This window comes from Colwellia sp. Bg11-28, assembly GCF_002836245.1.
Taxonomy (GTDB): Bacteria; Pseudomonadota; Gammaproteobacteria; order Enterobacterales; family Alteromonadaceae; genus Colwellia; species Colwellia psychrerythraea_A.
In genome coordinates, this window is record NZ_PJBA01000001.1 from 288357 (window position 1) to 346027 (window position 57671).

Consider the following 57671-nt stretch of genomic DNA (forward strand, 5'->3'; position numbering starts at 1 on the left):
CGTGCAGTGGCCGCTTGTAAAATTTCATGATAGTCACTTACGCTGTAATAGCCGCTTACTGATGAGTTTTCATCAACACCTGCGCCTAACTGCGAGATCAAACAGTTTTCTTCTGCCACATCAAAACAACGTTTTGCGCCAATGTTAGTTAATTCAGGCAAGCTTGGGATCTCCAAGCGCCAACCTTCATCATCACCAAGGTGCAAATGTAGTTTGTTTAATTTGTAAGCCGCCATTTGGTCAAGTAGTTTTAGAATAAACTCTTTAGAATGAAAATTTCTAGCAACATCAACTAACATGCCACGAAAGGTAAAGTGTGGTTCATCATCAACCACTATAATAGGTAGACGCGATTCACCAACCGTCACTAAGCTTGCTAGTGATTGCAAGCCATTGAAGACACCATTACCATCGACACCCACTATGGTAATTTCTTTCTCAGTTACCGTTAAACTATAACTGCCAATAACTTTATCGTTATTACTCACAATACTTAAATGCAGTGGCAAACCGACAGAGTTCTGTTTAACACCCAAGGTGTCTAAACGCGATATCGCTGCATCCACATCATGGTGTTTTACATTGCCAAGAGAGATTGCAATGCCTTTACTTATATCTGCAAAGCCATCATTGGCATCGAGAGTGACTGATTTAGGTGTTGGAATAATTGCTTGAATAACTGCTAACTTATCTTCTACCAGTACAGAATTACGTTGATAAAGTTTTTCACTAGTTAACCATTGAGTCTTATCTGAGGCTGTGCGCTTAAATTGCGTTTTTTCATCCGTAAAAGGTTCAACATAGGGTAATATTTCTAGTCCCGTATCTTTATCAATATAGGGTACTGTACTTTCAATAACACGAGCATCTAAACCAGGTGCACTGACAATATAGTTAGGTAAAGCGTCAGTCTCACTCAGTGACCAAAACATAGCACGAAACGTTATTTTTTTAGTTTCTGCTGCAGAAAATCCAGAAAATTTGTCCTGTAAAGCAATAACATGTAAGTCACCGTTTAGGTGTTTTACGGTGAAATCTTCACTTTCAAAAGACTGGATAGGTGAGATTTGGCTAAAATGAATAGTCCAATCTTTAGCTGCAATTGCTTTCTTCGCAGTAAAACTTAACTCCACTTCAAAGCATGCACCATCAGCAATTTTACTGTCACATTTATCCGTAGGAATATTGGTAACCACTCGATAATTAACCTCTAAATTCTGGGCTATGTTATCTATATCACTCTGGGTAACGGAGTAAATTGCCTGTAGGTTGATTTTCTCCCCCGTATCAACTGCTGGCTCAGGATATTTTTCACAACCGAGTAAAGATAAACTAGCGGCAATTGTAAACGCCCACTTTATTTTATTCATCTTGCTAATTTGCATAGTAAAGGACCTTTTACAGTTTCAAATGATAAAACTGTGTTGCTTTAGATGTTATTGATGGCATAACTATCCATAATTTTGACAGCGCTGTCAAATCTAAGTATATTGATTTTTTGAACTGTCGATTTATTCAACATAAATTGATATTACTAGTATTACTTTCATCAACAATGAGTAACATGAAAAACATAAAAGTAAATCCTGACTATACCCTGCAAAAAGTTTCAATTCCGGGGACTTCTTTACAGGTGTTGGTCATAGATGAATTTCTATTTAATACAGACGTTGTTACTCATTTTGCTCATAACATTGCTTATTTTAACCCAATGTTTGCTGATAACACGTTATTTCCTGGTATGCGGGATAAAATGCCAATGCCTTATACCCGATTATTAAAGCGTTTTTTTGAAACGTTTATTTTGCCAGAAACTAGGCCAGAGTCATGCTATCAATCAAATTTTCATAGTAGTTTATTATCGTTAGTGACTTGCGAGCCATCACTACTCAAGGTGAGCCAAAAAATGCCACACGTCGACTCTTGCAATAACGGAGATTATGCTTTTGTTCATTACTTATCTTCACAAGAGCTTGGCGGAACTAGCTTTTATTGTTACAAACCGAGAAACTTAATTGAGTTTAATCATGAACACAAACAGGTATTACCTGAAATGATTACTGAAGTTACAAACAATCCTAAAGATCATTGTAGTTATATTACGGGTAGCACAAGTATTTTTGAACAAATACTCACTATTGAAGCAAAGTTCAACCGCTTAGTGATTTACCCTGCAAACGTTCTACATAGCGCAAATTTAACTTCACCAAGCAGTTATTGTGGTGACAAAAATCAAGGCCGTTTATCTATTTCGTCATTTGCTAGTATCACTAACACGTAAAGATTCATCTAACGGTTAATATTTTCTATTATATTCACCAAAGAACATTGATAAAGTTAACCTTATAAATAATTGAATAAAGACAACACTGGAGTATACCTTTTCATGATCCCTTTAAATAATAAGCAACATGCAAACCTAAAAGTACAAAAATCTAATGACGTTTCTCGTTTTAAAGATCAAAATGTAATCCCTGTGACGGTTCAAGACTTCATCCCTTTATCAACTGAGTTTCCTATTGTCTTTGTTAAAAATGCAGAAACAGGGCAATTTATCAGTGTCGCGTTAATGGGGCTTCGCGCAGGTGTTAACCTTTATTGCCAAGAAACTAAGTGGTCTTGTCCAGTGGCACCAAACAGTTTTAATAATGCTCCCTTTTCGTTAGTCAAAAGCAGTACAGATAGCGATGAAATTATCGTTTGCATAGATGAAGAAAGTCAATTTATTAGTACTGATAACGGCGAAGCACTGTTCGATGAGCAGGGTCAACAGACTGAATTTTTAAAACAAAAGTCACAAGCACTATTAAAGGTTGCTGAAAGTACAGAGCAAACCCAAGACATCGTCAACCTTTTTGCCCAGAAAAAGTTACTCATATCAAAACAATTGAATGTTAAATTAGAAAACGAGCAAGAACCATTCCTACTAAGCGGTATCTATCTCATTGATGAAAAAGCATTAAATTCATTATCTGCTAAAGAATTTGAAGAACTTCGTACTAAAGGTTTATTGCCATTAATATACGCACACTTAGCCTCATTACACCAAATTACTCGCTTGACGATCAAACAGAACGAATTCGAAGCAAAATAGAGAGATCGTAAAATGTCAGTAATTAGCTCACAACCTAAAAAAGTAATAATACTTGGTGGCGGTAGCGCTGGGTGGATGGCTGCGAGCCTTATTCATAAAGCTTGGGCTAAGAAGGGGACTGAGATATTACTGATAGAGTCAGATGTTATAAGTAAAATAGGCGTTGGAGAAGGTTCAACACCTTCGTTACGTCTATTTTTCAAACATTTAGGTATAAGTGAGCAAGAGTGGATGCCTGAATGCAATGCTACCTATAAATGCGGCATTAGTTTTCCTGGCTGGACGAGTATTGATAACCCAGCTTATGCCGACTACCCAGCTTATATACACCCATTTTATTCCCAAGCTGATTGGAAAACAGGCAATGCCTTTATGCACAACGCTCGTTTAAGGCGCGAAGGAATAGATGTGCCAGCTCATCCTGATGATTACTGGCTTCAATCTTATTTAGCAAAAAATTTCAAAGCGCCAATAGCTTTCCAGCAATTAAGAGATGAAATGGATTATGGTTACCATTTTGATTCTGCTTTGGTTGGCAACTTTTTAAAAAAGCGCCTGCTAAGTATGGGCTTAAGTCACTTAATTGATACTGTTGATGATGTTAACTTAAGTGACAGCGGTCAAATATCTAGTATCATAACTAAGGATAATGGTGCACACAGCGCTGATTTGTTTATTGACTGCACTGGCTTTGCGGCACGACTTATAGGGCAAGCGCTTAAAGTTGACTTTATAGACTACAGTGACTGTTTATTTAATGATAGAGCCGTTGCCATACAAACACCTATAGATTGTTCAAAAGACATTCCATCGAATACAACCTCAACCGCTCTCTCCTCTGGTTGGGCTTGGCAGATCCCCCTTAGCAACCGCTATGGTAATGGTTATGTTTACTCCTCTAAATACATTACTGATGACGAAGCAGAAAAAGAGCTTAGAGAGCATATTGGTCCAAGCTCTAAAGATCAGGATGCTAGAGTAATAAAAATGCGTTTGGGTCGCGTAAGTCAACATTGGCATAAAAATGTACTTGCTGTAGGTCTATCACAAGGCTTTATAGAGCCATTAGAGGCAACCGCATTAATGTTAATTCAGCACACTGTTGAGTCTTTCATTAGTAGCTACGAAGATATGCAGGGAGCTAAACGAGAAGTTATAGCGCAGCAAGGTATTTTTAATAATCAGTTAAATGAAGTATTTGAAAGTATAAAAGACTATATTGTTGCTCACTATCGCCTAAACTCACGCACTGATAGCCAATACTGGTGTGACAATAGAGAGAATAAGAATAATTCGGCACGCTTAACAGCACTACTTTCTGCTTGGCATACACCAGGGGAGGATTTCGAAGCAGAATTGCATCGACATAATGCAGAGTTAACTTACTTCGCACCTAGTTGGTATTGTTTGTTTGCTGGTAAGGGTCACTTTCCAACCTCATTAAATAAGCCCAGTTCAAATACAAAAGTAGCCCCTGTAGCTGAAATCATCAAATATTGTCATCAGGTAAGTCAGCAGTTTTATAACCATAATGAGCAACTTGCAAAAGTGTACGATGAACGATGGCATAAACTAGAAGCACACCGCTAATATTGCCACGTTATTAAAGTCACATCGTGGCAACACACCCATTATTTAGCTATATAATTTTACTTTTATTGGTATCCACTTCCCTACTACCAGCGACTAAATGTTCTGTAGGCCATACTGCTTAATTTTATTAATTAACACTCTATGATTAGGTAGTTGAAGGCTAAGTTGAGCAGCTATGACTTTTATACCTTCAGCCTTCGCTTTTGCCTTATCATGATAATGGCTCGATAAAGGTGGCAACTTAGTTTGATAGCACATTCCGTACAGTAGGTATAAGTAGTTATCATAATCAAATATTTCAAACTTACTAAAAAAGTCTTCTTTTTGTGGATTGAACTGCTGCCATAACTGTAGACGCTTTCTAAGCATAGGTGGAATAGTTTCTTCTTTCTTATTATCTAGCCAAAATTTCGAGTCTGTACGATCTGAAATGCAGTAATGTAATTTTATAAAATCAACCACTCTATCCCACGCATAGCCCATCACATGATTAAAACGCTGCTCTAACATAATCATTTGCTCGTCTGATTCAGGGAAACGATCGGCTAAAAAGCTTGCGGCAAAATCAGTCAACAAAATTGAGGTTGCTTCTAGCGGCTCTAAGAACCCTTGAGCTAGGCCTAGTGATACACAGTTTTTATGCCAGAACTTTTCTCTGTGTCCAACTTTCATTGGTAGCTTGCGATAAGTAAGCTCTGATGGGTTGCCTTTTAAATAGTGATCCAACTTAGTTTTAGCTTCATCATCAGACATGTGATTATTAGAATATACAAAACCGACACCTCGACGATTAGTCAACGCTATATCCCAAATCCAGCCAGCTTGATGTGCTGTGGCAACAGTATAAGGCGGTATTTCATCTTCTTCTTTCGTTGGTACTTGTACCACTAACGCAGAATTGACCAGTAGCTCTTTAGACTTTTCGATAAAAGGGACATTAAGTGCTTTGCCTAAAAGTAATGACTCAAAACCAGTACAATCAAGGTAAAAGTCGTATTCAAGCTTACCAAGCTCTTTAGTTATCAATGCCGCTATTGCGCCATCATTATTTAGTTCAACATCAACGACATTCGCTTTTAAGTGTTCAACAGCAAACTTATCTACCGCATTTTTGCACAATAAATTAGCAAATTTCGCCGCATTCAAATGATAAGCATAGCCAAGCGTACCTTCATACTCTGGTGTCGTGATCGATTTTGGCGCTTTATTATATTCACACGCACTATGCTGAGGGGAAAGCATATCGGCATACTGGATACCTTGCCCATGCTTGAGCCAATAAGGGGTTAAATCCTCAGAAAATTTATCAGGTGCATCAAATAGGTGGTGAAAAAAGTTATCGCTACCATGCTTTTGCTTATCCATCCAATTAACAAACTTTATCGATTGTTTGAAGGTTACATCGCATTCCCTAATAAATTGCGTTTCAGAAATACCAAAACTTGATAAGGTTTGTCTGATTTTTGGTACTGTGCCTTCGCCAACACCAATGGGTGGAATGTCAGGGGATTCAATTAAAGTAACTGTTATCTCAGCATTGTCTTTAAATTTTTTGCCTAAGTGATTAGCAGCTAACCAGCCAGCCGTACCTCCACCAACAACAACAATTTTTTTCATAGACATAATTCCTAATAATTAAACACTTTAAGCTAATTTTCATTCTACTAACAATACAGCAAGTGACTTATAAAAAAACCCAGCATGAGCTGGGTTTTTATAATTATACAGTTGGTTAACTATCGCTTAGAAACGAACAGCTACACCCACTTTGTAACGAGCTTCGCCTTCGAAGCTCCATGCTGGATAGCCATGCTTAAGTTCAGGCTTAACTTCTGCATTAGCTCCTGCGACGCCAATTTGAACACTATCTTCTTCAAGAATGTTTGCTGCTTCAAATGTAACATCTAAGTAATCTGTCGCAGACCAAGTAGAGCTAAAATCTAGTGTGCCGTATGATTGATGTTCGCGTTGACCATAAAAACCAGATTCACGAATCATGTACTCTGAACGCCAGTTATAAGCTAAACGTGCCGAGAAATCGTCATTCTCGTAGTAACCTACTGTGTTAACAGTATGCTTAGATGAGTCAGAGAATACACCCTTTCCATCTGGGTAGTTACTTCCTGGTGCGCTAGCGTCAGCGTAAGTGTAGTTTACTGAATAACCTAAACCATTATCAAATGCGTCTTGAAGTTGTAGTTCAACACCTTTTATGATTCCGCCAGTTGCATTTTCTTTGTCTATAACAGTCCAACAATCGTATACACCTACACCACAAGCACTTCCACCAGCAGCAATTAAGTCGTTATCTTCGATACCAACTTGTTGGTTAAGCTTTTGAGTAGTTGTTACGAAAGTGTTTACTTCTTTTAGGAAGTAAGTAGCGCTGAACATACCATCGTCACTGAAGTACCATTCTGCACCTAAGTCAGACTGAAAAGCTTTAAATGCTTTTAATGATACGTTACCACGTTGGATACGTTCGTTGCCGGCAGTACCATCATTTAAACCAGGAGTACCAGAACTAGCGAACATATCTGTGTAGTTAGGACGAGACATAACTTGTGCTGCTGACATACGTAAAATAACATCTTCAGCTAAATCGAATGCAATGTTAACACTAGGTAATACTTCACTATAATCAAATTCATCAGTTGATAACGTATCTGCATATGTACCTGTTACATCTAATGCATAGTAATCAGAAGATGCATCAGTAGTTACGTAACGAAAGCCAAAATTACCACGAAAACCTTCACCATCAAAATCAGCCATTGCATAAATAGCTAAATTTTCTTCATCAACAGTACCATAGCCTGATAAGTCTTCATTCGATACGTTATTTGCTTTAACTGTAGCATGAGCATCAGCAAGCATCGCGTCTAAGTTAGGATTTGGTAATGTAAATCCTGCACCTGAAGACATAGTACCAGAGTAAAATGCCGAAGCATTTTGTGCTATACCGTTTGCTGTAGCTAAAGCGAATGTTTGCTGTTGAACAGAATGATCTGCGTAACGGAAACCAGTTTTAATTGAGCTAATTGCGCCAAGTTCTACTGGTACTTCAACATCAATGTTTACATATGTTTCTTCATCTGAGTTAGGTTGCTTTTTAAGCGCCCAACCAGCTGAAGATAAGTCGGCGTTAAAATCTTCAGCACCAAATGATTTGTTTGCAATATCTATAGCAATAACATCACCAGTTGCATCATAAGTACCGGCAAAATCAGCTGGAGTACCAATAAAGAAACCATAGTTAGATGTAAGGTCTGTACCACCTTCAGATTTAGTGTTACCTACACGCCCTGAAAGAGTAAAGTTATCTGCTTCATATTGCCAATCAAAGTCAACTGTGTCAGATTTCATACCTGTTTCACGAGCCCAAGTCTGTGCCCAACCTGGGTTAGCGCCAGTGCCTGTACGACGATAGAATGTACAAGTACCGCTAGCATTCTGTTGCTCACAAGCTGCATCTTTGTCATCTGGGAACATAGTAAATAAAGAAGTGTTTGCATTGTTAGCTTCAACTTCTAAGCTCGTTACTGTTAAACCGAATTCTAATTCGTCAGTAGGAGCATATTGTACTGCAAGATTAAGTGAAGTACGGTTACGCTCTTGTTGGAAAGTTGAAGGAACAATATCACCCCAACCAACTAAAGACTCGATACCGTTACGTTGATATTCTTTCTCTGATACTGAGGCAGCAACTAAGATACCGAAGTTTTCATTTTCATTTTTCCAGCTATATAACGCAGAAACTTCTGGGTCAACTTCTTCTGAAACTGTACCGTAATCGCCTTTTACACTTGCGAATAATGTATTGGCCTCAAGATCGAATGGCTTACGAGTTTTTACAATTACTGTACCACCCACACCACCTTCTACGATATCTGCTTGTGAAGATTTGTAAACTTCAATGCCGCCAACTAATTCTGAAGGTAACATTGAGTAGTTAAAGCTACGGTCAATATCTTGTTGATCATACCAACCAGTTGAAGCAACTGAATGGCCATTTAATAAAGTACGTGTTAATTGTGCAGACGCACCACGGATTGATACTTGAGAACCTTGTCCAAATTGACGGTTAACTGCAACACCAGGGATACGTGCTAATGATTCACCAACATCACCGTCAGGGAACTTACCAATATCTTCTGAAGATACCGCATCCATTACTGCGTTTGAAAACCGCTTAGCATTTAAAGATGCTTTTAATGAGCCACGAATACCCGTTACTTGAATTACTTCAACTTCGTCTTTGTTTATTTCAGAAGCGGCTTCTTCGGCTGCCATAGCTTGTGATGTTACACCAGCTAGGATCATTGCTATTGAGCTCGCTAACACGCCTTTTTTAAATGTTTTAGTTGACATCGACTTTCCCTTACACACGTTTTGTTTTTAGAATGTTTTTATATTTACTTATAATAATTAATTCAGTTTTACGACAGCGCTGTCAATATTTAATGACAACGCTGTCATAAGACGTAATAAACCATACCGTTTATTTTTACGTTTGACCAGAATAAATTAACTAAAAACTGTATAACAGTTACATAAAATAACAAAGGCCATGAATATAAAGGATTTTTTTATTTGTTATTTTTGTCATTAAATCGTAACTATCGAAATAACTATCACTTTTTGTATAATAAAAACACGTAAAATATTACAGTATGAATTTTTATTTAATTTTATGGAATAATAATTCACTAAGATGTAAAGGAAAATATGGCAATTATTTTATTGAGTTATTTGATCTACGGGTAAAAAAAAGCTAACACCATATTTATATGGTATTAGCTTTAATCACTGTATTTTGTCTAGCTAAATTTTTCATTTGCATGTAATCAAAACAAAAAAATTTAGTGAGCTGAAGTCGGCTTAATATAAATTAAGAGAGACTCAGGTTAGGTATTATTCATAAAAGGCAGCTACTTTGCTGACTGATAAAACTTCAATAAACTTGACGTTGAACAGTCATGCTGAGCAGAAATATTATCTGTTTGTAGCTCGGTTTGAATCTCTGCAGCCAGGCCTTTACCCAATTCAACACCCCATTGATCGAAAGAGCATATTTGTAAGATGATGCCTTGAACAAATATCTTGTGCTCATAAGCTGCAATTAAGCTGCCTAAGTTCCTTGGGTTGATACACTTTAGTAAAATAGTATTTGTGGGTCTATTGCCCTTGTGTACTTTATGTGGAGCAACGTTATCAATGTACTCAGCATTACGTCCTTTTGCTTTAAGATCGGCACGGACCTGCTCCTCATTCACCCCGACCATCAATGCTTGTGTTTGTGCAAAGAAATTTGCCATCAAGGTTTCATGATGCCCTTTTACTGGGGTAACACTTTTAACCGAGCCAATAAAATCGGCAGGCACAACATTATTACTTTGATGTAGATACTGGTAAAAGGCATGCTGACCATTGATGCCTAACTCGCCCCAAATAGAAGGCACAGTAGCATAATCGATTTCATCGCCATCCCAACTCACCGATTTACCATTACTTTCCATTTCGGCTTGCTGCAAATATGCAGTTAACATATGCAACGTTTGATCGTAAGGTAAAATAGCTTGTGACTGAGAGCCAAGGAAAGTGGTATTCCAAACACTAATTAAAGCTAGAATGGCTGGAAAATTATCTTTTAATGGCGCATTAATAAAATGCTGATCCATATCATGAGCACCGGCAAGTAACTCTTCAAACTTATCAAAACCTAGATCAAGAGCAATCGCTAGACCAATAGCCGACCATAATGAAAAGCGACCACCAACCCAATCCCACATATCAAAGATGTTTTGTTCTTCTATACCAAAACTCATGGCATTTTCTTTATTTGCCGTGACCGCAACAAAATGTTTTGCTACTGAGTTTTCATCGAAAGAGGCACTTGTTAGCCAATTAATTGCTGTACGAGCATTTGTCATGGTTTCAGTGGTAGTAAAGGTTTTACTTGAAACAATAAACAGAACTTTTTCTGGCTCTAACGGACGAAGTACTTCTGCAATTTGCGCACCATCAACGTTAGATACATAATGAACATTCACACTGCCATCGCTGTAATGTTTCAATGCTTCAGTGACCATTTGAGGCCCAAGATTAGAGCCACCCACTCCGATATTAACAATATCGGTAATACGTTTACCTGAGTAGCCTAACCAATGTCCCTGACGAACTTTGTTTACAAATACTTCCATCTCAGCTAGTTGATTTTTGACATGCTCAGTTACGTTTTCACCCTCGATAATAAAGGCTTCGTCACTTTGACGACGTAACGCTGTGTGTAATACCGCACGGTCCTCGGTTTTATTTATTTTCTCACCAGCAAACATCTTGGCTCGCCAATCACATACTTGCGTCTCTTCTGCTAGCGCTAATAATGCATCAAGCGTTTCGGTATCAATAAGATTTTTAGAGTAATCGAGTAACATGTTTGGCAATTCGATAGAGAACTTATTAAAACGTTCACTGTCTTGTGCAAACAAAGTATTCATATGCTGAGATTTTTTATCTTGGGCAAGTAACTGAAGCTTTTTCCAGCTAGCTAATGTTTGACGAGACGACATACTAATTCCTATAAGGTGGTTCAGATACAATTATCGACTTTATCATTGCAGTTAACCTGAGTATTTGCTCGGTTTAACCATTATGACTTGTAATATTTTCATGGTACCCTATTAAAAAATGACAGCGCTGTCAATTGTTATTACTCTAAATAATACTGCAAAGTCCTATAGATTACTACGGACTGGCTATGCAATAATTACAACACCCTGGTACAGCCAGTCAGTTTATAAAAATAAGAACAAGGTTATCTGCAGATGAAAGCGACAATAAATGACGTAGCCAAACAAGCTGGTGTATCAATAAAAACTGTTTCTCGTGTTATTAACAATGAGATTTCAGTACGCCAATTAACACGTGAAAAAGTACAAAAAGCTGTCGAAGAATTAAATTATCAGCCAAATTTAGCGGCACGAAATTTAGCCGGAGCAAAATCGTTTTCTGTTGCTTATATTTACGATAACCCTAACGCTTATTACATCATTGATATGCAGGAAGGAATATTATCTGCCTGTAAACAACAAGGCTTTGAGTTATTAATTCACCCTTGTGATGCGAAAAATAAAAACATTACCGAAGAGGTTGTTAACATGGTTAAGCATGCGCGTATTGCAGGCTTAATTTTGACCCCGCCTCTTTCTGAAATGCCCGAGTTTGTTAAATCATTAGTAGCGCTTGACGTTAAAGTTGTACGTATCATGTCTGGTGACGTTGCTCCTGATGATCTAAGCCCTTGTGTTATGGTAAATGATAGAGACGCTGCACAAACTATTACCCAACATTTAATTGACTTAGGCCATAAAGATATTGGTTTTATTGCCGGTGACGCAAAACATATGTCGACAGTTGAACGCTATAAAGGTTACAGAAGAGCCTTAAAAGAAAGTAACATCGACTTTGATAAAGAACTAGTTATCGAGGGTGAATACTCTTTTGATTCAGGAGTTAGTGGTGCAAAGCAGTTGATGTCTGCAGAAAGCAATAATACTCGTCCAACCGCTATATTTTCTTGTAACGATGAAATTGCTGCGGGGGCATTATTTGCCGCAAGATTAATGAATATATCTATTCCTGAGCAACTATCAATAGTAGGGTTTGAAAACAGTCCATTCTCTCGTCAAACTTGGCCAAAACTCACTACCGCGGATCAGCCAAATAGCCAAATAGCTGAAGATGCTGCAAACTTACTTATTAGCCAAGTTCGCAAGCAAAAGAATCAAACAACCATCAGTCAATATGTACCAAAACTTATCATCAGAGACTCAACAGCAAAGTGTTAGTACTTTCAATACTATAAAGTGAAGCCAAACATAGCTTTTCCCTCTTATATAGTAGTGAATTATACAGTAGTGAAACTTTGCTAGTTTTTATAGGTATGAATTTTTTGATAGGAGCTAGGGTAAATTGGTTGATTTCTACTACGTAAAAATAAACCGATTACGTTTTATTTAATATTAAAGGTATCATCTATCTTTTTCATTCTAGCTAAATGATTTAAGTGCGCTTTTCTGGCCGCAAAGATAAAAATAGCAATAACAACAGTTATTGAGAGAGCGAGAACAGTGGGTTCTTGTGATAGTACTCTACTAAGCCATTCCATGCTTTACTTTCCTTAGTGTAAAAAATCCTGATAATTTCAACTATCAGCTGGTCCAATTTAGTAAGCACCAGCAAGCCAGCGAATAAAAACTGGCTAGTTATGTCGCACATCTTAAGATATTTAGTACAGGTGTTCAAGCCTTAGAGTATTTTACTATACCTTAAAGTTATTCTTCAAAGTATGTACCCCAACCATCATAGTCAACACCACATTGTTTTGCTAACTCAAACATCGCTTGGGTTTCTTTTTTAATTAAATTTACATCCAGCATTTGCTCTGTCGCAATATCAAAGGCAAAAACTTTATCGCCATTTTCTAATTCTGCTTCTTCTGGCTCTTCAATTTCGAGTCCTAACTTAAATGCAGCAATAGCTGCCTTTTCTAATAAATCAAAATCACTACTCGCAAAGTGATGCTCAATGGTGTGATAAACTTCGTCATTAGTACCATCTTCAAGCAGTTCAGCAATTAGCATTTCAGTATGGCTAAACCATTGTTGTAATTCTTCATCGATCATTTTCATTACCTATTTATGTTTTATAATCAATCTATACCCGTTCCACTTGAAGATGCTCGTTTCAGGAAACCTGAGCGAATCATAATCAAGGCACATTTTTTGTTAATGGTTATTCCCTTAAAAACAAATGTAACGACGAATATGGTTTGCTCAGATTTCCCCAAAGGACTGGTTTATAGACGCTTTATGCTACGTTATTGATTTCGATAATAGAATAACTATTCTCTTCAATCAATCTCTTGCCTAAAGGCGTTTCTAATTCCAGCTGAATCCTGCATCTTCAAATGGAACGGGTATATGTTATTTATTATGATAAGCCGCGGCTTCAATTGATAACTGTTCTATTTTATTGGACATTAAATTATGGACTTCATTTACTCTTGAGCGTAAGTTTTCGCGACTTGCATCATCAAGGTGAATAGGATCTAGGAATTCTATGATGATTTTTCCATTATCCCAGCGATTTAAGTCAATTGTACCTACCTGATTACTGGCACATATGGGTACAATTGGCACTCCTGCCTGAAGAGCTGTGCGAAAAGCCCCTGTTTTCAATGGTAATAGACCCCTTCCTCGGCTACGGGTACCTTCAGGAAACATCCAGACAGAAAGCTTATTTTTCTTTATTTTATCAGCCGTTAATTCAATTGTATTCATTGCCTTACTGGTGTTTTTTCGATCAATTAAAATATTGCCCGTTAACCAATACATTTGTCCAAAAATAGGAATCCATTTTAAGCTTTTTTTGCCTACGCTCACGGTACCAGGCTGAACTGCGTTAGCATGAGTAAAAAGATCATAGCTGTTCTGATGATTTGCCATCCAAACCACAGGTCCAATATCTTTAAGTGATGCAGGAATTCTCAGTTCGACGTCAACACCAAATATTTTAGTGATTTTTCCAAGAAATACTGAAGTATGATAAACATTATCACGGTGAAAAGGACGCAACAAACAATAGAAAATAGAGACAGTGCAAATGATGAACAACGCCAAGGTCATTAAAAAAACGCGTATTACAGCTAGCAAAGAAAGCTCCAGCGTTGGTAGCTAAAAAAAGAGTATGGGCGAGTATACAGAAAAAACAAAAATAGGGTAAAGCTATTATTTATTTATCTTAGGAAATGACTAAGGGTGGCACAATAGTCCAATACGAGCACGTTATTGAACTATTGTGTAAAAGGTTAAACTAAGAGGCTATATTGTTAAACATGTATCCTTGACCCCAAACTGTCTCTATCTGATTATTCTTCATACCAGCTATAGTCAGTTTTTCACGTAGTTGTGACATTCTGACATCCAGAGTACGCTCTACGCCATTGTATACTCTTCGAAGCAAGGTGCTATAGAGTTGATCTCGGGATAAGATCTTTCCTTGGTGTTCAACTAAAGACTTCAATAAATTAAACTCAAAAGTTGTTAACTTCACTACTTCGCCATTAATAAAGCACTTTTGTGATTTAGGCTGTAGACAAACATCCCCCATCGTTAAGCTCGCTAATTCAACTTGGTTTATTTTATGACGTTGACGACGAAATAAAGCCTCAATTCGCATCATCAGTATTCGACTATCAATCGGCTTAAGTAAGTAATCATCGACACCTAACTTAAAGGCTTCAACTTGCTCTTTTTCACTGTTTTTGCTTGAGACAATCACAAGTAGACCATCAAATAAAGCGCGAAGATCTCGTATTATTAATAACTGTGCACTATCAGAAAACCCAACATCTAGCACTATCATGCTTGGTCGATGATCTACTAAGTAGCTTTTCAGCTCTTGACTGAGGACTTCACCTGTACGCATTTTTGTAGTGTGATAAACGGATTGTTCCCCATTAACTAAAAAGGCTTTACTGAGATATTGATCATTCTCAATCAACAGTAACTTTTGTTGTATTTGATTATCATTCTTAGTTTCAAGTGGTTGTATATTTTCAACAAGCTCAATACTTGATGCCATGACAGACTCCTTAAAATTAAACAATTTTGATTTGATAATTAAATTATAAAAGAAAATAACAAAGAGACTGTAATAGCTTGTTATGAAACTGTAACACCTTGCAATGGCCGTAATTGTTAGAGATTAGTTACTTTATTAAAAAATAAAAAGTCATGAGGCTTAATGCTAACAACCACTTTTTGCTTGAATGATAGAGCAACATCACTGTATAAACTAAGCTTAGAAAAGGCCAAGTGTTTATCTTTAACGAGGCAGTCTAAACTGCTCAAATAATAATGATATCCCTGCTCGGTAACACTAATGTATTCAACTTGTGCATTAGCAATATTATGTTCATCCTCTACAACATTGAGCTGTAATTGAGAGGATTTGACCAGTAAATAAACTAGGCTTGTTTGCTTATCTCTCTGGTTATCTACAGTAAATTCACCTAATAAGCTCTGCGCACTTACTGAATTAACTTGGCAAGGAAGCCAACTACCAAGCTGTAAAAAGTCAGCTACCTGATAACTATTCGGTTGCTGGCAAACAATACTAGGCGCATCAAGTTGTAATAATCTTCCTTGCGCCATTACGGCCATTTTGTCAGCAAAGGTGAAGACTTCGTCTTTATTATGGGTTACAAAAATAGCAGTCATCTTAAACTGCTTTAATAGTTGTCTTATTTCTAGCATCAATTCATTTCTAAGACGAGCATCGATATTTGAAAAAGGTTCATCAAGTAAAAGTAACTTAGGTTTTGGTGCTAAAGCTCTCGCAATGGCTACACGCTGTTGCTGACCACCAGAGAGCTGATGAATATAACTATCACGGTAATCGTTTAGCTTTAATAGGGTAAGTAAGTGGTCAATTTGTTCAACTTGCTCAGCTTTACTCTGCTTGCTTAGTCCAAAGGCGATATTTTGTTTTACGGTTAAGTGAGGAAATAACGCATAATCTTGGAATATCATGCCGACTTGACGCTGCTCTGCTGGAACGCTGTGCTCACCATCACTAAGCAAATTACCATCAATAATTATTTTGCCTTTACTTGGTTTACTAAAACCAGCGATAGCATTAAGCAAAGTTGTTTTCCCGCAACCACTTGCGCCAACAAGGCCTAAAATATCCCCTTCATTAAGACTTAAATCCAACGTTGATAAAATCACTTTATCTTGTAGTGAAATAGAAAGTTGTTGGATAGATAATAGAGTAATGGGCTCGATAGATGGCTGAGTAGTTAATAACGCGGTCATACTTTTTCCTTACTCTTATTCAGTAGCACTATAGGTAATAAGCCGAACAGCACAATGAGGATTGCCCCTAAAGCGCCTTGCTCTAACACTTCATCAGAAATGAGCTGATAAATTTGACTACTTAACGTTTCAAAATTAAAAGGCCGTAATAATAATACTGCCGGTAATTCTTTCATTGCTTCCACAAAAACTAATAACCATGCCACCAATATTGCTGGCGTTAAAATAGGTAAATGTACTTTAGTTAAACTTCCTCTTAAATTAACGCCTAACGTGGCAGGTGCGTAATCTAATGATCGAGGAATTTGCTTTATACCGCTCGTAATGGTGCCATTAGCAATCGCAGAAAAACGTACTACCAGTGCGAATACAATAGCAAACAAAGAGCCTGATAAGATTAGCCCTGGCGCGCCAAACCCTATAAATTCAGCCGCATCGTTAATCCAGTGATCTAGGGGGCCTAATGTTGACAACATCGCCATAGCCAAAACAGTGCCAGGTACGGCATAACCAAAGCCTGATATCAGTTGTGGCACTTGACGATATTTATCATTATGTAAACGCTGATACAAACCTAGTGATAAAGCAATAACAACTGCAATTGTCGCAGCAAATACCGACACCTTCAGTGAATTGATACCGGTAGATAATAAAGCAGATAATTGCGGAACATCACTGTATTGCACTGCCATAATGATCAATAAGGTTATCGGTAATAAGAAACCTAAAATGACCAGTGCCCAGCAAAAAATGCTGGCAATAAGTTGTTGGCTAAAAGACAACTGTATCAGTTCTCGTTTTGAGTTAGGTCTTGCACTTTGATGACGTAACCCTGCCCTACTTCGTTGTTCTGCTAACACAACAAATAATACCAATAACATTAAAATACTGGCTAAAGCATTGGCTGCACCGAGGTCGCCATAACCAAGCCAAGTATCATAAATAGCAGTCGTTAGCGTGTTAACAGAGAAGTATTGTACGGTAGCAAAATCGGCTAAGGTTTCCATTAAAACAAGACTCGCCGAAACAGCAATCGCTGGTCTTGCCAAAGGGAGAGCAACTTTAAAGAAACTTTGTTTGGCAGTTAGGCCAAGTAATCGACTTGCGCGAATTAAGTTTTGATCTTGTTGCTCAAAAGCGCCACGCGTTAGCATGTAGATATAGGGAAATAACACCAGTGCCAGCATTAAAGCAGCACCGGGTAAGGTACGAATATCAAAAAACCAATAATCGTTTGGCGATTGCCAATCAAACCAGCCTCTTAAGGCACGCTGAACAGGGCCTGCATAATCAAATAAGTCGGTATAAAGATAAGCGACTAAATACGCCGGCATAGCTAAAGGTAAGAGTAACAACCAACGAAGTTGCTGCTTAAATACAATGTTGGTTTGCGTAATGATTGCAGCACTAAACACGCCAAAAACTAACGCCAATAACACCACCCAAAAGGCAAGTAATAAGGTGTTTTCAAGATAACTTGGTAGCACTGTTTGCCATAAATGAACAAACAGCTGCGTTGAAGCACTAACGCCACCGACTAGCATAACCACTACTGGCACTATCAATACCAGTGCAATTATATAGCTAGATAACTTCCATGTTCTGCTGTTATACAGTGCGATCACAAATCAAACTGTGCTTGATCTAATAGCTTTAATGCTGTTTTACGGTTTTTAGCAATATCTTCTAACGGTAACGCATCTGCTTTATAACTACCCCAAGAAGCAACCAGCTTAGATACTGCAACACCTTCACGAACAGGATATTCCATATTTGTTTGTGCATATAACGCTTGTGCAGGTTTAGAGACTAGAAATTCCATTAACGCTTGAGCATTCTTCGCATTAGGAGCATATTTAGCCATAGCAACGCCTGAGATATTAATATGGGCCCCGCGATTTTTTTGGTTAGGAAAGTTAATGTACACTTCATCAGCCCATACTTTTTGATTTTCATCTTTTAGCATTTTTCCAAAGTAGTAACTATTACCTAATGAAATATCACACAACTTTTGATGGATCGCTTGTACTTGGCCACGATCACTGCCCTGAGGTTTACGTGCTAAATTATTCTTAACTTTTTTAAGCCAATCTAACGTATAAGCTTCGCCATGTTCACTGATCATCGAAGCCACTAAGGCAACGTTATATGGGTGTTTACCGCTACGTGTACAAATACGACCTTTATATTTTTCATTCGCTAAGTCTTCATAATTTATATCAATTTTTCCCAAACGCTTCGCTGAATATATATTACGAACCCGCGTAGTTAAGGCAAACCAAGTATTATCTTGTGCTTGGTATTGTTTAGGGATTGAATGACTTAATACTGGAGAGTTAACTGCTTGAACTAAGTCTTTATCGCGTAATTCAATCAAACGACTAATATCTGTGGTGAGTAGTATATCGGCAGGGCTATATTTACCTTCACGCGCTAAGCGTTCAGCCATACCCTTTTTAGCAAAAACTACATTCACTTTAATACCAGTTTGCTCAGTAAATTGGGTAAATAAAGGTTCTACAAGAAAAGGTTGTCTGTAAGAGTAAACATTAACTTCGTCACTTGCACTGGCGCTAAAATTTGCCATAAAAAATAGTGCAATAAACAAGGTAGTAAACGATTTCGTCAACATGAGTTGTGTCTCAATAAAAGATTATGAGCTAATTGTACTAGGACAACAACAATTGTCAACGCATATGCGAATCACTCTCATTAAGTTTTATTTATTGCAATTTAAATTAAACCCACCACACCACTTAACAGTAACCAACAAGCAAAAAATAATTTCAACTTAATTGCCGATAAATGGGTTACTAAGGTTTTAGCAAATATGCCTCCTAGAACTGCCCCTGGACCTGCGAATAAAACAACTTGCCAATAAACGTCGCTGTTTACTTGTGCAATCGCCGTCCAAACACTGATTGCGGAAACGATTACAGCAGCAGCTACTGCCATACTAATATCAAAATGTCGTAACAATAGGTAAATAACTAATAACTCACCAACTCCAACACTTAACCAAGCGGTAACAGCACCACCAAACAAACCAATAAGTATCAGAAAAATATAGTCGACATAATATAATTGGCTGCGCTCACGATGCGGTTGCAGCAAATAAATAGTCAATACAATGAAGAAACCCAACAGCAATGAAAACCAGCTAAAACTAGTATGCAAAGTAGCAGGTGAATTTACTTGGTAGAAAAATACAGCATTGAGACCGATTATCGAAGCGATAGTGGTCACACAGATAATACGTTTAAAACCTTGCCATAAACGTAGGTCAGTTTTCTCAGTTCTATAATGGTGCCACCATGTAACAGCACCTGCGGTCATACCAAAACATTGGATAGCAAAGCTTGTGGCAATTGATTGTTGCTCAGTAAAGTTAAGCTGGGTAAACATGGGAATAAACACCACACCACCACCAGCTCCAGTTGAGTTGGCAAAAATGGCACCTAAAGTGCCTAAAAAGGTAAAGAATATATAATCCGCTAATTGGCTCAACGTATGGTTAGAGCTCAATAGTAAACTGACCCATAAGATTAAAAACAACATTATAAACTTAGGGTTTGATAACCGCATAAATGCTTGTTTAGTCATATCAGCCACAGGTATTTTTACTTTGAATTAATGTATTTTACTCGCATTGACCTAAGCGACAGTAGGATTTTTTTGTCCTATAAAAGCGGTAGCGTCATCCGATAAACAACTTTTAGAGATATAGCTTTTACTGGCAATATCTTTGCCCATTGCTGTTTTACCTAAGCTAAAGTAAATCAAAAATCCTAGATCAGTTTCTGTAACGCGAGTGACATCAGCCCACAAAATACGGTTATTTATATGGAATGACTCTGTCAAAATACCTTGTTCATCAATGGTCAGTTTTACTTCACTATGGGAAGCCTTACTAAGCATCTGCCTAATCACCCACCAAGGTTTATGATAATAAACACTAATTGTTTCGAGAAGTCCTAAAGCAATGACGAACCAAGCCGCGTAAGGGTTCACAGGCGTAGCCAACAAAATGATCAAACCGAAGACAGTTAAAACGTTGGCTTTAAAGTACGTTTTTTTATCATGTGATAAGGTACTCGATTGAGTGTAGCATTCGCTATAGTGGGCTTTATCTAAAGTGAAACTGGCTGTATATGAACTAGATTGGGTCATTAGGAATTTTGGCACAGACGTGCATTAACAAATTTAATTATCGCTAGTTTATCAGAAGACGTGCTAAAACGAGTAACTAATTGTATCAACACTTACAAACCTATTAACTTCATATTGCTCTGATAAAAGATTATGGAATAAAAATTTAACTGTACTTTATCATGGTTAAACACATGTTAAGGTGATCTATAAAGGCACATATTTGTTGGAAATCTTGTGTCTCTATCTTTTGATCTGGACTGAGTAATTGCAAACATATCACGCCTATTGCTTTACCGCCTATTTTTACAGGAACAAAAGCTATAGCGCCTTCCCCAATTACCTCACTGATCTCTTCGGTGACTAAATCTCGCCAACGAATTTCTTGATGGTCATTGATTAACGCTGCTGTATCCGTACTAATCACTCTAGCAATAACATTATCACTGTGCTTGATATCAATATTAATTTTACTAGCATCGTCTTGAGCATTTTTATTAACAACTAACCGTGATTTAACTCGAGCTCTATCATCTACTAGCATTAAAAAAGAACTACGGTCAAAGGCAAAGGTAAGGGCTAAACTTTCCAGTGTTAATTGTAAATATTCATTAAAGTCCTTACTGTTTTGAATTAACTTTGTTAGCTTCATAAAACCATTTAGTAACGCTTTATCCTTACTGACAACCTCTCTAGTATCAAAGTCCCCTCCAAGGGATTTAAAGTCTTCGGCGGTTGGTAAACTGTTAATTCGCTCTGTTAATATTTCAGCACCATAAGATGACAGTAACTTCTCAGCCTGCTCGCGCGTATGCTCAATTCTTACCGTTAATTGCCTTACTGAGATACCCACTATATAGGCTATTTCTTTAAGCAATTTATGATAGTCTTCCTCACAACCTTCTGGCTTTGCGATAATAGCGCTGAGTTTGTCAGCAAAGTAAATAACTTTCACTTCATCAGTACGCGTGGTTGGTTGGTCGAGAGCCTTGATTAATAAATCACTCAAGTTCCAAGTACCAGCAAGCCCTTTACTCAATTCGCTAAAATTAGTACCCATTTCTTTCCGACAATATTGATTAAAATCTTGTGGTGACTTGGCTTCATAATTTGCCAGTTTTTTAGCTACATCACCACCAGCGCTCCAAAATGCACTTTCACCTATACGATACAACATAGCTGCAAGGTATACTTCCTCTTGTATCTCCTCACTATAATTAGGCACCATCATTTTAGCTAACATACCAGCATAAAATGAATTAGCCATAAGTTGGGTCAACTGTTCATAAACATTAATATCAAGGCTTTTCGAGGCTAATAAACTAGAGACTAACTTTGCTGTTAAGCAAATGTTCTTAACGGATTGAATACCAAGAACTACAGATGCGCGAGAGACGGTGGTGACTTTATTAATACTAATATGTTGAATATTATTAGCGACTTTAAGCAAGCATGAAGAGAGCCCTTGATCGTGCAAAATCGCTTCACTTAATTTTGGTAACGATGACTTATCATCGTTAGAAAATTTATCTAACATCCTAGCAGTGGAAGTTATAGCAGGTAATTCGCTATTGGCTATAAGATCAATCCATTGCGCTGTTGTTTGAGGATGTTGGTGGTTTGTCATAGGCCATCATTTTGTTTATTTTGGAAGTAATTTTACTATGCGCTCAATAAACAATTAAGTCTAAATATTTAGTAAAAGAAAGCTATTATTTATATATAGTTAAGTGAAGATAGCTGGTTATAGATAATTATCTATATACAAAAGCAACAATTGACAGCGCTGTCATTATTTAATAAGGTTATATAATATATATCATGCTAACAAGCTTATCACTGTGAATATAAGCTTACAGTGCAATTTATTTTCATTTTTCTAGGAAAAAACATGCAAGTTATTATTTTTGATAATGCACAACAAGTTGCCGAAAATGCTGCAGAATGGGTAGCAGAACTAATCAATAAAAAATCCAACCCTGTCTTAGGTTTAGCAACAGGCAGTACGCCAATTAGCCTTTATCAAGAATTGGTTAACAAGTATAAAGCTGGTGAGCTTAGTTTTAGTAACACCACAAGTTTCAATTTGGACGAATACTTAGGTATTAATGAAAAAAATCAACAAAGCTATCGTCATTTTATGAATGAAAATTTATTCAATCATGTTGATATTAATAAATTGAAGACATTTTTACCTACTTGTAATCAAGGTGAGAATCCTAGAGAACAAGGCTTAGATTACGAAGATAAAATTGCGCAAGCTGGTGGTATAGATTTACAAATATTAGGTATAGGCGCCAATGGTCATATCGGCTTCAATGAACCTACTTCAAGTCTAGCTTCTCGTACTCGTATTAAAACACTAACTCAACAAACACTTAATGATAACAGTCGTTTATTTGCTGCTGATGAGTTTCAACCAACATTAGCCATGACTATGGGTATTGCTACCATTTTAGATGCTAGATATGTGCTACTTATGGCAACAGGTAAAAGCAAAGCAAAAGCAGTAAAAGAAATGGTTACAGGCCCGTTATCAGCAGTTTGTCCCGCATCATCTTTACAACTACATGAAAATGCCATTGTACTACTTGATAAAGAAGCAGCAAGCGAGTTGGAAGATCATGAATATTACGTTTGGGCTGATAAGCAAAACGTGAAAATAAATCAAGAGTTTGGCTTATACCATAACTATTAAAAGCATACCGGGGGATGTACAAAATTTTAACCCCAGTGTTCAAAAAGGTTCAAGTTAACTAATATAACTTGAGCCTTTTATCTGGGATAAACCTTATCGAAGGGAATCAATTAGTCATTTTTTTTTGCTGCTTGTAACAACTCAGGTAAAAATTGCTCACTTTCCTGTGCAAGCTGACATTGCTGCTCCAATATACCTTGCAAAATTTCTTTAGTGGTTAGTGGGTTTGCTAACACAACTCTAAAAACGATAACTTTTTCACCACCATATCGACTTACTTCAATGCGAGTTCGTGAGACAAAAGAGCGTCCATCTTCACGTTGCCGCTTTTGAATGAACTTGGTCAATTTACCGAGTAACATATTAACCGACTTATTCGCTTCATCATCATTTCGAGCTAATAGAGCCTGAACTGACTTAGGTGCATAGCGATACGTTAATAGGCACAATTCGGGGCGAGTAATTAGTTCAAAATCATCATGCTGATGAATAATATCGGCAAAATACTCTGCTTTTTCAATGGCCTGATTAATAAGCATTTCATAACCTGGTCGGCTAATAATATGCAAGCTCGCATATACTAACATCGCCATTCCCGGGCGAGAGCCTTCTAAAGTATGACTACCTAAATCTTTTGAGCCTTTACGTAATATATATTCCGCATGATGCTCAATCGCACTTACCGAGGCAGGATCTTTAAAAATAACCAAACCGGCCCCCATAGGCACATACATCTGTTTATGTGCGTCAATAGTCACTGAGTCAGCTTGTTCAATGCCTTTCAGCAATGGACGGTACTTGTTCGACAATAATGTTGCTCCGCCCCAAGCGGCATCAACATGAAAATGACATTGATTTTGCTGAGCTATCTCAGCAATTTTATCAAGTGGATCAATATTACCGGTTTCAGTTGTACCGGCCACGCCAACAATTGCTAGTACTTTGATATTTTGTGCTGCCAGTTGCTGACATTTATCCGCCAGTTTCTGGCAATCTATTTTATTATGTTCATCGGTAGGTATCGCAATAACATTTTCTTGGCCTATGCCTAAAATATCAGCCGATTTTTTCAAGGAGTAATGACCACGATCGGACACTAAAATAGCTAAGTCTTGGTAGCCATAATGCCTCATAGCACGATGTAACCCCTCGCGAGCCACGCCCCTAAAATCACCATCAGCCTTTAACAGCTTATTACGTGCTACCCACAAGGCGGTAATATTAGCGACAGTTCCACCGGAACAAAAGGCGCCAAGGGAATGTTCAGCACTGTGCATCCAATTTTGGTAAAAAACATCATCGTGTTGATAAACCAAGTTGTGCATCATGCCTAAAACTTGACGTTCTAATGGCGTAAAAGCTTTTGATGTTTCCACTTTAACTAAGTTTTGATTTAAACCCACCATCAACTTAGACAGCGGTAAAATAAAAGAAGGCAATGCTGAGGTCATATGACCGATAAAACTAGGACTTGAAGTATGTACTGACTGCGCGACTAATTTATCGAGCAAATGGTGCATGTGATCAGAAACAAATTCAGGCTGCTCGGGAATACGAGCATTGATGAAATCTTGCTCAATATCAGTTAGCGCATTTTTGCTAGCAACAATGTGATTATTTAAAAAACCCACTAAATTTTGCGACATCTCTTGCTCAAGACGTCCTAAGGTAGAATCAGGAGCTTCAGCAATGGTAAAAATTCGATGTAAAGACTCTTGCGTTGCTTCTGCAATGCGCTTAGTTGCTTTCATAGTTATTCACTTTACTTCAATATACTCACCTGCTTGGCCAACATCAGTTGTGCGCACACGCAAGGTTTTATAATTATTGGCTATTTGTAACCGAGACGAAAAACAAACTTTAATAAAAAATAGCGCAAAAGTCTCGTGATTTCGTCACCAAAACCACAATCATTGCTATCGTTGCAGTAGTAATTGCCAACAAATTTGATCGCTGGCTTGATATTTTGCTTCGAACGGCGTTAATGCTAACGAAGAGTCAACCACTGGCAAAGCGTCAATTTGACCGCGTAAATCGACCAATTTAGCCGCTTGTTGAAATTCAGCTAAATAAATACGCCAATTGCTACGCAAAATAAGCTGCTGACCAATACTGGTCATTTGTGGGAAAACTGCACTACCATGCCAACGGCGTTGTAAGTGTTTAGACTTTGGCCAAGGATTAGGATATAAAATGTAGTGTTTTGATACTGGCCAATCAGCAGCTTTAACTAATCGATAAAAATCATTCAAGTCTGCGCGTACTAAATGATAGTTTTCTGCACTAAAACCATCATCAACATCGAAACCTTCAACATTACGATTAATTCTATGATCTGACTTATCCACGCCAATCACTAACGCTTGTGGGTTTTGTTTGGCTAAAATACGCGTACTTTGGCCGACACCACAACACGCATCCAAGATAACCTCTCCCCCAGGATTTGCCACTAAAAAGGCATTCACCAAAGCATCCATTTGCGCAAAGGCTTCTTTAGTATGTGCTTGATAAGGCTTTTGGGAAGCATGAGTTAGATGTCTTTTCACCACTTCATCGAGCTTTTCGTGAATACCTTCTTGATTACTAATAATCGCCTTAGAATCACCCAATGATGTTTGAGTATCAATAGTGTTTATACTCGTTGTCGTATTAGCTGCCATGTTAGCTTCTTAGTCCTATACCTTTAGAGATAAGTACCATCGCAATGGTAAATAAAGTAACAATAAAGAAACCAATTACTGCAAAAGCGGTAACTAGACTCACATCAGATATACCTAAAAAACCGTATCTAAAAGCATTAACCATATACACAATAGGATTAATTTGAGAAACGCCCTGCCAAAATTCAGGTAATAAACTAATCGAATAAAACACACCTCCAAGGTAAGTCAATGGCGTTAAAATAAAGGTAGGTATAATTGAAATATCATCAAAACTGCCAGCAAAAATTGCGTTAATTAAGCCACCTAAAGCGAAGGTTGCCGACGTTAACGTTACCGTAGCGATTATCACCCAGATATTGTGCAGTTGAATATCAACAAAAAGTAATGAAACTATGGTAACAATTAAGCCAACTAAAATACCGCGACACATTCCGCCGCCAACATAGCCAGCCACAATCACCCAATTTGGCACAGGTGCTACTAACATTTCCTCTACATTTCGCTGCCACTTGGCACTAAAAAACGACGAGGCCACGTTAGAATACGAGTTAGTAATAACACTCATCATAATCAAGCCTGGCACAATAAACGACATATAATCAAAGCCGCCCATTTCACCAATACGCGAACCAATCAATGAGCCAAAAATAACAAAATACAAGCTAATAGTTATAGCGGGTGGTACTAAGGTTTGCACCCAAATACGGGTAAAACGTTGGATTTCTTTCGTTAAAATACTTTTTAACGCAATAGAGTTATTCATTTAGTTTGCTCCAACGACAGCACTTAGCTGGTCAGTTTGAGTAGTACTCGGTTTTTTATTTATCAAGTTGACAAACAAAGCCTCTAAGCGGTTACTTTTATTACGCATACTCAGCACTTCAATATCAGCAGCGTTTAATTGTTCAAAAATTTGATTAAGGTTTTGCGATTTTTTTAAATCGACTTCCAAGGTATGGTCATCAATAATTCGATAAGCGACAGATTGTGATTGCTCGGAAAATTGCTCTAATTTACTTAGCGTTATATTCGCTTGAAGATCAAACACAAAAGTTTCAACATCCAGTTGTGCTAATAATTTTTTCATACTGGTATCTTCAACAATCTCACCACCATCAATGATAGCAATATTGCGACAAAGCATTTCAGCTTCTTCTAAATAGTGCGTGGTAAGAATAATGGTAATACCTTGCTCATTTAACTCTTTTAGAAAGTTCCACATTGAACGGCGCACTTCAATATCAACACCTGCGGTAGGTTCATCTAAAATCAACATTTGTGGTTCATGCATTAACGCGCGCGCAATCATTAAACGACGTTTCATACCACCAGAGAGTGCACGAGCGGGTTCATCACGCTTGTCCCATAATTCTAACTGCTTTAAGTATTTTTCTGCACGCTGTATCGCGATAGGTTTACTTACGCCGTAATAGCCTGCTTGATTAACTAAAATATTAACCAAGGGCTCAAACTGACTAAAGTTAAATTCTTGCGGCACCAGTCCAATAAAACTTTTAGCTTTTTCTAAATCGGTATCAATGTCGTAACCAAAGACTTTTACTTGACCGCCCGTTTTATTAACCAATGAAGTTATCACGCCGATAGAAGTAGACTTACCTGCACCATTAGGACCAAGCAAGGCAAAAAAGTCGCCCTGCTTTACGGTTAAATCTATGCCTTTTAACGCTTGAAAACCGCCTTTATAGGTCTTTTCAAGTGCGCTAATTTCTAGTGCGTATGTCATGTTAACTGCCAATCAAAATAAGGATGGAGTATAAATATGGAGTCGAACAACTCATTTTCAATAGCAAGGTTATGATATTTATAGTCGTTACTATTCAAAATGTAAGAATTTCGTGAGAATTTAATTTTTTTCTTCCGCTGATGTTACCAATAATACCATTTACATTAATTTAGTTATCAAAATTCAATGAGGATAAATCTTCAAGTTCAAGGCGCGTGATTGAGCAATAGCTGGCTATTGGGATTGAGCGCAATGCAGAAAGTGTAGATATAGACCATTTGAAGATGGGCAATTACTTAATGTAATTGGTATAACTTAAAAGAAGGGAATTAACTTCGCTGTAGTATTATATAGCATTGAAAGCGAAGAATTTAAGATGTATTTATTAGCTCCTGATTCAGTAGAGGGTGTAATTTTGATAAGCACTATGATTACCTAAAAAATAAAAAGGGCAATCAGTGTTAACTAGTTACCCTTATCATGTGTAAATTATCGATTAGCTAAAGCGTGATGAAAACATGAAAAGACAAGGGGTATATACCCCTTCTATTCTCCTTTACGGAGTGGGAGCGCTTGGTCTTGTTCTAAATGGTTCAGGTGGCATAACATATTAATAAAATTCTGCGCCTCTGTTAAACTACCAAAACGACCGATAGCATCCTCATCAGGATCAACTACCTCATAAGAAATTCTTATTACGTTATCATTTCCATCTAATACATCAACTTGAACCAAATTGAAACCAGACTTACTTAAGAGAGTTTTTCTATTTTTCATACGCAACTCCAGTTGCAAAACTCGGTACAAAAAGTAGTCCGTCCCCTTCAGTATGAGCAACTATTTCAAAAATGATGTTAGTTTTTGATGAATGAATTAACGCCATCGCTATACCCTAGAGCAAAAGCTTGATGAACACTCTTTTGATCGCCACCATCACTTACTGGCGCATCACCAAGACTTTCAATATCCAAACTAATAAATTGTTGTAACAGAGAACCCTGCTCGAACCCTGAGTTATACGCGCATTGACAACACTTATTTGCTCCCTTAGCATGCAATTGATGCGGAGCTAAATTTGTAAGCAAACTTTCGTCTACTTGCCTTACATGAGGTTGGCTGCATGGCGCTGAATTATTCTTATTCACTATCTTTAATCCACGAGTGCCTTTAGTTTTTTCTGAATCTGAAACAGCATCAGCCTCAAGGTTTAAGCCCCGATTTGAATCTAATTTTAGTGATAATATTGCATGCATTATTTTGCCTTCCCAACTCTAAAAGTATCAGTGTTTTCAAAGAAACTTGTTATTTTTTAGCCTCAATTAACTATCCCACATTTAAATGTCAAAGAACATTACACGCCATTACAAAAACGATGACATTGATGAAATATTGAGTAAAACAAATGAATTTTTTAGGTAGGTTGTGCAATAAAAATGACACTACATTACGAAAATAAAATATTGATAATTTTAATACCAAATTATTGACAAAAAAATAAAAATACAATAAGCAACCATTTAACAGTAACTTATTAGAGGGGAAAATAGTGAAAAAGCAAATATATAGCAGTATTAAATAGACTGTAATTGGCTGTCATGGTTTAAGGCGCACCTAGTCTATAAATTTGTACCCAGCTTTGAAGGGAACTAAATCCTTCTTCACATAAATTACTTTTACATGAACTACATACTTCACACATATATCACAAAAATTAAATAGGAAATGTCATGAACAAATATATTAAAGTTTTATCTATGGTACTAGCGCTAACGAGCAGTGTTTATTTACCTAGCGCTATTGCAGCGAGCACTACTAGTTCTACCGAGATGTTAATCACGCTTGCAGAGACTGACCCAGTGTTAGTTGACCGATTAAATGACATTGCCTTAAATGATCCAAAACTACTCAAGAAAATATTAAAATTGGCTGGTTCAGACGCGACTCAGTTAGAGAGATTATTAGATTTAGCTGAGTCAGATCCTGAGACATTTGAAAAACTAGTGACCATTAAGAATGTTGAAACAACGCAAGAATTAACAGTAGAAGAACCTATGTATTCAACTTTTGGTGCTATTAAAGATGGCGATATAATGCAATAAGCTTAACCTCTGCAACGAGCCGAATTTTTATACTGTTCCATTAAAAGTATAAAATCTTCGTTATCACAAAGTTTATCAAACCAAGGAAGGTTAAACCAAACGACGCCAACATTGTTTTTTAATGCTGCCTCAACATAATGAACCGCCGAAGCTCTTTCTTTCAATAAACTGTACACTATAGCTGAACTATAAAATACGTCGCCACTTTCAGGTGCTAAGTTTTGCGCTTTACTTAACGTTGCTATCGCCAAATTTGCTTTATTTAACTGTCCGTATGCCTGCGCTAAATATGTTAAATCCTGAATTTCATCTTTTTCTGACAAAATAACAACCACTTGTTGATAATGAGATATTGCTGATTGTTCATACCCCAATATCATTTCAATATCGGCTAAATTTAATAAATTCACAGGATGATTTGGGTTTTGTTTTAAGGCTTTTCGCGCTGATTTTAGCGATTTATCGTATTGCTTATTCAAACCATAAGCCAGACTTAAATTAGTTAAGTCTGTGCCATTATTCAAATCAGTAACTACTTTTTCATAGGCAGAAATAGCTAAATAAAGTTTCCCTTGCAGTAACCAAATATTGGCTTGTAAGCGCTTCGCTTTATAATTCTCGGGAACAACTTCTAACATTCTATCTAATGTAGCTTCAGCTCTTGCTAAATCGCCCATCCGCCAATAACTAAAAGCTAAATTATATAATAACGCAGTACTTGGTCTAAGTCCGATTGCCTCTTCAAAAGTATCTGCCGCTTTTTGATATTGACCTTTAGAAAAAAACAAAATTGCATTGAGTTCACTTAAAACAAAATTACTAGCGCCTCTATTTCTTGCCTCTACAATTTGTTGTTGCGCGATAGCATGCTCTTTAACTTTATACGCTACAAAAAAGCTATCTATAGCGTGGTAAACACTATAACGATATTCCGGTGGAGATTTTTGTAATAATAATTCAAGCTTTTTAAGGTGAGTTTTATCACGAGTATCTGAATATAATTTGGAAGCAGTTTCACGATACAAACCATAAGCCGCATACAAATAAGGCGAGCGTGTTAACAAGGCTTCTAATTTAGTCAAACTTTCGACACTATATTCGCCTTGTCCTTTAATCTGACTGTAAAGCTCAATATAGTTTCGGTAGTCATTTTCATTAATAGGCCGTTGTACTAAACCTGATTGATTGACTTCTGATTCTTCAGGAAAAAGCGATGCAAACTGCGTTTGGCTGGTGCTAAAAATAGCATTAAATTTACCTATCGGTGCTAACCAGTTTTTCTCAGTCTTTACTGATAAATTATCACTGGTATCTTCATTAACCACCAAGCGTGAAAAGCTCACTTTACAGCGACTATTATCACACTCCAGTGTGGTTGAAATAATGTCTGATGCACCCGTTGCTTGCCTTAGTTTGTTCAAATCGTCTGGGTATTCTTTGGTAATAGCCTTAACTTCACGTTGCGAGATTAAATACATATTTTTAGTATTTATCACCGCTTGACGTAAAGCATCTTCAACCGCTGAGATAACTAAATCTTGCTGCATTGGTGCCATTAATGGACTATCTGATAAGGTTGGCTTTAAAATAACCACTTGTTTAGTTTCAATTTCTTGCGTGCTATTAAACCAAACAGTCATTATTACAACGAGGCATATTAAGGCTACGCTAATAATTTGTTTAAAACTTAGCTTAAACCCGTTAGTTGCTGGATTCTCTGGTGCTAGTAGGTTTTGATTATTTTGTTGAAGTGGAGCAGTATTTTCAGCATGAGCATAGTCATTACTAGTTACATTCGATAAAGGAAAACCACTTAAAGGCATTGTCGCTTGTTCACTTATTTCGGCTTGCAATAATGCCGTTCTAATATGCTTTAAACGATTCTCGATGGCTTCAGCGGTTAATGTTCGTTGCTCAAGCGGTTTAACTAACATTTCCATTAACAAATCAGTTAACGCACTGGGTGCATTTAACATTAAGTTTTTCGCGTGTTCCGGTGTGTGTTCACAAATTCTTTTCGCAACGTCTGTCGCAGAACCACCATTATTACCGTAAGCAAAAGGATGGCTACCCACCATTAATTGATAAGCAATAATACCGAATGAAAAGATATCACTACGATAATCTACCGCCTGCAGCTTTATTTGCTCTGGTGACATAAAAAGTAAACTTCCAAACTGCAGCGGATTATTACTTGCTGTCTGTTCACTATTTTGGCTTTCATTACTCGCCAATAAAGCAATACCAAAGTCAGTGATTTTTAACTGCCCTTGGTCATTCACTAGTATATTACTAGGCTTTAAATCACAATGAATCACACCATTTTTATGTGCCGCAGCTAATCCTGCTGAAAGTTGCTGTAATAAATCTAGTTTCTGTACCAGAGTGGTATAGGCTTCCTGTTGAAACTGAGTCAGCGTTTTACTGTTGAAATACTCCATAACCAAGGAGATATGATCACCTTCATCATGGACATTATAAATTTGAATAATATTAGAATGGTTCACACGTGCTAATAAACGTGCTTCTTTGAGAGCGTGATTAACCTCATCATCTTTAGGCTGGTAGGTTAATTCTTTAATGGCAACTTGTCGTTGTAATTGATTATCTTGGGCTAGGTAAACTTTACCCATACCACCTTCACCCAACAATCGTTCACGGCTGTAATGAGGTAACTTGTTATCCATGTAATACCGTAAGGGATACTTTATCTTGTCCGCGATTTACGATCAGTTCATTGCCTTTATATATACGATAAAAAACGCCAGCAAAACGTATCTTCTTACCTTTACGCTCAATTAACTCATCACCATCGCAAGCACCATCAAACATGTCTCTAAATTGCTGTTTAGCGCGACAAACATGTGTATTGAATAATGTGATGTCACATCCTAACTCTTTAGTTAGTGTTTCTGGTAAACGCCAGCCTTGGTTATCGGCATCGATACCTTGTTTAGCATCTTCATCACGATGTCTCGCTAAGCTCAATGTTAAGTAATGATGTGCTTTATTAGCTAAACAAAATTTTTCATCATCCGTTGTTACCGTTAATTCGGTATTTTCTTCATCTAGACTTAAGTTAAAACGATACTTTATTTGATCAACCGATAGTTTAGCTTTAGCCATTAATACGGTATTTTCAGTTAAAGGGATTAATTTAAGTTGCCATTTTTGATTATTGAAAAATAATAAATCTGAATTGGCGACAGGGTAAGCACTGCCATCTGTATCAATAAGGAATTCTTTATACCACTGATCTTTACTTGGTACATAAAATAAAGCGATCTCAGGATTCTGCTCCGAAGGAAGTAAATTACCATCAGCCAAAACAATTGGAGATTCAGTAACGCAATCACCCGGTTGGGCAATGGGCAGTAACATATTTTGCGGTGGTCTCAGATCTTGTATCTCAAAGCCATGACTTTCACCTGAAGCAAAAAAAACTTTATCTCCAACCTTAAGTTTATGTGGGTTATCTTTGACTAATTTTTGATTGTTTACCCATGTACCATTATTACTTAAATCTCGAATAAGCCATTGGTTATTATTCCATTCAACAACCGCGTGAATGCGAGAGACTTCTTGAGCATTAATGACAGTATCAACATTAGTTGGTGAACGACCAAAACAATGACAAGCATTTAAATAACTTAACGCTTCGTTTTTATTATTTAGATTTAAAATAGCAGCCATATGATTATCATTGATACATTAAGTAATTACGGAGATGCAAAATATGCATAGGTTATATGATTGTATATAAATACAAGAGACTCTTCTAGTGGGATGATAAGTTATATTCTGGCGGGAAAAATATGGTGTAAAGCTACTATTTACTAATATTCATCTAAAATACAATAGATTAGCCTAAAAGATATAATTACTAGGCAATAAACGGAAACAAATTGAAATAAAAAACAGGTTAAAACACTTGGTAAGTAACTAATAAATTGCTCAAACCACCTGTTTTAAACGTTATAGCAATAAAAAAAAGGTGATTTTTCTTATAAAAAACTAGCTAAGCGATTGTTATTCTTAATAACAACATGCACTAGCGTAGGCTTCCTAATACAACTTTGAAACAGTCATTTAAATTTAGTTGTTATTATTAGCAGTTAAGCGAACAAAATTAATACCTACATCAATATTTTTGACTACTTTCCTGTTACAATTGCGCCATCTCAGTAGTAACTTTATATTGACTTTATCATGGCTAAAAAAGAACTCACCATAAGAGAAAAAACCATCTTTGACGGTATTTTCACAAAATATTTCTTAAAATTCATTTTCACTCTGTGGTTTAAACTTGCGGGATGGAAACTTTGTAAAACCGCGCCTGAAGGTGCTGGTGTTGCGATTGCTGCACCACATACCTCAAACTGGGATTTTGTTTACGCCCTAGGTGCTGCCATTTTACAAGATGTAAAAATTTACTTTTCGGTAAAAGACAGCTTATGCCGAGTACCCGTATTAGGTACTTGGATGATGTATCTAGGCGCGATACCTATTAATCGCTCTGCAAAAGGCGTAGGCCAAGTTGAGCAGATAAAACAATTTATCAATAGCCAAAAATTAAACCGGGTATTTTTCCTATTTACTCCTGAAGGCACGCGTGGCCCAGTACCTAAATGGAAGTCGGGCTTTTACCATGTGGCTCAAGGCTGCAACTTACCTATTTTTTTAGCCAAGGTTGATTACTTAAGCAAAGAAGCAGGAGTTTTTCACACCTTTAAATTAACGGAAGATAGAAGTAGTGACATAAAAGCAATTCAAGCTTCTTATGAAAGCATTCAAGGCAAGTTTCCATTAGATCAATATCCTGCATACAAAGGCCAAATGCCAAAAATATCTGAAGCTGAAGCCAAGATAATTAAAGCGTTGTATTCTTTTAAAGGCGTAGCCACTAAGCTTGAAATTACCACCAAAGCAAAATTAGGTGAGTTATCAACGACTATGCTGGACTACTTAATTGATAAGGGCTTGTTAGAAAAAAATATGGATAGTGATAAAAATGGCGAGCCTAGTTATCAATTGACCTTTGCAGGTCGTGGTTGTTTCTTACATTTATCCCCGAGCGTTTAATTAACACTTTTAACGCTAAGACTAAAAGAATTATAGCTTAAGTATTAATTAACTAAATCTATCGTTAAATAACAAAGGCTCAGTTTATCCACTTCACATGGCATAAACTGGGCCTTTTAGTTTTATTCACACCTAGGTTGTTTCCCTATAGATAAGTAAAGCTTAACTCGCTTATTTACTGTCAGGCTTTACAAATACTACGCTGGATAATGGCGGAACAATAAAACCTTTTACCGTTACTTTACTTTGTTTAACCACTTCATCACTTCCCATTTGTTGGATCGGGTGTAATTGATATCCGTGAGTGCTAGTAGAATCAAAGTCCTCTTTAAAGTTATAGTTAAATGTCTGTGTTTTATCACTGGTATTGAAGATAACCAGTAAACTTTGATATTTACTGTCTACCGTTTCACCTTGCGTATCATCGATTTTCATCACTAATAAGCCAGTTTGCTGCGCTAAGGTATTATCCCCTTGCTTCGGTGCGCCAGTATTAAGAAAGCTCACTTTATCAATAATGCTCTGTTCAGTGGTCAACCTAAATAATGGGCTACTCATGCGTATAGCTAACATATCGATAAAAGCGTTACTGCTTCGCTGAATTTGCTCAGCGTTGACCTGATCACGCCCTTGGTGCCCAGCAAGCACTTCTTTTATTAACGGCCAGTTGTCTTTATCTTTTTCTGCTGGTGGTAGCCCAACATTATAGAAGTTATCCTGCTTAGAAAAATCAACACGATTGAACCAATCACCGTAATCATAACTGTCCCTAAGAAATGACTTAGAGCGCATAAACTCTGAGCCCATATGAATAAATGGAATACCTTGAGCGAATAAAGCGAAAGACAAGCTTTGTAAATGCATCCGCACCCTATCTTCCGTTGAGACGTCAAACGGTAAGCGGTATTGACTGTTATCCCAAAGCGTTTGATTATCATGTTTGGAAACATAGTTGATAGTGTCTGCCGGATCTAACGCATATCCTGTTGGCTGGTCGCCATAAGGGATATCTTTGCCTAATACTTTCTTGCCATTATTTTCACCTTTGAGAATTCTTAAAGGAAAGTTAATTAAATTCCCTGCTAAGCCAATACGTAATTGGTCCATACGTAAGGCATAGTCAGCCTGAATCTTTTTTTGGTCTTGATTTTCATTAGGGAGCATTAATAGACCATTACCTACGCCCTGAGAATCTCGGGTATTATTACCGCCGCCACGAACAGCATCACGTAATCTATCTGAAAAAGTTCCTATTTCACTACCACCTAACTCTGACTGACTGGCTTGAATAAATTGACTATTACTCGCTACTTCACCAAAGTTCCAACCTTCGCCGTAAAAGTAAGTATCGCTGTCTACTTGGCGCACTGCTTCTCTTGCAGCCAACATTGCATCTTTTGGCTGATGTCCCATTAAGTCAAAGCGAAAACCATCAATTTTATAATCACGAGCCCAGACAACTAACGAGTCTGTCATTAGTTTTGCCATCATTACACGTTCTGTCGCGGTATTATCACAACAGGTCGATTGCTCAATGGCTCCTGACAATGGATCTAGACGGTGGTAATACGTGGGCACTATTTTATCTAATACTGAATTAGGCTCTAAGCCGGCTTGATGAGTATGGTTATAAACCACATCCATAATCACCCTGAAGCCCATAGCATGTAGGCTTTGAACCATTTCTCTAAATTCAACTAAGCGTGATACACCTTTAGCGTCAATAGCATAACTACCTTCTGGCACAGTATAATGAAAAGGATCGTAACCCCAATTGTAGTTATCGACTTCACGTAACTCGCTCACCAGTTGCTGTATTTGCTCTCCTGCAACGCCATAGCTCTGTAATAATGACTTTATTGACTGTTTTTCATCGTAAGGTTGCTGACATAGGCTGATATTTTTTGTAATGGCACAAACTTTACCCAGACTATCATCTATATCAAGGTGTTTACTGTCATCTTCATTGACCGTCGCTATATCAAAAGTAGGTAATAAATGAATGTTATTTAATCCTGCCACTTGCAGCGCTTTTAAATGTTGAATGCCATCAGAGTTTTTCTCGCTAAAGGCTTTGTATTTGCCTTTAAAGCCAGAGTCACTAAGTTGCTGTTCATTAGCACTAAAGTCACGAATATGTGTTTCATAAAAAATATTATCTTCAACATTTTTCACGGTAGGTATTTGCTGATTAAACCAGTCTTTTGGTTGAGTAACGGCGTCATTTAAATCAACAACCTGTGAGTACTCACTATTAACAGACAAACTTAAAGAATAAGGGTCAGTAACAGATAAAGACTCAACTTTTTTTGATGCTGGATGATAAACATTAACTTGATACCTATAATAAGCGTAACTCGCTTGGCTATCTGATAATACCTGCCAAACTCCCGTACTGCTATCTTCTACCATCTCAAGCTTACCATCTGACAGAGCTTGTAAGTTATCATCAAAAAGCTGTACAGAAACAGCTTGTGCTGTTGGTGCCCATAACTTAAAACTAACAGCAGTGCTGACACCCTCGACTTCTTGGTTGCTAATAATTGTTGCGCCTAAATCAGTCACTTCATCGGCGTCATTTTCGCCCTGAGTATAAAGTGCATCAATAACGCCGCCGATTTGCACATAAGCAACTTCTTTGGCTTGCTTACTTGTATTAAGAGAAGGTTCAACGGTTGTATCAATAGTCGCATCGATGGCAACTACCATGATTTGTTGTTTTAACCAACGCTTGCTTTGATCTGGTGTTAATTGCAGTTCAAATGCTTGAAAGTCAGCTAAATGTGGAAACTTTGTAGCCAGTTTTTCAGGAAAATTAACGGGCATTAAATCAATGCTACTAAAACCGACTGCATTTTTGCTTAATAATTGGTATTGAAATTTATTAACTGATTTGGGCAGTACCAATATATTGGTGCTTAACCAATGAGCCGAGCTATTACTAGGTAAGTTATCTAGGTCGTTTACTTTAAAGGCACTTGCCTTAATAGCATTGCCTTTAACTGCGATATCAACGCCTTGATTATCTAACTGAGAAGATTGAGTCGATTTACTTGTTTCCCCACAAGCACTAACTAATAAACTGGCAGAAAGCGCAATATAAACTGCACGGTTAGGGCTTGAAACAGAGTGAAAGAAAGAAGGTATTTTCATAATAAACGAGTCGTTAAAATTGTTATGGATAATAACTTACGCGTTCAGAGATCAGATAAATACTAGTTTTCCCGTCTTACATACGTATTCAAGCTCAAGACGATTTTGCTAACTAGAATTAATTGAGGTATCCAGCCAAGTCTTCGATGGTGTCTCCCCTATTTCTTTAAGGTAATCTTTAACAAACTCGATAAATACCTGTGTGCGTCTGGGAAGATCTTTTCGTTTAGGATAAACAATAAATACCCCTGAACTGGGAAATTCATCAAGTATTGCTACAACCTTCATTTTGCCAGCAACGACTAAAGCCTTAGCATTAAAATGCGGCATAAGGCTAAGACCCAAACCTTCAGCACACATTTGAGCCATTGTTTCACCATCATCAACAATGGTTACCTTTTTCGGTTCAATATTAATTTGACAACCTTTATAGCTAAAATTTATCGGCATAGTCTTGCCTGTTTGCTTAAAACGGAATAACACCCAAGGTAAAGCAACAAGTCCTTCATTCGAAATATCAACCTTTCGAGTCGCCACTAAGTCACTGCTGGCACATATCACAAATGCCATTGGTGACAACTTTTGTGCCACCAAGCGGCTATCGTTTAAAGTCCCACTTCGAATAGAAACATCAACAGCGTCACTAATCATATCAACATATTGATCATTAAAACTGACCTCTAACTCTATATCAGGATAGGCCTTTTTAAATCGACTCAACATCGGCAGCATATACACACGTCCATACGATACCGGTAAATTAATTTTAAGCGCACCACTGTAACTATTATTGGCTGATTTTAGCTCGTATTCACACGATTCAAGTTGTTGATAGAGGGAGCCCACAGTATCAGCATATTTCTGCCCTGCAGAAGTCAAACTTAATTGCCGAGTAGAGCGATAAAGCAATTGCAAACCGAGCTGTTCTTCTAATCTTTTAATCGCTTTACTAACAGTTGATGGGTCTGTTGCATGCTTTTTAGCTGTTGCAGAAAAGCTACCCGTTTCAATAGTCGACATGAACAAAGCAATAGTTTTAAATTTATCCATAGTGATCTTATTAATAAATCGATTAATGAATTATATTCACTAATATAATTCATTATCAGCACTTCTGATAATAATAATTTGACGTAAACTAAGTTTCATTGAACAACTATCTATCAAAATTTATTAATATTTCAACAAATTACCTGTAAAAAGTTAGCTTTAAACCATTACCTATAAATAAGTCACCTTTAACTATCTACCTAACACCACATTGCCAAGGGATCCCTTATGTTCATGCTCAAACGCCTGTTATTGTCCATCACTCTCACATTATTTATCAGCACAATTTCTTTAGTGTACGCCAGTAATCTATCGAAACAGTTATTAACGATTCCAATGACCCTAACCACAGGAGAAGTCGTTACCTTGGAGCAATATCAAGGAAAAAAACCGGTCTATTTAAAGTTTTGGGCTACCTGGTGTAAACCATGTATCAAACAAATGCCGCACTTTGAAAAAATTAACCAGCAACATGGTGATGATTTAGCTGTCATCGCCATTAATTTAGGCATAAATGATAATTTGGCAGCCGTACAAAAAGTACAGCAAGAATTTAATTTATCGATGCCGATGGTTATCGATACCAAAGGTGATTTAGCGCAAGCGTTTAGATTGCTTGGCACGCCGTATCACTTATTATTTGATAAACAAATGAACTTAGTTCACCTCGGCCACAAAGCCGATTCGGTACTTGATAACAAAATTGCCCTTATCAGTGCCACCAAGGAGTTAGATTTACTTGCTGACACTGCCATTGCCGAAACTGAAAAACCGTTGGATTTAGGACTGGATGACAGTAAAACGCACGCTTTTTTATTTACTGCTACTTGGTGTGATTGGTATTTTAAAGACTCTCGCCCCACTGCATCACAGCAATGTATATCAGCACAAAATTCAGTCAATAACTTAACTAAAAAATTCGACAAGTTCGCATGGCAAGGGATTATTTCAAGACTTTGGACTGGCCCCTCTGAATTAGCTAATTACACCAAGAAATACCAGGTAAAACATCCAATTGCAATTGACGTTAGCAATAGCATGTTTCATCAGTATGGCATTAAAGAATTTCCGAGTTTAGTGGTGGTAAAAAACGGTGAAGTTATATTAAAAACCTCTGACTTCTCTAAACCCGAATCTTTAGCAAAACAATTATCTAAGTTGTAAATAAGATAAGTACTCGCAAAGATGGAGGTATTCCCAATCAAACTGTAGATTTATTGAGTAATAATCTGATTACTCGACGAGTCTACATTTAATGTCTACATACCCAACCTTTAGCCAACCTTTCAAAATAGTTTTAAGATAAAATATACATTTTCTCCTAGATTATGGCTGACATTGGCGAGACCCTACAGCTACTTTTCGATCACCTCTGTACCTGACATTAATTTCACAATTTCTATGTATAAAGTTTAATTCAAACACCACATCCGTGGTTTCTGTCTTCCTTTTACAAACAAACATAGTTACTGAGCGCTGTGTAACACGTAAAATATGCCTCAGCTGATCACTTGTTTATTTTTGAATCAATCGTTGCATACGTATTCAATGAGTAAAGAAGACTCAGCTACGCTCTGAATACGTATGCAACGACTATCCATCCGTAATTTGCCCCTTTATATTAAAGTTGTTCACAAATAATAACCAATCGATACATGTGACCACATAACTACATACGTAAAACACAAACATATAATTATTAGGCTAAATGGAAGTTAGCTTATAAAATTAATCACGGATGGCTAGGGGAGAATATTCAATGCTACATTTTAAACCAAGCAAAATGACATTAGCTTTGCTTTCAAGTGGCTTAATGGCATTAAGCACTGCAAGTTATGCTGCCGAAGAAACGAAAGCTGCAGAAGAAGAAGTTGAAGTAATTCAAGTAACAGGTATTCGTGGTAGCTTACAAAGAGCACAAGCGATTAAAATGAGCTCAAACTCAATTGTTGAAGTTCTCTCTGCTGAAGATATCGGTAAATTACCTGATACCAGTGTTGCAGAATCATTAGCCCGTCTTCCTGGTGTAACCGGCGAGCGTCGTAACGGTCGTACTAGTGGTCTATCAGTACGTGGTTTCAATGAAAACTATATTGGTACTTCGTTAAACGGTCGTGAATTACTTGGCATGGGTGATAACCGTGGCGTAGAGTTCGATTTATACCCAACTGAAATAGTATCTAACATTGTAGTATACAAAACACCTGAAGCTGGCCTTATAGCGCAAGGCATTGGTGGTACTATTGATCTACAAACCGTAAGTCCATTAAATTCAGATGCTTCGATGACACTTAATGCTGTTTACGAACAAAATGAAAAAGATTCAGCCAACCCAGATTATGATAACAACGGTCATCGTTTATCATTCAACTATGTCGACCAATTTATGGACGATACCTTAGGCCTAGCTTTTGTTGTTTCTAATCAAGAAACACCTCGCCAAGAAGAGAACTTCCGTGGTTGGGGTTATGCTGATGTTGGCTATGCAAGTTGTGATGATAATGGTGAAAACTGTGTAAAAAAACAAGATTTAAGCGGTAATGATATAGATCCTGCTACAAAAGTTTTAGGTGGCCATGATTCATTTGCCCGCTCTGCTTTGATGGAACGTAGTTCAGTTGCGGCAATTATTGAATATCAACCTAATGACCAACTTAGCGTTAAATTCGATGCCTTATACATAGACTTTAATGAAAGTGATGTACGTCGTGGCCTTGAAGAAGGTGGCCCTGTATGGGGTGGTGTCAACTACGATGTTGCATCAATCGAAAATGGTTTAGTTACTGCAGGTCAATGGGACGGTTTCCATTCAGTAGTTCGTAATGACGCCAGAACGCAAGAGTCTGAACTGACTACCTTTGGCTTAAATGTTGAATATGCCTTAGATGATAATTGGTCGACCGTTTTAGATATATCAACAGGTGATGTTGATAAATCAATCATCGATTTAGAGAGCTATTCAGGTACTGGTCGTGCTGGCGTAGATGGACGTCCATCAGCTGCTCGTTCATGGGAAATGACTTCAACTGGCGTTATGTATAGCGCTCATCCAACGCTTCCAGGTGTTGATTATACTGATGAAAGCCTTATGCGTCTTGCAGGTCCTCAATCATGGGGTGCACCTGTTATTGGCAGTGATGCACAAGATGGTTTTGTTAACCGTCCTGTATTCGAAGAAGAATTAGACAGTATTCGCTTTGAAGTTAACGGTGTAGTTGAATACAGTATTATTAGTGGCATCAGCATCGGTGTTAACTACTCTGAACGTAGTAAAAGTAAAATCAATGAAGGTGATTACCTAACTTCTCCTGAATACCCTGGTGCTGGAGCTATCCCTGATGTTTTAGGTGTTGCAGGTTTAAGCTTCATTGGCATTGATGGTGTCCTTGCCTACGACAGTTTAGGTTTATACAAAAGTGGTTATTATACCGCAACAGAAGCTTCTTTAGTGCAAACTGACCGTTTAGGTGATACCTATACCGTTGATGAAGAAACGTTGACGTTATACGCAAAAGTTGATTTTGAAGCTGATTTTGCTGGCATCTACATGACAGGTAACTTTGGCGTTCAATACATTGACGTTGACCAATCTTCAACAGGTTTTTCAACGGTTGAAAATGCACAAGCTTATGTAGTATCAACACCAGTAAGTGGCGGCGCTTCATATTCGGATGTGTTACCAACACTAAACTTGAATTTTGAAATTGCTGAAAATCAATTTATTCGTACTGGTTTATCAAAAGTCCAAAGTCGTCCTCGTATGGATGATATGCGTCCTAATGCACGTGCTACTTTTGCTTATAACGATAATCAAATTCAAAGTTCAAATCCACAAAATGGTCCTTGGACTGGCAGTGCTGGTAACCCGATGTTAGAGCCTTTAACAGCGAACCAGTTTGATCTTTCTTACGAAAACTACTTTGCTGAAGATGGTTATTTTGCCGCAACATTTTTCTATAAAGATTTAACTAACTGGCATAGAACTTCAGATGCACTAACTGATTTTTCTGATGTGTATATCCCTGAGATACATAAAGATTCTAATGGTGATGCTCCTGCAACGTTGAATGGTTTTGTTAGTACCACCACAGATGGTTTTGAAGGTTTCGTACGTGGTTACGAATTACAAGCAAGTGTTCCATTTCGTATAATGCATGACTCTTTAGAAGGTTTTGGTTTGGTCATTAGTGGAACATTCCTAGATGGTAAACTTAGTGATGGTGGTAAAGTGCCTGGACTTTCTGAAGAAAGTTACTCATTAACCGCTTACTATGAAAGAAACGGCTTCGAAGTTCGTATCGCCGGTACAAAACGTGATGAATTCTTAACTGAAACACGCGGAGGCAGCCTTGCTTTGGAAGCAACTGATGATTTAGGTGCCGAAATTTGGGATGCACAAATCAGTTATGACTTCGATGAATCTGGCATTGAATCACTACAAGGGTTACGTGTTTCATTCCAAGCTCAGAACATTACCGACGAAAAGACTATTCAAGCTGAAGCAAATGATGGAAGACAAATTACCTCTTATCAATCATTTGGTGCTAACTACTCGTTAGGTCTTAACTACTCCTTCTAGTTAGATTGTAGTTAGAGTAAAGCCTGTCAGTATACTGACAGGCTTTTTTTTAAGTGACTTTTGCACTATAAAACGGTTAGGGTCTGTAGGTATTAAATTTTAATCTCTGCTATTGACTACTCTTCAAACCGCAAGACGAAAGAGTGTAGTGCAAAATTCATTTGATTTAATCACACGTTATTTATAAGAGAAACTCAAACATGAATAGTCCAATTAAAAAAGTAGTTGTATTAGGCGGCGGCACTTCTGGATGGATTTCTGCAGCCTTATTGAAAAAAATTCTCGGTTCAGCTATTCAACTTGAGTTAGTCGAGTCTGATGCAATTGGCACTATTGGTGTTGGCGAAGCGACCATTCCACCAATCAAGCACTTAAATAATGTTTTGGGCATAAATGAAGCCGAATTTTTACGTGAAACCAAAGCAACCATAAAACTTGGTATTAATTTTGAAAACTGGAAAAGCCAGGGTCACAGCTATTTACATAGTTTTGGTGCGGCAGGAAAAAGCTTAGCCTTTTGTCATTTTCATCACCTATTAAAGCGCGCCAATCAATTAGAAGATGACAGCCATTTATGGCAATACGATTTAAATTACTTATGTGCTAAAGCAGGTAAATTTGCCCAGATAAAAAGTAAAGACCCTATCATTGAATTACCTTACGCTTATCATTTTGATGCGGGGTTATATGCAAAGTTTTTACGAAAGTTTAGTGAGAAAATAGGCGTAATTAGAACAGAAGGTTTAGTCGAGCACGTTGAGCAATGCCCTAACTCTGGACATATAACGTCTCTTAAGTTGAAAAGTGGGCAAACAGTCACAGGTGATTTGTTTATCGACTGTTCCGGTTTTAAAGGCGTGCTTATTCAAGAAAAACTTCGCACTGGTTATGAAGATTGGAGTCATTTACTGCAATGTGACCGTGCGATTGCGGTACCTTCAGAACGATTAGAAAAAACCTTACCTTATACGCGTTCTATAGCTCATGCCGCAGGCTGGCAATGGCGCATTCCACTGCAACACCGCAACGGTAATGGCTTAGTTTACAGTAGTAGCCATTGTAGTGAACAACAGGCTATGGATACCATAATGGGTAATTTAGACAGTAAAGCCATTGCCGATCCTAAAGTTATTAAGTTTCAAACGGGTCGACGTTACCAACAGTGGAACAAAAATGTTATCGCTATTGGACTATCAAGTGGCTTTTTAGAACCTCTTGAGTCCACCAGTATTCATCTTGTGCAATCTGCTGTTGTCCGCTTAGCACACCTTTTTCCTCATCAGGGTATTAATAGCAGCCTAGTTGATGAATTCAACAAGCAGTCGGCTACTGAATTTGAACAAATAAGAGACTTTTTAGTACTGCATTATCATGCTACAGAGCGCACTGATAGTGATTTTTGGCAAGATATGCGTCATATGAAAATTCCGGACAGTCTCGCCCATAAAATTGAAATATTTAAACAAAGCGGACGATTATTTAGAGAGCAAAATGATTTATTCACTGATAGTTCATGGCTCCAAGTGATGTTAGGACAAGGTGTCGTACCGCAAGATTATCATCCAATAGCCAACATAATGTCTGATGAGAAGCTCGCTGAAATGCTAAGAAAAGTGAAAGAGATTAAGCAAGCACCTATTGATAAACTACCCAGTCATGATGAGTTTTTGAGAATATTCTGTCAGCAGTAGATAGGCGTCTATAAAAGATGATAATGATGATTCTATAAACATCACTGAGACTTTTTGGCTAAGTGCCAGTAAATGAATAGCTACTAATAGTCATTAGCAGCTATTCATTAAATTAAGTTCAGTTGAACTCAGTTCTATTCAATTCAGTTCTATGCAATTATTACAAAATTTATACCGTTAAGGTGATTTTTCCTAATGCTTTACCCGAAGCAAGGTGATCGTGAGCTTTTGCTACCTCCCATATTGAGAAATCGCTTTCATCAATAATAGGGGTAATTTTTCCTGCATCGACCAAGGTTGCAATTTCAGTAAGAATACGGCCATGTGATGCATGGTTAATACCGTGGCATAATGGAATAAGCACTAAAACACTGTGGAATGACAAACTTTTCAGGGCAATTTGTAGTGGATCAGCAATAGGTAAAATAGTCGCTACATGCCCATTTAACTTAGCTGCTTCAAATGATTTCTCAATGTTATCACCTGCAACGGTATCAAATACTTTATCAAAACCAATACCATCGGTGTAAGCCTGCACGTAGTCAGCAACTGACTTAGTCTTATAATCAACTAAGTTATCTGCACCAAGTGTTTTTGCTAACACTTCGTTAGCTGAAGAATAAGTTGCAGTTACATTAGCACCTAATACTTTGGCTAACTGAACCGCAATATGACCAACGCCCCCCGTAGCGCCATGAATAAGTACCTTATCACCTTGTTGCACATTCATTTTGTTAACGAGAGCTTCATAAGAAGTAATTGCGACTAATGGCAGAGCTGCCGCTTGTTTCATTGTCAATGTTTTAGGCTTATTAGCCATTAATAATGCATCAACCAACATAAACTCAGCTAACGCACCGTCAACGCCGTTAATACCACCAGCCATACCGTAAACTTCGTCCCCCACGTTAAAACCGGTAACACCTTCACCCACTTCACAAACAATACCTGCAACATCACCGTGTAATATTTCAGGTAAATTCGCTGACCAAGGTAGCTCAATTGAACGCAGCATAGTATCAATTGGGTTTACACTTGTTGCTTTCACTTCGACTACCATATGGCCTGCTTTAGCAATTGGCTTTGCCTTTTCTGCAAGTTGGAAAACTTCAGTAGATCCAATTTCTTTAATGATCATTGCTTTCATAGGTTTCTCTCTTTATTTGTATGTTTGGTTACGTGCGTATTTGTATGCATTGGCTTTACTACGAGTTTGCTTGCTCGTTTAAGTGTGGCTATTCTATCTATTGCTAATTGAGCAAGCCATAACCTAAATTGCAAATCACAATTGCCTTTTTGGCAAGGCGAAGTTAGAGTAACAACAATATAAATAATCCTTATGTAACAGCCATTATGAGTTCACTGAATCGGTTACTGTATTTCAACAGTGTTGTCGAAACCGGCAGTATTTCCCAAACCAGTAGAATTTTTGATGTGCAGCCCTCCTCAATTTCTAGGCAACTCGCGGTACTCGAACAAGAACTCGGCGTACGATTGCTAAATAAAACGACTAGGAATACTGGTTTAACTGAGGCTGGGCATAAATATTACGAATACTCTCAACGTATTGTTTCGGAATTTGATGAAGCCAAAAGAGTCGTTAATGACTTACAAGAAGTGCCAAAGGGTAAGCTTAATATAAGTATGACAGTGGGTTTTGGTGAAAGTGTTGTACTGCCACTGATTTCGAAGTTTATCTCGCTCTATCCGAATATTGAGATAGACCTGGAATTAACCGAACGGGTTGTAGATCTTGTCGAAGAGAATATAGATGTAGCGATTCGAAGCGGTCGTTTACCTGACTCAACCATGATAGCAAGGCAACTAACGTTAAATAATTTCCTATTATGTGCAAGTCCTCAATATTTAATTAACCATAGTATCCCGCACGCACCTGAAGATTTAAAAGATCATCAATGTATCCGATACAATTATTCTCGATGGAAAGATTGGTTTTTAATGGCAGAAGAAAAAACAAAACTGTCCCTTAACAACACCATTTCGGTTAACTCTGTTAATGGTCAAAAACAACTTGTTCTGAATGATGCTGGACTCGCTTTAATTCCTTTATGGGCCGTCAGAAGTGAACTAGAAGATGGCTCGCTAATTCAAGTCATGCCAGAATATACTTTCAGCCCTTATGAAGAGTTGAGTGCCACCTATGCCATATACTTAAAACGAGAGTTGATTTCACCAAAGACACGGGTTTTCTTAGATTTTTTAGTAGAAAATATCGTAAACATTGAAAGCTAATCCCCCTTACTAAGTGTTATTCTCTTTTAATGATAACGTATTTGAAAACCGCACCCGTAACCTATCTTTCTTCATAACTTGCACAACCTATTTGAGAGTTTTCTTTGATAATTTCTGAACTACTTTTACTCATTAGCTTGGTTTTCATTGCGCTGCTTATTACCAGTTCGATCGTGTATAGCACCGTAAACTTGGGCATATCGCCTATGCCAAGCTCAAATAAAGCCTATTTTTCCATGATGCAGTTAGTTGATAAAACGGGGTCAGGTACTATCGTTGATTTGGGTAGCGGCTGGGGTAACTTTGTCATTCGTATCGCCAAAAGATATCCGCAAAGACAAGTAGTAGGATACGAACTATCCTTTCTGCCTTGGCTAACATCAAGCTGTCTTAAAAAGATATTGGGGTTAAAAAACTTAACCTTACATAGGAAGAACTTTTATCTGGCAGACTTTTCTAAGGCCTCCGTATTAATCTGCTATTTGTTCCCTGAGGCGATGGAAAAAATCAGCCATAAATTACAAGTAGAAAAATCTAACGTCAGCTTTCTTATTAGTAATAATTTTGCACTACCCTCATGGCAAGCTTATAGAACGATACGACTTAATGACTTTTATAAGTCTCACGTTTATTTATACAAAATCAGTAAAGCAGAAACTTAAAAAGTTATAACAACCTAATATTTAAAGACATATCCTGTTCAGCAATATTTTTCCTAAGAAATAATTAATTAGTCGTAATGACCACGACTAATTAATTTATATCCCTTGAGAGCCTAGCTAACCTCACTTTAGTTATAAATTAATAATAATTTTTGTGATTAGTTTGAATAAAAAACAAACAAAACATTGCAATTATGGTTGTAATGAGTTCAAATACCCATACCGACTAACTAGTCAGTCTATTCTTTTGGTGGTTATCCATACACATCAAAAGCTAGGTCTATACCTAAATAACACTAAGCGACTTGAACAATGGAGTTACCGATGAATATGTCAGAAAAAATGAATACTGAACTGCGTGAATTATCAAGCATACTAACTGGCCAAAAACAGGCATACCGCAGTGCTCCTAACCCGTCAGCTAAAGAGCGAATTGCACAACTATCCGCTTTAAAAAGTGCCCTACTTTCTTTTCAAGACGACTTGGTCAACGCGCTTAATGAAGATTACGGACAACGTCCCGCACAAGATAGTTTAATAGCCGATATCATGCCTTGTATCGTCAATATTAATTACACTATTAAACGCCTTAATAAATGGATGAAACCGCAACGCCGTCATGCAGGGCTATTATTAGCGCCAGCTAAAGTTGAAGTGCATTATCAACCTTTGGGCGTAGTCGGTATTATGGTGCCGTGGAATTTTCCTGTGATGTTATCTATTGGTCCGTTAATCACAGCCTTAGCTGCTGGCAACAGAGCAATGATTAAATTGTCAGAGTTTACTCCGAGTACCAACCAAGTTATCAAGAAAATGTTAAGTAGTATTTTTGAACAAAATACCGTTACCTGTATTGAAGGAGAAGCCAACATCGCGGCAGAGTTTTCTGCATTACCCTTTGATCACTTAATTTTTACTGGCTCCACTACAGTTGGACGACACGTAATGCGAGCGGCTGCTGATAACCTTACCCCTGTTACTTTAGAGCTGGGTGGAAAATCCCCAGTGATTATTGCGCCGGACATGCCAATAGACACTGCCGTTGAGCGCTTAATTTTTGGCAAGTGTTTAAATGCAGGACAAATATGTGTGGCACCCGATTATATTCTTTGCCCTAAAGATAAAGTTGAAGCCTTTATCAGTAGTTATCAAAAGCAATTTCAAACTATGTATGGCGATAAACATCAAAGTACAGATTATGCTCATGTAATAAACGAAAATCAGCATAATAGATTACTTTCTTGGTTAGATGACGCAGTGAGTAAAGGTGCAAAAGTAGTTTCAGCTAATGGGCAAGACATTGACCGAAACTCACGTGAGCTTGCCACGCAATTAGTCACTGAAACCACCGATGACATGCTGATAATGCAACAAGAGATTTTTGGCCCAATTCTCCCCATTATTAGCTATGAAGATATTTCAGAAACAATTGATTATATTAATGAGCGCGCTCGGCCTTTAGCGCTTTATATTATGAGTTTTGATACAGAAACCCAGCAACATTTGTTGAGTCAAACTCACTCTGGTGGTGTTTGCATTAATGAAACAATCTTTCATGTAGCCGCTGATGATGCACCTTTTGGAGGTATTGGAGATTCTGGCATGGGCCAATATCATGGCAAGGAAGGTTTTTTAACCTTTTCCAAAGCAAAAACAGTGCTGTCTCGAGGTAAGTTAAATATCGGAAAATTAGTGCATCCTCCCTACGGTGGTTTGATACAAAGGTTGATGTTGAAGTTTTTCTTAAGATAGTATTAAATTAAATGAGAATAAGACGATAATGTTGTAATTTCACAGTGTTATAATGGCGCTATTCTACGGTTGAATAGTGCCCATGCTTCAAATAGTGCCAATGCAGAATTATTTTTCACTTCATTAATAACCACCTTAAATCTATAAAAGAGTAAACGAATATATGTCTGTAACTATAAACCAGCCTAAAAATAAAAAGCAGCAGCTTTTAGATACCGCCTTAGCCTTGTTTGTAAATCAAGGTATTTATGCAACGTCCACCGCATCTATTGCCAAAACAGCAGGTGTTGCCACTGGCACTCTTTTTCATCATTTCCCTTCAAAAGATGCTTTAGTTCTTGAACTTTATAAAAATATAAAACAAGAATTTGCACTGCAAATAGCACCATTCGAACTCGATGCAACCCGGTTAGAACAACAAGCCAAAGTGATTTGGCAACAAGCAATTGATTGGGCTTTAGCTAATGCTGAGCAACAGCAATTTTGCTTACTTGTGATGCAATACCAACCGCTTTCGGCCAATACTAAAGCTCAAATATTTGCTGATGAGTTTGGTTTTCTAAAGGAGATAATGCTCTTTGGTCAACAGCATCAACTTATTGCTAATTATCCGATAGAGCTGATGTTAGAAAGTGCCCATGGTCAGTTCCTTACTAGTAGTCAGTTTTTCATTAACAACACTGAGCTCGCTCAAGATGCTAAATACCGCGAGGCGGCATTTAATCTATTCTGGCAGTCATTCACACGTTAAATGGATACTGCTAGTTATTGAATCAAACGTAAGCGTGATTTATCGTTTATGACTTAGTTACCCATTGGAAAAACACAGCAGGAGCATAGAGTACTCATAATTCTGGTAGGATTTAAAATATATCCCTTCGACTAAACACATTATAAGCCTGCAATTTTCCAAGTTTTACAGATTCTATCCCCCAAATAACGACTAAAACTCAGTTAAAAACGACTACCAAGCTTGTATAGCACTATTTTCAATATTTTTACTATAATCAATAACATTCTGTTGTTATGCTGCGCAATTATCAGCTACTTTTAAGTAGTATCAATAATTTCTGGCTGGGTGATGAGTGAAACCATTTTCATAAAATGCTATTCACTTAGATGCCGGAGAAGTTACCCAACAAATATAGAAAAGAGAACTGCGTGTGATAACGACCCTCAAACCTTTTATCCTATTACTAACAAGTGGCTTTTTGTTAATGTTAGGTTATGGATTAAGCAACATTTTACTACCTGTGCGTATGCAGAGCGATGGGGTGAGCCTGGATAATATGGGCTTAGTACTGTCTATGTTGTCTGTGGGTTTTTTGCTGGGTGCATATTATAGCCGTATCTTATTACAACGTGCCGGTCATATAAGAATATTTGCCATGTGCGGTAGTTTAACCTCTGTGGCGATTTTACTTTCAGGCCTTTACCCCGAGCCTTTAATACTCGCTGGGATGAGGATAGTCACGGGGTTTTGTATTGCTTGCACCAATGCCACTCTTGATAGTTGGTTAAGTCATAGCGCCACTGAAAAAAATAGGGGACGTATACTATCCATTAATCAGATGATGATAATGACAGCCCTATTTTCTGGCCAATTTTTATTAAATGTCGCGCCGATTAATGATATTACCCTGTTTGTTATCTGTGGCATTTTATTTAGTTTATCCATTACACCCATCGTTATTAGCAGACAACAAGGTCCACAAATTGAAGATAGCCCATCAATGTCTTTAATAACTGTGTTCAAACTGTCTCCTTTGGGTGTGGTAAGTAGTTTTTATTGTGGCATTTTGTATGCTGGTTTAATGAATATGTTGCCTATTTTTGCCAGTAACAACGGTATTACAGATTTAGACTTATCCATATTTATGGGATCAGCAATCTCTGGGGCAATTATTTTACAGTTTCCTATTGCCTATTTATCGGATAACTTTGACCGCCGAAAAGTCATGCTATTTATGGTAGCGACACTCATTGTACTGTGCTTATCTGTGCCATTACTTATGTCCGAAGATATGTTCAAACTAACCTTATTTGCTATTGCGCTAATCACTGGTTTGGTTGCCTGTCTTTACCCAATGAGTATGTCTGAAACATTTGATACCGTCTTAAAAGAACAAATTTTGGCAGCAATGAGTTCGCTATTATTAATCTATGCCTTAGGCAGTATTTTAGGTCCTTACCTTGCTTCTGTAGTGATGAATTCCTTCGGTAGCAGCGCGCTGTTTAGCTTTATGAATGTAGTCGCCTTAACTCTGTTACTTTTTATCGGTATTCGTATGAAGCTACAGCAAGCTTTACCACTTGATGAGCAAGAAAGCTTTATCATGCAAACACCCAGTGGCGTAGTATCAGAGCTCGATCCTCGTACACAATATGCAGAAGCACAATTCGAATCAACTCCGGAAGTGGAAGTTGCTATTAGCTTGGCGAATAAAAACCCATCGGCTGCGGTTAATATGGTTAAAGCAATTGTGCAAAGAGATCCAAAAAATGCGTCAAACTTAGCCGCGGCATTAAGTACTATAGAGGCGATAGACATTGGGAAATTATATGCCGCAATAACATCAGCAGCTCCACAAATGAGCATTCACATTGCTGAAGCATTAACCAATGCATCCCCTGAACAAGCGGATCAACTTGTTGATTGGATCACCTCTGAGTATCCCGATCAATTTACTAACATTGTTGTCGCAATTGCTAATGCAATGCCTGATAACGGTATTGATTTAATGGAATTAGCCGCTGAGAACATGGCCGAAGAATACCCTAGTGAGTTGCTAGAAATGACTGAAGAATATATGACAAACCTATCGGATTCTTTAGATGCAATGCGTCCAGTCGATAGGGTCGCTGCGGCCTGTGAAAATACGGCAACAGAGCTTTACAATCGTTTATCCGATGTATCTCCTGAACAGTCTGCAGAGCTTGCCTTCACGGTATCAGAATCTCTGCCTGAGTCGTCAAACGATGTTGCTGAAGCCTATGTTCAAAACTTAATTGATAGTGAAAGCGAAGGCGAAAATGAAAATACCAATGAAAACGAGCAAGTTTTCTCAGAAGATGCATTAGAAAATATCGAGAATGCAGCTAATAACTATATTAATCATATGGTTGACAACATCCCTGAGCATGCAGTAGATGTCGCGAGTACATTCGTTGATTCTTTTCCCGAAGTTGCTTCGGATATGCTAGAAATACTGCAAGACTCGGATGACATTGAAGACAGCGAGTTAAGTATTTCTATTGATGATAAGCCGTTACAGAGTATTGTAGAGCAGCAATTACAAGAAGCCGTACAGACTCAGTCTGATGATATTGAACAAAAAAATTAAAGCCGAACTAATATGAAAACCAACTTTAATTACCCCGTACAGAAATAGTTTTGGACAAGATGGGTTAGCGATATCAGTATAAATAAAATGAAAGTAAAACCAATATTCCTATTACAAGTAATAGGAATATTTACACTACTGTTTCGATGTTAGATTCAGTTAACTACTTCAATTGATAAATAGCAAAGCTCAGGGGTGCTATCTCATCAGCCTTTCCAGACTCCACTGAACGATAAAGCAATGTAGTTTCTGCTTGTTTAACGCCTATTTTCTCTGACACTAGATTCAAGCTTTGCGCATTTATTGCCGTATTAAACACAACCAATAAACTTTGTGCATTAGTGTTATTCGTCGCTTTCGTTTGACGTGTAATAGCAAAAATACCGGCTTCATTTTGAGAATATACCACCGCCTGCTCACCAAAACGTAACGCTGGGTATTGCTGATATAACTGAGCGTACTTAGCAAAGCTTTGATAAAAAAGATGGTTAGTATCAAAATTATCGTCGGCTGTGCTTTTAGTTGTAGCCAGTAAATCATCATCATTATAACTGTCAACAAATGAAGGCATCATATCTTGGCGTGAAGCTTGATCACCACCATCACCGACAAAACCTTGCTCATCTCCATAATAAATTACCGGTACACCGCGACTAAAGAACATCATCGCATGTGCCAATAAGTTACGTTGAATTTGTGCTTGTTCACTATAATTATGAGAACTTTTCTTCAGTGAAAAAGCAAAGCGACCCATGTCATGATTACCGGTAAAATTAACTAATTGATTAGCATTGGTGTTGCGAATATATTTATGCTCAGTATTATAAAAATGGTCTTTAGCGAATAATTGCGCCAATACATCAGTACCTTGCTGTTCAACCAAGGCTTTCGTCATCGCACCTTGAAAAGCAAAGTCTAATACTGAAGGAATTTTAGCTTCTGTAGTAAAGCGACTTAATAATTCAGGTTCAAAACTATAAACTTCACCAAACATGAAAAAGTTATCAATACCTTGTGCTTTAGCATGTTGCATTAGGGCTGGTGAGAATTGCTGCCAAAACTCTATGTTGACATGTTTAACGGTATCAATACGAAAGCCATCAGGCTTAAACTCATCAATAATATCTTGGTAAATAGCAATCATGCCATTAACAACACTAGATTTTTGGGTATATAAATCATCAAGGCCAGCAAAGTCACCTCGCACTGAGCTTTCGCCTCGCCAGAATGAATCACCTTGGTTGTGATAAACATCCATATCATTAAGCCATGCTGGATATTTTAGTGTTTCATCACCTTTAGGAATTAATGGGGTGTAATGCTTGCCTTGAGCAAGTTGCGCCATAGAAATAAATGGACAATCATTACCTTTACTTACATCAACTATCCAACCTAAACCGTCTTCGCCGTGGCATTCTTTGGTCTTGATCACGTCAGCTGTATGGTTAGTGATAATATCAAAAAATACTTTTATATTACGTTTGTGCGCTTGGTCTATAAAGTTTTTTAGTTCGGCGTTACTGCCCAGGTGCGGGTCAATTTCAGTGAAATCCAATATCCAATATCCATGATAACCAGAGGTTCCCGCTTGCATAGCGCGATTACGAAGTATCGGCGTTAACCAAATGGCACTTACCCCCATATTATCTAGGTAAGGTAATTTTTCAGTCAAACCAGCTAAATCACCACCGTGATACATGCCTTTATGCGTTTTATCTAACCCACCGCGAGACACAGCACGCTTTTTATCATTTTCAGCAGCGCCTAAATCATTACTAGTGTCGGCATTGTAAAAACGGTCAGGTAAAACAAAGTAAAAGACCTCTTCTTGAAAATCACGTTGCTGATAAGGTGCTAACGTTGCCGCCTTAGCCGTTAACTTTTCTGTTAGCTCCACGCCTCCTGCTTGGCTTACTTGAGATGTAATACACGCCAAGCTTATAGCTGCTAATACCGAACATTTACTCATAAAATTCATAGCGTTTCTCTTAATGCGTTTACCGTATTGACCGAATTAACTTACTGACATATCTGACTAAGCAACTGACTAAGCAAGCGATTAAAGCTTGCTATAAAAACAGCCAAAAGGTGGTAGTTCTAATACACCATCAGTAATTGTTGCGCTTATTAGCTTATGATCAGACAACACTGTTAGGCTATCACTTGCTGGAGTCAGTGAAGATAAAGCTACTATTTGGCTTTGCTCACTAAAGTTAAAGCATACTAATAACTGCTCACCTTGGTATTGACGAACAAAAGCTAGTAGTGGTTCTGCAGTATCAATAAAATTGATGTCACCGTAACGTAACGCTGGTTGATCTTTGCGCCAGCGGTTAAAGTTACGGTAGCTATTAAGCACAGAATCGACCGCATCATCTTGCACATCGACTGATTTAGCAAAGTGTTCATTGGATACCGGTAACCAGGGTTTGCCTTCACTAAAGCCAGCATTAATTGCATTATGCTGCCAAGGATGTGGCGTTCTGCAACCATCTCTGCCTTTAAATTGAGGCCAAAAAGTGATGCCATAAGGGTCTTGAATATCTTCAAAGGCAATATCGGCTTCAGTTAAACCTAACTCTTCACCTTGATAACTACAAACGCTGCCACGTAATGACGAAATCATTGCATAGAGCATTTTAGCAAAATCTTTACTATTAAAACCGCCCCACCTAGTAACAACACGCTCTACATCATGGTTTGAAATAGACCAACATGGCCAGCCATCTAATACACGCGATTCAAGGTTTTGTACAACCTGTTTAATATAACTCGCACTAAAATTATCCGTTAATAAATCAAAGCTATAGCCCATATGCAAGCGGTGTTCGCCTTGGGTATATTCAGCCATAGTTTTTAAGGAATCTTCTGAAGATATTTCACCTAAAGCCACCGTACCTGGGTACTCGTTTAGCAGTGTTCGAATATCTTCCATAAAACCTAAGTTTTCATCTTGGGTGTTATTGTAATAATGATACTGATAAGCGTATGGGTTTTTCTCATCAAAGCCGATGCTTGTTCTTAACTCTTTAGCTTTCGCAGGATTATCACGTAATTGCGCATCATGATAACAAAAGTTAATCGCATCAAGGCGGAAACCATCAACACCACGTTTAAGCCAAAATTCAATATTGTCTAATACCACTTGGCGTACATCAGGATTATGAAAGTTTAAATCTGGCTGACTGGTTAAAAAGTTATGTAGGTAATATTGTTGACGTCTTGGCTCCCAAGTCCAACCTGTTCCGCCAAATATAGATAACCAATTGTTAGGCGCAGTGCCATCTTCTTTGGCATCACTCCAGACATACCAATCCGCTTTATCATTAGTTTGATCTTCACGTGAGTCAATAAACCATTGATGCTGATCTGAGGTATGACTAAGCACCTGATCAATCATAATTTTAATGCCAAGGGCATGTGCTTTAATGACAAGTTCATCAAAGTCAGCCAGCGTACCAAAAATAGGGTCTATTTCACGATAGTCGCTAATATCATAGCCAAAGTCTTTCATTGGGGATTTGAAAAAAGGAGAGATCCAAATAGCATCAACCCCTAAACTAGCAATATAGTCTAACTTGCTAATGATTCCTGGCAAATCGCCAATACCGTCCTGATTAGCATCATAGAAGCTACGTGGATAAATTTGATAAATTACCGCGCCACGCCACCACATTTGTTCATTCATTTGAAAACCCCAACACTGATACTTGTTCAACTGGTAATAGTTATTATCAACAGTCGCTGTCCAAGCATTTAATAATTCTTCAAATAAGAATACGCAAATAAAAAGTTAGCTGAAAGGCTTTGCATACGTATGTATAACAAATCCCTCAAATTGCATACGTATGTAATACTTATGTCATGAGAAGTAACCCTTGCATACGTATTCAAGATGCTGCGTGCGGTAGACTAAGGGTATTATCGTTAACACTCTCGTATTCCTCTCAACTTTAAGGGTATTGTTTTGCGTTCATTCACATTGAAATACTTCACAATTAATTCATTAACTTGTTTACTCACTGGCTTATTAACTTGCTTGGTTATATCAACGCCATCATTGGCAAGTTCGGGGAATTACCTTAATCATAAATTAGCAGGTGATAGCCTTGTTATCACCACTAACTCAGTAGAAGTAACTTTGAGTGCTTATGGTGAAGGCGCAATAGCAGCACATTACCAA

43 protein-coding genes (2 of these 43 cut by a window edge) are annotated in these 57671 nt (G+C 37.6%); 16 read left to right on the forward strand and 27 right to left on the reverse strand.

The annotated features are described in order from the left end of the window. Positions 1–1385, reverse strand: the 5' portion of a protein-coding gene (locus CXF79_RS01235) for a family 20 glycosylhydrolase (protein ID WP_232769042.1). It extends 1270 nt beyond the left edge of the window; 1385 of the gene's 2655 nt are visible here — the first part of the coding sequence; its start codon is at positions 1383–1385; its stop codon lies off the left edge, out of view. A gap of 179 nt (positions 1386–1564) precedes the next feature. Here CXF79_RS01235 and CXF79_RS01240 point away from each other — a divergent pair, with 179 nt between their 5' ends. The 3 genes from CXF79_RS01240 (at position 1565) to CXF79_RS01250 (ending at position 4684) form a co-directional block, all read left to right on the forward strand. After that, the gene (locus CXF79_RS01240) at positions 1565–2281 is read left to right on the forward strand and encodes a DUF6445 family protein (protein WP_101153591.1); all 717 of its coding nucleotides are present in this window, start codon (positions 1565–1567) and stop codon (positions 2279–2281) included. 105 nt (positions 2282–2386) lie between these two features. Then, positions 2387–3094, forward strand: coding sequence for a SapC family protein (locus CXF79_RS01245; protein ID WP_101153592.1), 708 nt, complete (start codon positions 2387–2389; stop codon positions 3092–3094). 12 nt (positions 3095–3106) lie between these two features. Next, the gene (locus tag CXF79_RS01250; RefSeq protein WP_101153593.1) at positions 3107–4684 is read left to right on the forward strand and encodes a tryptophan halogenase family protein; all 1578 of its coding nucleotides are present in this window, start codon (positions 3107–3109) and stop codon (positions 4682–4684) included. A 96-nt stretch (positions 4685–4780) separates the two neighbouring features. On the opposite strand, the gene CXF79_RS01255 is transcribed toward CXF79_RS01250, so the two are convergent. The 3 genes from CXF79_RS01255 to pgi form a co-directional block, all read right to left on the reverse strand. Further along, positions 4781–6310: a tryptophan halogenase family protein gene (locus CXF79_RS01255; protein WP_101153594.1), complete on the reverse strand. Its 1530-nt coding sequence runs from the start codon at positions 6308–6310 to the stop codon at positions 4781–4783. Positions 6311–6430: 120 nt separating this feature from the next. Then, the gene (locus tag CXF79_RS01260; RefSeq protein WP_101153595.1) at positions 6431–9058 is read right to left on the reverse strand and encodes a TonB-dependent receptor; all 2628 of its coding nucleotides are present in this window, start codon (positions 9056–9058) and stop codon (positions 6431–6433) included. A gap of 560 nt (positions 9059–9618) precedes the next feature. Next, positions 9619–11259, reverse strand: coding sequence for a glucose-6-phosphate isomerase (pgi, locus tag CXF79_RS01265; protein ID WP_011041863.1), 1641 nt, complete (start codon positions 11257–11259; stop codon positions 9619–9621). 255 nt (positions 11260–11514) lie between these two features. On the opposite strand from pgi, the gene CXF79_RS01270 reads away from it, so the two are divergent. Beyond that, on the forward strand, positions 11515–12537 hold the full coding sequence (locus tag CXF79_RS01270; protein WP_011041862.1) for a LacI family DNA-binding transcriptional regulator: 1023 nt from the start codon (positions 11515–11517) through the stop codon (positions 12535–12537). Between the two features lie 164 nt (positions 12538–12701). Here CXF79_RS01270 and CXF79_RS23460 read toward each other — a convergent pair whose 3' ends face one another. The 10 genes from CXF79_RS23460 to CXF79_RS01320 form a co-directional block, all read right to left on the reverse strand. Beyond that, complete coding sequence (locus tag CXF79_RS23460; RefSeq protein WP_011041861.1) at positions 12702–12857, reverse strand: hypothetical protein; 156 nt, start codon at positions 12855–12857, stop codon at positions 12702–12704. A gap of 166 nt (positions 12858–13023) precedes the next feature. Then, positions 13024–13374 carry a ribonuclease E inhibitor RraB gene (rraB, locus tag CXF79_RS01275; RefSeq protein ID WP_011041860.1) on the reverse strand — a complete coding sequence of 117 codons (351 nt, stop codon included), beginning with the start codon at positions 13372–13374 and terminating at the stop codon, positions 13024–13026. A gap of 300 nt (positions 13375–13674) precedes the next feature. Further along, a complete protein-coding gene (locus CXF79_RS01285) occupies positions 13675–14403 on the reverse strand; it encodes a 1-acylglycerol-3-phosphate O-acyltransferase (RefSeq protein ID WP_011041859.1) in 729 nt (242 codons plus the stop codon). Positions 14404–14563: 160 nt separating this feature from the next. Then, positions 14564–15334: a response regulator transcription factor gene (locus CXF79_RS01290; protein WP_011041858.1), complete on the reverse strand. Its 771-nt coding sequence runs from the start codon at positions 15332–15334 to the stop codon at positions 14564–14566. Positions 15335–15450: 116 nt separating this feature from the next. Then, a complete protein-coding gene (locus CXF79_RS01295; RefSeq protein WP_101153596.1) occupies positions 15451–16569 on the reverse strand; it encodes an ABC transporter ATP-binding protein in 1119 nt (372 codons plus the stop codon). Beyond that, positions 16566–18194, reverse strand: a complete 1629-nt coding sequence (locus CXF79_RS01300; RefSeq protein WP_101153597.1) for an ABC transporter permease — start codon at positions 18192–18194, stop codon at positions 16566–16568. Before CXF79_RS01300 ends, CXF79_RS01295 begins: the two co-directional genes overlap by 4 nt. Further along, entirely contained in the window at positions 18191–19201 is a 1011-nt protein-coding gene (locus tag CXF79_RS01305; protein WP_232769043.1) for an extracellular solute-binding protein, read from the reverse strand. Before CXF79_RS01305 ends, CXF79_RS01300 begins: the two co-directional genes overlap by 4 nt. Positions 19202–19302: 101 nt before the next feature. Beyond that, the gene (locus tag CXF79_RS01310) at positions 19303–20172 is read right to left on the reverse strand and encodes a sulfite exporter TauE/SafE family protein (RefSeq protein ID WP_041737332.1); all 870 of its coding nucleotides are present in this window, start codon (positions 20170–20172) and stop codon (positions 19303–19305) included. 51 nt (positions 20173–20223) lie between these two features. Beyond that, positions 20224–20739, reverse strand: coding sequence for a YcxB family protein (locus tag CXF79_RS01315; protein WP_011041853.1), 516 nt, complete (start codon positions 20737–20739; stop codon positions 20224–20226). 145 nt (positions 20740–20884) lie between these two features. Next, positions 20885–22345: an HDOD domain-containing protein gene (locus CXF79_RS01320; RefSeq protein WP_101153599.1), complete on the reverse strand. Its 1461-nt coding sequence runs from the start codon at positions 22343–22345 to the stop codon at positions 20885–20887. 264 nt (positions 22346–22609) lie between these two features. Between CXF79_RS01320 and nagB the strand changes: the two genes are divergently transcribed. Continuing rightward, positions 22610–23416 carry a glucosamine-6-phosphate deaminase gene (gene nagB, locus CXF79_RS01325; RefSeq protein ID WP_011041851.1) on the forward strand — a complete coding sequence of 269 codons (807 nt, stop codon included), beginning with the start codon at positions 22610–22612 and terminating at the stop codon, positions 23414–23416. 110 nt (positions 23417–23526) lie between these two features. On the opposite strand, the gene panP is transcribed toward nagB, so the two are convergent. From panP to CXF79_RS01355, 6 genes are all read right to left on the reverse strand, one after another. Continuing rightward, complete coding sequence (panP, locus tag CXF79_RS01330) at positions 23527–25167, reverse strand: pyridoxal-dependent aspartate 1-decarboxylase PanP (protein ID WP_101153600.1); 1641 nt, start codon at positions 25165–25167, stop codon at positions 23527–23529. A 165-nt stretch (positions 25168–25332) separates the two neighbouring features. Beyond that, the gene (gene trmB / locus CXF79_RS01335) at positions 25333–26076 is read right to left on the reverse strand and encodes a tRNA (guanine(46)-N(7))-methyltransferase TrmB (protein ID WP_101153601.1); all 744 of its coding nucleotides are present in this window, start codon (positions 26074–26076) and stop codon (positions 25333–25335) included. A gap of 1 nt (position 26077) precedes the next feature. Continuing rightward, complete coding sequence (locus CXF79_RS01340) at positions 26078–26842, reverse strand: ABC transporter permease (RefSeq protein ID WP_011041848.1); 765 nt, start codon at positions 26840–26842, stop codon at positions 26078–26080. Continuing rightward, the gene (locus CXF79_RS01345) at positions 26843–27823 is read right to left on the reverse strand and encodes an ABC transporter ATP-binding protein (protein ID WP_101153602.1); all 981 of its coding nucleotides are present in this window, start codon (positions 27821–27823) and stop codon (positions 26843–26845) included. A 546-nt stretch (positions 27824–28369) separates the two neighbouring features. Continuing rightward, on the reverse strand, positions 28370–28600 hold the full coding sequence (locus CXF79_RS01350) for a hypothetical protein (protein WP_041736669.1): 231 nt from the start codon (positions 28598–28600) through the stop codon (positions 28370–28372). 77 nt (positions 28601–28677) lie between these two features. Continuing rightward, positions 28678–29076, reverse strand: coding sequence for a hypothetical protein (locus tag CXF79_RS01355; protein ID WP_101153603.1), 399 nt, complete (start codon positions 29074–29076; stop codon positions 28678–28680). A 474-nt stretch (positions 29077–29550) separates the two neighbouring features. On the opposite strand from CXF79_RS01355, the gene CXF79_RS01360 reads away from it, so the two are divergent. Further along, the gene (locus tag CXF79_RS01360) at positions 29551–29922 is read left to right on the forward strand and encodes a hypothetical protein (RefSeq protein WP_101153604.1); all 372 of its coding nucleotides are present in this window, start codon (positions 29551–29553) and stop codon (positions 29920–29922) included. A gap of 2 nt (positions 29923–29924) precedes the next feature. Here CXF79_RS01360 and CXF79_RS01365 read toward each other — a convergent pair whose 3' ends face one another. Beyond that, positions 29925–32609, reverse strand: a complete 2685-nt coding sequence (locus CXF79_RS01365) for a serine/threonine-protein kinase (protein ID WP_101153605.1) — start codon at positions 32607–32609, stop codon at positions 29925–29927. Next, positions 32602–33615, reverse strand: coding sequence for an FHA domain-containing protein (locus CXF79_RS01370; RefSeq protein ID WP_101153606.1), 1014 nt, complete (start codon positions 33613–33615; stop codon positions 32602–32604). Before CXF79_RS01370 ends, CXF79_RS01365 begins: the two co-directional genes overlap by 8 nt. A 516-nt stretch (positions 33616–34131) precedes the next feature. Between CXF79_RS01370 and CXF79_RS01375 the strand changes: the two genes are divergently transcribed. Beyond that, positions 34132–35004 carry a lysophospholipid acyltransferase family protein gene (locus tag CXF79_RS01375; protein WP_101153607.1) on the forward strand — a complete coding sequence of 291 codons (873 nt, stop codon included), beginning with the start codon at positions 34132–34134 and terminating at the stop codon, positions 35002–35004. A 171-nt stretch (positions 35005–35175) separates the two neighbouring features. On the opposite strand, the gene pulA is transcribed toward CXF79_RS01375, so the two are convergent. Further along, positions 35176–38157, reverse strand: a complete 2982-nt coding sequence (gene pulA, locus CXF79_RS01380; protein ID WP_101153608.1) for a pullulanase-type alpha-1,6-glucosidase — start codon at positions 38155–38157, stop codon at positions 35176–35178. 108 nt (positions 38158–38265) lie between these two features. After that, complete coding sequence (locus tag CXF79_RS01385; RefSeq protein ID WP_101153609.1) at positions 38266–39207, reverse strand: LysR family transcriptional regulator; 942 nt, start codon at positions 39205–39207, stop codon at positions 38266–38268. A gap of 228 nt (positions 39208–39435) precedes the next feature. Between CXF79_RS01385 and CXF79_RS01390 the strand changes: the two genes are divergently transcribed. From CXF79_RS01390 to CXF79_RS01400, 3 genes are all read left to right on the forward strand, one after another. Then, positions 39436–40371, forward strand: a complete 936-nt coding sequence (locus CXF79_RS01390) for a TlpA family protein disulfide reductase (protein WP_101153610.1) — start codon at positions 39436–39438, stop codon at positions 40369–40371. A 595-nt stretch (positions 40372–40966) separates the two neighbouring features. Beyond that, entirely contained in the window at positions 40967–43786 is a 2820-nt protein-coding gene (locus CXF79_RS01395; RefSeq protein ID WP_101153611.1) for a TonB-dependent receptor, read from the forward strand. A gap of 200 nt (positions 43787–43986) precedes the next feature. After that, positions 43987–45477: a tryptophan halogenase family protein gene (locus CXF79_RS01400; protein ID WP_101153612.1), complete on the forward strand. Its 1491-nt coding sequence runs from the start codon at positions 43987–43989 to the stop codon at positions 45475–45477. Positions 45478–45646: 169 nt separating this feature from the next. Here the strand turns inward: CXF79_RS01400 and CXF79_RS01405 are convergent, their stop codons facing one another. Continuing rightward, positions 45647–46624: a zinc-dependent alcohol dehydrogenase family protein gene (locus tag CXF79_RS01405; RefSeq protein WP_101153613.1), complete on the reverse strand. Its 978-nt coding sequence runs from the start codon at positions 46622–46624 to the stop codon at positions 45647–45649. Between the two features lie 206 nt (positions 46625–46830). Here CXF79_RS01405 and CXF79_RS01410 point away from each other — a divergent pair, with 206 nt between their 5' ends. The 5 genes from CXF79_RS01410 (at position 46831) to CXF79_RS01430 (ending at position 53488) form a co-directional block, all read left to right on the forward strand. Further along, positions 46831–47730, forward strand: a complete 900-nt coding sequence (locus CXF79_RS01410; RefSeq protein ID WP_101153614.1) for a LysR family transcriptional regulator — start codon at positions 46831–46833, stop codon at positions 47728–47730. A gap of 104 nt (positions 47731–47834) precedes the next feature. Further along, on the forward strand, positions 47835–48392 hold the full coding sequence (locus tag CXF79_RS01415) for a class I SAM-dependent methyltransferase (protein WP_101153615.1): 558 nt from the start codon (positions 47835–47837) through the stop codon (positions 48390–48392). 324 nt (positions 48393–48716) lie between these two features. Continuing rightward, positions 48717–50144 carry a coniferyl aldehyde dehydrogenase gene (locus tag CXF79_RS01420; protein WP_101153616.1) on the forward strand — a complete coding sequence of 476 codons (1428 nt, stop codon included), beginning with the start codon at positions 48717–48719 and terminating at the stop codon, positions 50142–50144. Between the two features lie 163 nt (positions 50145–50307). Then, positions 50308–50895: a TetR/AcrR family transcriptional regulator gene (locus tag CXF79_RS01425; protein ID WP_101153617.1), complete on the forward strand. Its 588-nt coding sequence runs from the start codon at positions 50308–50310 to the stop codon at positions 50893–50895. Between the two features lie 412 nt (positions 50896–51307). Then, on the forward strand, positions 51308–53488 hold the full coding sequence (locus tag CXF79_RS01430) for an MFS transporter (RefSeq protein WP_011041829.1): 2181 nt from the start codon (positions 51308–51310) through the stop codon (positions 53486–53488). A gap of 163 nt (positions 53489–53651) precedes the next feature. On the opposite strand, the gene CXF79_RS01435 is transcribed toward CXF79_RS01430, so the two are convergent. Both CXF79_RS01435 and CXF79_RS01440 read right to left on the reverse strand, forming a co-directional pair. Then, the gene (locus CXF79_RS01435) at positions 53652–55457 is read right to left on the reverse strand and encodes an alpha-amylase family glycosyl hydrolase (protein ID WP_232769044.1); all 1806 of its coding nucleotides are present in this window, start codon (positions 55455–55457) and stop codon (positions 53652–53654) included. Positions 55458–55547: 90 nt separating this feature from the next. Beyond that, positions 55548–57176, reverse strand: coding sequence for an alpha-glucosidase family protein (locus tag CXF79_RS01440; protein ID WP_101153619.1), 1629 nt, complete (start codon positions 57174–57176; stop codon positions 55548–55550). Between the two features lie 279 nt (positions 57177–57455). Here CXF79_RS01440 and CXF79_RS01445 point away from each other — a divergent pair, with 279 nt between their 5' ends. Beyond that, positions 57456–57671: the 5' portion of a glycoside hydrolase family 31 protein gene (locus CXF79_RS01445; protein WP_101153620.1), read on the forward strand. 2295 nt of this gene lie beyond the right edge of the window; 216 of the gene's 2511 nt are visible here — the first part of the coding sequence; it begins with the start codon at positions 57456–57458; its stop codon lies beyond the right edge, outside the window.

Excerpts from the sequence above, each read along its gene's own strand:
- rraB (WP_011041860.1), bottom strand. The coding sequence starts at position 13,374 with ATGATCGATGAAGAATTACAACAATGGTTTAGCCATACTGAAATGCTA.
- CXF79_RS01425 (WP_101153617.1), top strand. The coding sequence starts at position 50,308 with ATGTCTGTAACTATAAACCAGCCTAAAAATAAAAAGCAGCAGCTTTTA.
- panP (WP_101153600.1), bottom strand. The coding sequence starts at position 25,167 with ATGAAAGCAACTAAGCGCATTGCAGAAGCAACGCAAGAGTCTTTACAT.
- trmB (WP_101153601.1), bottom strand. The coding sequence starts at position 26,076 with ATGGCAGCTAATACGACAACGAGTATAAACACTATTGATACTCAAACA.
- CXF79_RS01365 (WP_101153605.1), bottom strand. The coding sequence starts at position 32,609 with ATGGATAACAAGTTACCTCATTACAGCCGTGAACGATTGTTGGGTGAA.
- CXF79_RS23460 (WP_011041861.1), bottom strand. The coding sequence starts at position 12,857 with ATGGAATGGCTTAGTAGAGTACTATCACAAGAACCCACTGTTCTCGCT.
- CXF79_RS01345 (WP_101153602.1), bottom strand. The coding sequence starts at position 27,823 with ATGACATACGCACTAGAAATTAGCGCACTTGAAAAGACCTATAAAGGC.
- CXF79_RS01405 (WP_101153613.1), bottom strand. The coding sequence starts at position 46,624 with ATGAAAGCAATGATCATTAAAGAAATTGGATCTACTGAAGTTTTCCAA.
- CXF79_RS01305 (WP_232769043.1), bottom strand. The coding sequence starts at position 19,201 with ATGTTGACGAAATCGTTTACTACCTTGTTTATTGCACTATTTTTTATG.
- CXF79_RS01255 (WP_101153594.1), bottom strand. The coding sequence starts at position 6,310 with ATGTCTATGAAAAAAATTGTTGTTGTTGGTGGAGGTACGGCTGGCTGG.
- CXF79_RS01250 (WP_101153593.1), top strand. The coding sequence starts at position 3,107 with ATGTCAGTAATTAGCTCACAACCTAAAAAAGTAATAATACTTGGTGGC.
- CXF79_RS01295 (WP_101153596.1), bottom strand. The coding sequence starts at position 16,569 with ATGACCGCGTTATTAACTACTCAGCCATCTATCGAGCCCATTACTCTA.
- CXF79_RS01440 (WP_101153619.1), bottom strand. The coding sequence starts at position 57,176 with ATGAATGAACAAATGTGGTGGCGTGGCGCGGTAATTTATCAAATTTAT.
- CXF79_RS01245 (WP_101153592.1), top strand. The coding sequence starts at position 2,387 with ATGATCCCTTTAAATAATAAGCAACATGCAAACCTAAAAGTACAAAAA.
- CXF79_RS01410 (WP_101153614.1), top strand. The coding sequence starts at position 46,831 with ATGAGTTCACTGAATCGGTTACTGTATTTCAACAGTGTTGTCGAAACC.
- CXF79_RS01320 (WP_101153599.1), bottom strand. The coding sequence starts at position 22,345 with ATGACAAACCACCAACATCCTCAAACAACAGCGCAATGGATTGATCTT.
- CXF79_RS01400 (WP_101153612.1), top strand. The coding sequence starts at position 43,987 with ATGAATAGTCCAATTAAAAAAGTAGTTGTATTAGGCGGCGGCACTTCT.
- CXF79_RS01355 (WP_101153603.1), bottom strand. The coding sequence starts at position 29,076 with ATGCATGCAATATTATCACTAAAATTAGATTCAAATCGGGGCTTAAAC.
- nagB (WP_011041851.1), top strand. The coding sequence starts at position 22,610 with ATGCAAGTTATTATTTTTGATAATGCACAACAAGTTGCCGAAAATGCT.
- CXF79_RS01240 (WP_101153591.1), top strand. The coding sequence starts at position 1,565 with ATGAAAAACATAAAAGTAAATCCTGACTATACCCTGCAAAAAGTTTCA.
- CXF79_RS01390 (WP_101153610.1), top strand. The coding sequence starts at position 39,436 with ATGTTCATGCTCAAACGCCTGTTATTGTCCATCACTCTCACATTATTT.
- CXF79_RS01350 (WP_041736669.1), bottom strand. The coding sequence starts at position 28,600 with ATGAAAAATAGAAAAACTCTCTTAAGTAAGTCTGGTTTCAATTTGGTT.
- CXF79_RS01270 (WP_011041862.1), top strand. The coding sequence starts at position 11,515 with ATGAAAGCGACAATAAATGACGTAGCCAAACAAGCTGGTGTATCAATA.
- CXF79_RS01290 (WP_011041858.1), bottom strand. The coding sequence starts at position 15,334 with ATGGCATCAAGTATTGAGCTTGTTGAAAATATACAACCACTTGAAACT.
- pgi (WP_011041863.1), bottom strand. The coding sequence starts at position 11,259 with ATGTCGTCTCGTCAAACATTAGCTAGCTGGAAAAAGCTTCAGTTACTT.
- CXF79_RS01395 (WP_101153611.1), top strand. The coding sequence starts at position 40,967 with ATGCTACATTTTAAACCAAGCAAAATGACATTAGCTTTGCTTTCAAGT.
- CXF79_RS01360 (WP_101153604.1), top strand. The coding sequence starts at position 29,551 with ATGAACAAATATATTAAAGTTTTATCTATGGTACTAGCGCTAACGAGC.
- CXF79_RS01385 (WP_101153609.1), bottom strand. The coding sequence starts at position 39,207 with ATGGATAAATTTAAAACTATTGCTTTGTTCATGTCGACTATTGAAACG.
- pulA (WP_101153608.1), bottom strand. The coding sequence starts at position 38,157 with ATGAAAATACCTTCTTTCTTTCACTCTGTTTCAAGCCCTAACCGTGCA.
- CXF79_RS01310 (WP_041737332.1), bottom strand. The coding sequence starts at position 20,172 with ATGACTAAACAAGCATTTATGCGGTTATCAAACCCTAAGTTTATAATG.
- CXF79_RS01370 (WP_101153606.1), bottom strand. The coding sequence starts at position 33,615 with ATGGCTGCTATTTTAAATCTAAATAATAAAAACGAAGCGTTAAGTTAT.
- CXF79_RS01435 (WP_232769044.1), bottom strand. The coding sequence starts at position 55,457 with ATGAGTAAATGTTCGGTATTAGCAGCTATAAGCTTGGCGTGTATTACA.
- CXF79_RS01315 (WP_011041853.1), bottom strand. The coding sequence starts at position 20,739 with ATGACCCAATCTAGTTCATATACAGCCAGTTTCACTTTAGATAAAGCC.
- CXF79_RS01340 (WP_011041848.1), bottom strand. The coding sequence starts at position 26,842 with ATGAATAACTCTATTGCGTTAAAAAGTATTTTAACGAAAGAAATCCAA.
- CXF79_RS01420 (WP_101153616.1), top strand. The coding sequence starts at position 48,717 with ATGAATATGTCAGAAAAAATGAATACTGAACTGCGTGAATTATCAAGC.
- CXF79_RS01260 (WP_101153595.1), bottom strand. The coding sequence starts at position 9,058 with ATGTCAACTAAAACATTTAAAAAAGGCGTGTTAGCGAGCTCAATAGCA.
- CXF79_RS01375 (WP_101153607.1), top strand. The coding sequence starts at position 34,132 with ATGGCTAAAAAAGAACTCACCATAAGAGAAAAAACCATCTTTGACGGT.